Source organism: Rhodoglobus sp. GW821-FHT12B09 (genome assembly GCF_058809925.1).
The window spans coordinates 401,481-457,742 of record NZ_JBXATB010000002.1; the positions used below are offsets into that span (position 1 = coordinate 401,481).

The 56,262-nt window shown below is 69.5% G+C and carries 54 protein-coding genes and 1 other RNA gene (1 of these 55 cut by a window edge); 31 read left to right on the forward strand and 24 right to left on the reverse strand.

Annotated elements, in window-relative coordinates; all coding sequences use genetic code 11:
* Positions 1 to 243: 243 nt before the first annotated feature.
* Together AC1RTC_RS06485 and AC1RTC_RS06490 are read right to left on the reverse strand one after the other, a co-directional pair.
* The gene (locus AC1RTC_RS06485) at positions 244 to 1,713 is read right to left on the reverse strand and encodes an MFS transporter (RefSeq protein ID WP_493154659.1); all 1,470 of its coding nucleotides are present in this window, start codon (positions 1,711 to 1,713) and stop codon (positions 244 to 246) included.
* Positions 1,710 to 2,282, reverse strand: coding sequence for a PadR family transcriptional regulator (locus AC1RTC_RS06490; protein WP_493154660.1), 573 nt, complete (start codon positions 2,280 to 2,282; stop codon positions 1,710 to 1,712). Before AC1RTC_RS06490 ends, AC1RTC_RS06485 begins: the two co-directional genes overlap by 4 nt.
* A gap of 127 nt (positions 2,283 to 2,409) precedes the next feature.
* Here AC1RTC_RS06490 and AC1RTC_RS06495 point away from each other — a divergent pair, with 127 nt between their 5' ends.
* From AC1RTC_RS06495 to AC1RTC_RS06530, 8 genes are all read left to right on the forward strand, one after another.
* Positions 2,410 to 4,533, forward strand: a complete 2,124-nt coding sequence (locus AC1RTC_RS06495) for a hypothetical protein (RefSeq protein ID WP_493154661.1) — start codon at positions 2,410 to 2,412, stop codon at positions 4,531 to 4,533.
* 56 nt (positions 4,534 to 4,589) lie between these two features.
* A complete protein-coding gene (locus AC1RTC_RS06500; protein WP_493154784.1) occupies positions 4,590 to 5,957 on the forward strand; it encodes a bifunctional o-acetylhomoserine/o-acetylserine sulfhydrylase in 1,368 nt (455 codons plus the stop codon).
* A gap of 73 nt (positions 5,958 to 6,030) precedes the next feature.
* Entirely contained in the window at positions 6,031 to 7,251 is a 1,221-nt protein-coding gene (gene metX / locus AC1RTC_RS06505; protein ID WP_493154662.1) for a homoserine O-acetyltransferase MetX, read from the forward strand.
* Between the two features lie 71 nt (positions 7,252 to 7,322).
* Positions 7,323 to 7,967: a response regulator gene (locus AC1RTC_RS06510; protein WP_493154663.1), complete on the forward strand. Its 645-nt coding sequence runs from the start codon at positions 7,323 to 7,325 to the stop codon at positions 7,965 to 7,967.
* 19 nt (positions 7,968 to 7,986) lie between these two features.
* Positions 7,987 to 8,877, forward strand: coding sequence for a hypothetical protein (locus AC1RTC_RS06515; protein ID WP_493154664.1), 891 nt, complete (start codon positions 7,987 to 7,989; stop codon positions 8,875 to 8,877).
* A gap of 5 nt (positions 8,878 to 8,882) precedes the next feature.
* Complete coding sequence (locus AC1RTC_RS06520; protein ID WP_493154665.1) at positions 8,883 to 10,046, forward strand: sensor histidine kinase; 1,164 nt, start codon at positions 8,883 to 8,885, stop codon at positions 10,044 to 10,046.
* The gene (locus tag AC1RTC_RS06525; protein WP_493154666.1) at positions 10,043 to 11,296 is read left to right on the forward strand and encodes an ABC transporter ATP-binding protein; all 1,254 of its coding nucleotides are present in this window, start codon (positions 10,043 to 10,045) and stop codon (positions 11,294 to 11,296) included. Before AC1RTC_RS06520 ends, AC1RTC_RS06525 begins: the two co-directional genes overlap by 4 nt.
* A gap of 41 nt (positions 11,297 to 11,337) precedes the next feature.
* Positions 11,338 to 12,009, forward strand: coding sequence for a response regulator (locus AC1RTC_RS06530; protein ID WP_493154667.1), 672 nt, complete (start codon positions 11,338 to 11,340; stop codon positions 12,007 to 12,009).
* On the opposite strand, the gene AC1RTC_RS06535 is transcribed toward AC1RTC_RS06530, so the two are convergent.
* Positions 11,947 to 13,233, reverse strand: a complete 1,287-nt coding sequence (locus AC1RTC_RS06535) for an MFS transporter (RefSeq protein ID WP_493154668.1) — start codon at positions 13,231 to 13,233, stop codon at positions 11,947 to 11,949. The two genes, AC1RTC_RS06530 and AC1RTC_RS06535, sit on opposite strands and share 63 nt — an antisense overlap.
* 52 nt (positions 13,234 to 13,285) lie before the next feature.
* Complete coding sequence (locus AC1RTC_RS06540) at positions 13,286 to 14,602, reverse strand: glycosyltransferase 87 family protein (protein ID WP_493154669.1); 1,317 nt, start codon at positions 14,600 to 14,602, stop codon at positions 13,286 to 13,288.
* Between the two features lie 97 nt (positions 14,603 to 14,699).
* Here AC1RTC_RS06540 and AC1RTC_RS06545 point away from each other — a divergent pair, with 97 nt between their 5' ends.
* From AC1RTC_RS06545 to AC1RTC_RS06555, 3 genes are read left to right on the forward strand one after another with little or no spacing between them, the layout of a single operon-like run.
* Complete coding sequence (locus AC1RTC_RS06545; protein WP_493154670.1) at positions 14,700 to 15,536, forward strand: ABC transporter substrate-binding protein; 837 nt, start codon at positions 14,700 to 14,702, stop codon at positions 15,534 to 15,536.
* Positions 15,537 to 15,545: 9 nt separating this feature from the next.
* Positions 15,546 to 16,412, forward strand: a complete 867-nt coding sequence (locus tag AC1RTC_RS06550; protein WP_493154671.1) for an amino acid ABC transporter permease — start codon at positions 15,546 to 15,548, stop codon at positions 16,410 to 16,412.
* Positions 16,409 to 17,143 carry an amino acid ABC transporter ATP-binding protein gene (locus tag AC1RTC_RS06555; RefSeq protein ID WP_493154672.1) on the forward strand — a complete coding sequence of 245 codons (735 nt, stop codon included), beginning with the start codon at positions 16,409 to 16,411 and terminating at the stop codon, positions 17,141 to 17,143. The genes AC1RTC_RS06550 and AC1RTC_RS06555 overlap by 4 nt, the downstream gene beginning before the upstream one ends.
* A gap of 250 nt (positions 17,144 to 17,393) precedes the next feature.
* Here the strand turns inward: AC1RTC_RS06555 and AC1RTC_RS06560 are convergent, their stop codons facing one another.
* Complete coding sequence (locus AC1RTC_RS06560) at positions 17,394 to 18,188, reverse strand: ADP-dependent NAD(P)H-hydrate dehydratase (protein WP_493154673.1); 795 nt, start codon at positions 18,186 to 18,188, stop codon at positions 17,394 to 17,396.
* A gap of 23 nt (positions 18,189 to 18,211) precedes the next feature.
* On the opposite strand from AC1RTC_RS06560, the gene AC1RTC_RS06565 reads away from it, so the two are divergent.
* Together AC1RTC_RS06565 and AC1RTC_RS06570 are read left to right on the forward strand one after the other, a co-directional pair.
* Positions 18,212 to 18,829, forward strand: coding sequence for an HAD family hydrolase (locus tag AC1RTC_RS06565; protein ID WP_493154674.1), 618 nt, complete (start codon positions 18,212 to 18,214; stop codon positions 18,827 to 18,829).
* Positions 18,826 to 19,941, forward strand: coding sequence for an NADH:flavin oxidoreductase/NADH oxidase (locus AC1RTC_RS06570; protein ID WP_493154675.1), 1,116 nt, complete (start codon positions 18,826 to 18,828; stop codon positions 19,939 to 19,941). Before AC1RTC_RS06565 ends, AC1RTC_RS06570 begins: the two co-directional genes overlap by 4 nt.
* On the opposite strand, the gene AC1RTC_RS06575 is transcribed toward AC1RTC_RS06570, so the two are convergent.
* A complete protein-coding gene (locus AC1RTC_RS06575; protein ID WP_493154676.1) occupies positions 19,938 to 20,978 on the reverse strand; it encodes a hemolysin family protein in 1,041 nt (346 codons plus the stop codon). The two genes, AC1RTC_RS06570 and AC1RTC_RS06575, sit on opposite strands and share 4 nt — an antisense overlap.
* Positions 20,978 to 22,285 (reverse strand): hemolysin family protein, encoded by a 1,308-nt coding sequence (locus AC1RTC_RS06580; RefSeq protein WP_493154677.1) that lies wholly within the window; start codon positions 22,283 to 22,285, stop codon positions 20,978 to 20,980. The genes AC1RTC_RS06575 and AC1RTC_RS06580 overlap by 1 nt, the downstream gene beginning before the upstream one ends.
* A gap of 242 nt (positions 22,286 to 22,527) precedes the next feature.
* Here AC1RTC_RS06580 and AC1RTC_RS06585 point away from each other — a divergent pair, with 242 nt between their 5' ends.
* A complete protein-coding gene (locus tag AC1RTC_RS06585; RefSeq protein ID WP_493154678.1) occupies positions 22,528 to 23,466 on the forward strand; it encodes a hypothetical protein in 939 nt (312 codons plus the stop codon).
* Between the two features lie 77 nt (positions 23,467 to 23,543).
* Here the strand turns inward: AC1RTC_RS06585 and guaB1 are convergent, their stop codons facing one another.
* The gene (guaB1, locus tag AC1RTC_RS06590) at positions 23,544 to 24,983 is read right to left on the reverse strand and encodes a GMP reductase (RefSeq protein WP_493154679.1); all 1,440 of its coding nucleotides are present in this window, start codon (positions 24,981 to 24,983) and stop codon (positions 23,544 to 23,546) included.
* A 132-nt stretch (positions 24,984 to 25,115) separates the two neighbouring features.
* Here guaB1 and AC1RTC_RS06595 point away from each other — a divergent pair, with 132 nt between their 5' ends.
* Positions 25,116 to 28,934 (forward strand): multifunctional oxoglutarate decarboxylase/oxoglutarate dehydrogenase thiamine pyrophosphate-binding subunit/dihydrolipoyllysine-residue succinyltransferase subunit, encoded by a 3,819-nt coding sequence (locus AC1RTC_RS06595; protein ID WP_493154680.1) that lies wholly within the window; start codon positions 25,116 to 25,118, stop codon positions 28,932 to 28,934.
* Positions 28,935 to 28,993: 59 nt separating this feature from the next.
* On the opposite strand, the gene AC1RTC_RS06600 is transcribed toward AC1RTC_RS06595, so the two are convergent.
* Entirely contained in the window at positions 28,994 to 29,224 is a 231-nt protein-coding gene (locus tag AC1RTC_RS06600) for an anti-sigma factor family protein (protein WP_493154681.1), read from the reverse strand.
* The gene (locus AC1RTC_RS06605) at positions 29,221 to 29,835 is read right to left on the reverse strand and encodes a sigma-70 family RNA polymerase sigma factor (RefSeq protein WP_493154682.1); all 615 of its coding nucleotides are present in this window, start codon (positions 29,833 to 29,835) and stop codon (positions 29,221 to 29,223) included. The genes AC1RTC_RS06600 and AC1RTC_RS06605 overlap by 4 nt, the downstream gene beginning before the upstream one ends.
* 124 nt (positions 29,836 to 29,959) lie before the next feature.
* Between AC1RTC_RS06605 and aroA the strand changes: the two genes are divergently transcribed.
* The 5 genes from aroA to AC1RTC_RS06630 all read left to right on the forward strand — a co-directional run bounded on the left by aroA (position 29,960) and on the right by AC1RTC_RS06630 (position 34,254).
* On the forward strand, positions 29,960 to 31,303 hold the full coding sequence (gene aroA / locus AC1RTC_RS06610; RefSeq protein ID WP_493154683.1) for a 3-phosphoshikimate 1-carboxyvinyltransferase: 1,344 nt from the start codon (positions 29,960 to 29,962) through the stop codon (positions 31,301 to 31,303).
* On the forward strand, positions 31,300 to 32,343 hold the full coding sequence (gene rsgA / locus AC1RTC_RS06615) for a ribosome small subunit-dependent GTPase A (protein WP_493154684.1): 1,044 nt from the start codon (positions 31,300 to 31,302) through the stop codon (positions 32,341 to 32,343). Before aroA ends, rsgA begins: the two co-directional genes overlap by 4 nt.
* Positions 32,340 to 33,155 (forward strand): histidinol-phosphatase, encoded by an 816-nt coding sequence (gene hisN / locus AC1RTC_RS06620; protein WP_493154685.1) that lies wholly within the window; start codon positions 32,340 to 32,342, stop codon positions 33,153 to 33,155. Before rsgA ends, hisN begins: the two co-directional genes overlap by 4 nt.
* Before the next feature lie 122 nt (positions 33,156 to 33,277).
* Positions 33,278 to 33,775 carry a septum formation family protein gene (locus AC1RTC_RS06625; RefSeq protein WP_493154686.1) on the forward strand — a complete coding sequence of 166 codons (498 nt, stop codon included), beginning with the start codon at positions 33,278 to 33,280 and terminating at the stop codon, positions 33,773 to 33,775.
* Complete coding sequence (locus tag AC1RTC_RS06630) at positions 33,775 to 34,254, forward strand: septum formation family protein (RefSeq protein WP_493154687.1); 480 nt, start codon at positions 33,775 to 33,777, stop codon at positions 34,252 to 34,254. The genes AC1RTC_RS06625 and AC1RTC_RS06630 overlap by 1 nt, the downstream gene beginning before the upstream one ends.
* A 10-nt stretch (positions 34,255 to 34,264) precedes the next feature.
* Here AC1RTC_RS06630 and AC1RTC_RS06635 read toward each other — a convergent pair whose 3' ends face one another.
* On the reverse strand, positions 34,265 to 34,720 hold the full coding sequence (locus tag AC1RTC_RS06635; protein ID WP_493154688.1) for a DUF8821 family protein: 456 nt from the start codon (positions 34,718 to 34,720) through the stop codon (positions 34,265 to 34,267).
* Positions 34,721 to 34,785: 65 nt separating this feature from the next.
* Between AC1RTC_RS06635 and AC1RTC_RS06640 the strand changes: the two genes are divergently transcribed.
* The gene (locus tag AC1RTC_RS06640) at positions 34,786 to 35,829 is read left to right on the forward strand and encodes a LacI family DNA-binding transcriptional regulator (RefSeq protein ID WP_493154689.1); all 1,044 of its coding nucleotides are present in this window, start codon (positions 34,786 to 34,788) and stop codon (positions 35,827 to 35,829) included.
* Here the strand turns inward: AC1RTC_RS06640 and AC1RTC_RS06645 are convergent.
* The 4 genes from AC1RTC_RS06645 to AC1RTC_RS06660 all read right to left on the reverse strand — a co-directional run bounded on the left by AC1RTC_RS06645 (position 35,826) and on the right by AC1RTC_RS06660 (position 40,065).
* The gene (locus AC1RTC_RS06645; protein ID WP_493154690.1) at positions 35,826 to 36,674 is read right to left on the reverse strand and encodes a carbohydrate ABC transporter permease; all 849 of its coding nucleotides are present in this window, start codon (positions 36,672 to 36,674) and stop codon (positions 35,826 to 35,828) included. The two genes, AC1RTC_RS06640 and AC1RTC_RS06645, sit on opposite strands and share 4 nt — an antisense overlap.
* The gene (locus tag AC1RTC_RS06650; RefSeq protein ID WP_493154691.1) at positions 36,671 to 37,573 is read right to left on the reverse strand and encodes a carbohydrate ABC transporter permease; all 903 of its coding nucleotides are present in this window, start codon (positions 37,571 to 37,573) and stop codon (positions 36,671 to 36,673) included. The genes AC1RTC_RS06645 and AC1RTC_RS06650 overlap by 4 nt, the downstream gene beginning before the upstream one ends.
* A gap of 36 nt (positions 37,574 to 37,609) precedes the next feature.
* Entirely contained in the window at positions 37,610 to 38,920 is a 1,311-nt protein-coding gene (locus AC1RTC_RS06655; protein ID WP_493154692.1) for an ABC transporter substrate-binding protein, read from the reverse strand.
* Between the two features lie 125 nt (positions 38,921 to 39,045).
* Positions 39,046 to 40,065 (reverse strand): hydroxyacid dehydrogenase, encoded by a 1,020-nt coding sequence (locus AC1RTC_RS06660; protein WP_493154693.1) that lies wholly within the window; start codon positions 40,063 to 40,065, stop codon positions 39,046 to 39,048.
* A gap of 95 nt (positions 40,066 to 40,160) precedes the next feature.
* On the opposite strand from AC1RTC_RS06660, the gene AC1RTC_RS06665 reads away from it, so the two are divergent.
* Positions 40,161 to 41,108 (forward strand): aldo/keto reductase, encoded by a 948-nt coding sequence (locus AC1RTC_RS06665; protein ID WP_493154694.1) that lies wholly within the window; start codon positions 40,161 to 40,163, stop codon positions 41,106 to 41,108.
* Here the strand turns inward: AC1RTC_RS06665 and AC1RTC_RS06670 are convergent.
* Positions 41,105 to 41,746 carry a ThuA domain-containing protein gene (locus AC1RTC_RS06670; protein ID WP_493154695.1) on the reverse strand — a complete coding sequence of 214 codons (642 nt, stop codon included), beginning with the start codon at positions 41,744 to 41,746 and terminating at the stop codon, positions 41,105 to 41,107. The genes AC1RTC_RS06665 and AC1RTC_RS06670 overlap by 4 nt on opposite strands.
* Before the next feature lie 135 nt (positions 41,747 to 41,881).
* Here AC1RTC_RS06670 and AC1RTC_RS06675 point away from each other — a divergent pair, with 135 nt between their 5' ends.
* Positions 41,882 to 43,324, forward strand: coding sequence for an NAD-dependent succinate-semialdehyde dehydrogenase (locus AC1RTC_RS06675; RefSeq protein WP_493154696.1), 1,443 nt, complete (start codon positions 41,882 to 41,884; stop codon positions 43,322 to 43,324).
* 55 nt (positions 43,325 to 43,379) lie between these two features.
* Here the strand turns inward: AC1RTC_RS06675 and ssrA are convergent.
* Positions 43,380 to 43,772, reverse strand: a transfer-messenger RNA (tmRNA) gene (gene ssrA / locus AC1RTC_RS06680).
* 107 nt (positions 43,773 to 43,879) lie between these two features.
* Between ssrA and AC1RTC_RS06685 the strand changes: the two genes are divergently transcribed.
* The gene (locus AC1RTC_RS06685; protein ID WP_493154697.1) at positions 43,880 to 44,818 is read left to right on the forward strand and encodes a Dyp-type peroxidase; all 939 of its coding nucleotides are present in this window, start codon (positions 43,880 to 43,882) and stop codon (positions 44,816 to 44,818) included.
* Here the strand turns inward: AC1RTC_RS06685 and AC1RTC_RS06690 are convergent.
* Positions 44,815 to 46,182, reverse strand: a complete 1,368-nt coding sequence (locus AC1RTC_RS06690) for an APC family permease (RefSeq protein WP_493154698.1) — start codon at positions 46,180 to 46,182, stop codon at positions 44,815 to 44,817. The two genes, AC1RTC_RS06685 and AC1RTC_RS06690, sit on opposite strands and share 4 nt — an antisense overlap.
* Before the next feature lie 119 nt (positions 46,183 to 46,301).
* On the opposite strand from AC1RTC_RS06690, the gene AC1RTC_RS06695 reads away from it, so the two are divergent.
* On the forward strand, positions 46,302 to 46,985 hold the full coding sequence (locus tag AC1RTC_RS06695; protein WP_493154699.1) for an SIMPL domain-containing protein: 684 nt from the start codon (positions 46,302 to 46,304) through the stop codon (positions 46,983 to 46,985).
* Between the two features lie 143 nt (positions 46,986 to 47,128).
* Here the strand turns inward: AC1RTC_RS06695 and smpB are convergent, their stop codons facing one another.
* The 4 genes from smpB to prfB all read right to left on the reverse strand — a co-directional run bounded on the left by smpB (position 47,129) and on the right by prfB (position 50,500).
* Positions 47,129 to 47,608 (reverse strand): SsrA-binding protein SmpB, encoded by a 480-nt coding sequence (gene smpB, locus AC1RTC_RS06700; RefSeq protein ID WP_493154700.1) that lies wholly within the window; start codon positions 47,606 to 47,608, stop codon positions 47,129 to 47,131.
* A 56-nt stretch (positions 47,609 to 47,664) separates the two neighbouring features.
* Positions 47,665 to 48,582, reverse strand: a complete 918-nt coding sequence (gene ftsX / locus AC1RTC_RS06705; protein ID WP_493154701.1) for a permease-like cell division protein FtsX — start codon at positions 48,580 to 48,582, stop codon at positions 47,665 to 47,667.
* Positions 48,579 to 49,316 (reverse strand): cell division ATP-binding protein FtsE, encoded by a 738-nt coding sequence (gene ftsE, locus AC1RTC_RS06710; RefSeq protein WP_493154702.1) that lies wholly within the window; start codon positions 49,314 to 49,316, stop codon positions 48,579 to 48,581. The genes ftsX and ftsE overlap by 4 nt, the downstream gene beginning before the upstream one ends.
* Positions 49,317 to 49,390: 74 nt before the next feature.
* A complete protein-coding gene (prfB, locus tag AC1RTC_RS06715) occupies positions 49,391 to 50,500 on the reverse strand; it encodes a peptide chain release factor 2 (RefSeq protein ID WP_493154703.1) in 1,110 nt (369 codons plus the stop codon).
* 97 nt (positions 50,501 to 50,597) lie between these two features.
* On the opposite strand from prfB, the gene AC1RTC_RS06720 reads away from it, so the two are divergent.
* From AC1RTC_RS06720 to AC1RTC_RS06745, 6 genes are read left to right on the forward strand one after another with little or no spacing between them, the layout of a single operon-like run.
* A complete protein-coding gene (locus AC1RTC_RS06720; protein ID WP_493154704.1) occupies positions 50,598 to 51,278 on the forward strand; it encodes a hypothetical protein in 681 nt (226 codons plus the stop codon).
* 15 nt (positions 51,279 to 51,293) lie between these two features.
* Positions 51,294 to 52,553, forward strand: a complete 1,260-nt coding sequence (locus AC1RTC_RS06725; RefSeq protein ID WP_493154705.1) for an MFS transporter — start codon at positions 51,294 to 51,296, stop codon at positions 52,551 to 52,553.
* 9 nt (positions 52,554 to 52,562) lie between these two features.
* On the forward strand, positions 52,563 to 53,204 hold the full coding sequence (locus tag AC1RTC_RS06730) for a LysE family translocator (protein ID WP_493154706.1): 642 nt from the start codon (positions 52,563 to 52,565) through the stop codon (positions 53,202 to 53,204).
* Positions 53,205 to 53,212: 8 nt separating this feature from the next.
* Positions 53,213 to 53,815 (forward strand): hypothetical protein, encoded by a 603-nt coding sequence (locus AC1RTC_RS06735; protein WP_493154707.1) that lies wholly within the window; start codon positions 53,213 to 53,215, stop codon positions 53,813 to 53,815.
* Positions 53,812 to 54,390, forward strand: coding sequence for a hypothetical protein (locus AC1RTC_RS06740; RefSeq protein ID WP_493154708.1), 579 nt, complete (start codon positions 53,812 to 53,814; stop codon positions 54,388 to 54,390). Before AC1RTC_RS06735 ends, AC1RTC_RS06740 begins: the two co-directional genes overlap by 4 nt.
* A complete protein-coding gene (locus AC1RTC_RS06745) occupies positions 54,387 to 54,929 on the forward strand; it encodes a hypothetical protein (RefSeq protein ID WP_493154709.1) in 543 nt (180 codons plus the stop codon). Before AC1RTC_RS06740 ends, AC1RTC_RS06745 begins: the two co-directional genes overlap by 4 nt.
* On the opposite strand, the gene AC1RTC_RS06750 is transcribed toward AC1RTC_RS06745, so the two are convergent.
* Complete coding sequence (locus AC1RTC_RS06750; RefSeq protein ID WP_493154710.1) at positions 54,895 to 56,163, reverse strand: hypothetical protein; 1,269 nt, start codon at positions 56,161 to 56,163, stop codon at positions 54,895 to 54,897. The genes AC1RTC_RS06745 and AC1RTC_RS06750 overlap by 35 nt on opposite strands.
* A 14-nt stretch (positions 56,164 to 56,177) precedes the next feature.
* Positions 56,178 to 56,262, reverse strand: partial view of a pilus assembly protein TadG-related protein gene (locus tag AC1RTC_RS06755; RefSeq protein WP_493154711.1) — the 3' end only. 341 nt of this gene lie beyond the right edge of the window; 85 of the gene's 426 nt are visible here — the last part of the coding sequence; the start codon falls outside the window, past its right edge; it ends in the stop codon at positions 56,178 to 56,180.

The following is a 56,262-nucleotide window of genomic DNA, read 5'->3' on the forward strand; positions in this document are numbered from 1 at the left end:
CGGCGGCACCCCGCGCCGCACGTCCCCCGCGCCCGAAACCCCCGCGCCAACGCGGCCAGATGCCCGCGCGGAGGTTTCGACACCATGCCGCCGCCGCCGCACCAGCGCCGCGCCGAAACCCCCGCGCCGCCCGGCGGCACCCCGCGCCGCGCGTCCCCCGCGGCACCCGTCCCCCGCGCCGCCCGCGCGGACGCAAAAGGGCCGCTCCCCCGGAGGAGAGCGGCCCTTCGTTCGCGCCATCAGCTAGTGCAGCTCGACCCGCTTCGGCAGCGTGAACACCAGCGCGAACGCCGCGACCGCGAACGCCGCGCTCACGGCGAGGGCCGGGGTCGCCGCCTGGCCGAACGCCGCCGGCAGGTCGGCGGGGCTGGCGATCGGGCCGATGTTGCCGAACAGCACGGAGCCGATGATCGCGATGCCGATGGCCGCGCCGATGCGCTGCATGACGCCGATCACGCCGCTCGCGGCACCGGCCTCGGAGCGGTCGACGGTCGCGACGATGAACCGCGCGTTCGGGGCGATGAAGAGCCCCGCGCCGAAGCCGGCGACCACGAGCGGACCCAGGAGGTCCCAGTTCGTGAGGTCGGCCGTAGGCACGAGCAGCAGGATGAGGAACAGCGCTATGAGCCCGATCGAGAGCAGCGCGTTGCCGATCACGAGCACGGTGCGCCCGAGGCGCTGGGCCAGCCGGTCGCTCTGGGACGCGCCGATGATGTTGCCGATCGCGAACGGGATCGACACGAGGCCCGACTCGAGCGCGGTGTGCCCGAGACCCGCCTGCCAGAGGATCGAGATCGTGAAGAAGATGCTCGTGAAGCCGGCGAAGAACACCAGGGCGAGAATCGTGCCACCGGTGAACGCGGGGTGCGAGAACAGGTGGGGCGGGACGAGCGGCTCCACGCCGCCCGCGGCGACCCGGCGCTCCCAGAGGGCGAACAGCACCAGCAGCACCACTCCCCCGGCGATCGACAGGTAGGTCCACAGCGGCCATCCCGCATCCTGGCCCTGGATGAGCGGGACGAGGATCGCGACGAGCGAGGCGCTCAGCAGCAGCAGACCGACGAGGTCGGTCGAGGTCTTCTTGCCCGCGGCGCCCTTCGGCAGCAGCACCGCGGCGGCGATGAGCGCGACGACGCCGATCGGCAGGTTCACCGCGAAGATCCAGCGCCAGCCGTTCTCGGTGCCGAGCGCCTCGATGAGGAGCCCGCCCACGATGGGGCCGAGCGCGGACGAGACGCCGATCACGGCGCCCATGATGCCGAAGGCCTTGCCGCGGGTGCGAGGCGGGAACAGCAGCTGGATGAACGCGGTGACCGCCGGCAGGAAGATGCCGCCGCCGAGCCCCTGCACGACCCGCGCGACGATGAGGCCGGTCGAGTCGAGGGCGAGTCCGCACGCGAGCGAGGCGCCCGTGAAGATCGCGAGTCCGGTGAAGAACACCCACTTGTGCCCGAAGCGGTCGCCGATGCGGCCCGCCGGGATGAGCACGAGCCCGAAGGCGAGCGCGTAGCCGGAGATGATCCACGAGAGCGTGGCCTCCGAGGCATCCAACGAGGTTCGAATGGTGGGTAGCGCGACATTCACGATGGTGGTGTCGAGCAGCGCCATGAACATGCCCGCGAGGAGCACGATCAGAGCGAGCCAGGCTTTCCTGGGAACCTCGGTCGAGGCGTTGAAGGCGGCCGTGTCAGGGCCGACGGTGGGGCTGGTCATGAGGGGTGGTGTCCTTTCCGGGACGTTTCGTCGTGGAGGATTTCGGGCAGTGCAGAGAGAAGTTCTTCGTGGTAGTCGATCTCGGCCTGGAGCCGGTGCCAGTCGTGCTTGACGACGTGCTTCTCAGTGAGCGTCAGGTACTTGCCGATGCGGTCCTGGTGCGACTTCTCCGCCTCGAGTCGGGCTCGGAACTCGGCGAGCCGCGCCTCGAGCACGTCGCGCACTCCAGGAAGGTTCTCGGGGCCCAGGCGCGCCATGCCGAGATCGAAGGGATCGGGGCGGTACACGATCGTCTCGAGCGCCTCGAGTCGGATGGCCGCCAGGGATTCGTGGCCGGCATCCGTGATCTCGTACACCTGTCGCTCGGGGTAGTTGCCCTCCCGCTCAACGCGCAGCGCGTCTATCAACCCCTCGGCCGCCAGGCGCTTGATGGCGCCGTAGATGGCTCCGGGAGTCACGTCCGCCCATTCCGCGATGTGCTCCTCGTCGGCGAGGAGACGCAGCGCGTGCCCGTGCATGGGACCGCGCTCGGCAAGCGAGCCGAGGATGAAGAGTCGGATGGATGACACGCGAGTACTCTTGCATGACTAGTCGCCTAAGAGCAACTGTTGCTCGATAGTCAGCACTCCACTACGGTGTGAGCACGGCTCACGTGTAGTGCGCTGCATCCACGACGAAGTACCCGAGGTTCGATCCATGCAGCGTCGCAAACTACTTGCCATCCTCGCGAGCCTGAGCCTCGCGCTCACCCTGCTCACGACTCCCACCGTGGCGATCGGTGACGAGCCCGAGGCGTCCCTTCTCACATTCGACGGTGTGGGCATCCCCACCGCGAGCGGGCTCGGCACCGTGGGCTCGACCCTCACAGCACTCACGGGGACGTGGGAGCCCGCCCCGGACGCCTTCGACTACCAGTGGACCCGCGACGGCGCCGACATCGATGGCGCCACCTCCGACACGTACCAGGTCGTTGACGCCGACGCGTCGCTCCCGGTCGCCGTTCGGATCACGGCCCACAAGGAGGGCTACGACTCAACCTCAGCCACGAGCGCAGGCGTCAGCATCGCGCCGCTCCAGCTCACGGCGACCCCCGTGCCCGTGGTGACCGGCACGGGAGTCGTCGGATCAGTGCTCACCGCAGATACCGGTGCATGGGAGCCAACTCCGCTGGTGCTGAGCTACCAGTGGCTTCGCGACGGAACGACGATCGCCGACGCCAACCAGTCCACGTACATCCCGTCCGTCGGCGATGCCACCCACGCGATCTCTGTCACCGTCACAGGGTCGCGCACGGGCTACGCCGCGGTCTCCCGCACGAGCGAGCCGAGAGTCGTACTCCGCGCCCTCACGGCGACGCCCGTGCCGATCATCGCCGGGTCGATGACCGTCGGCAGCGTGCTGACCGCGGCGGCAGGGGTCTGGGCTCCCGCTACGGTCACCCTCACCTACCAGTGGAAGCGTGACGGCACCCCCATCTCCGGCGCGAGCAGGGCGGCCTACAAACTCACCGCCGCCGACGTCGCGAAGTCCATCACCGTGGAGGTGAGCGGGGTGAAGGCCGGGTATGGCCCGGTAACCCGCACGAGTGCGGCCAGAATTCTCTTCGGCGCACTGACCGCCGCACCCGTTCCGTTGGTCTCCGGCACCACTGTGATCGGCTCGGTCCTTACCGTGAACCCCGGGATCTGGGCGCCAGCCCCCGTGGCGCTGACGTACCAGTGGAAGCGCGGCGGCGTGGCCATCCCTGGCGCCACGGCGACCACGTACGAGCTCCTGCCCGGCGATGCGGGAGCCTCCATCACGGTGGCGGTCACCGGGTCTCGCACCAACTACACGACGCTCGTGCGCACGAGCACCGCCCGAGTCGTCGAGCGCGCGCTCGTGCTATCCCCGGTGCCGGTGATCTCCGGCGCACCCGACGTCGGCAAGACCCTCTCCGTCATCCCCGGCGCGTGGACCCCCGCCCCGGTGGTGCTCACGTACCAGTGGCTGCGTGACGGCACGAAGATCACCGGGGCCACCAAGCCCACCTACGTCCTGACCGCGGCGGACGCAGGCCGGGCGCTCTCCGTTGTCGTGGTCGGGAGCAAGGCCGGATACACCCGCCTCACCCGAACGAGCCCGGAGACCATCGTGAGCAAGGTGCTCACGGCAGCTGTGCCCGCCATCACGGGAACCGTGCGGGTCGGCTCCACCGTGACGGCGTCCACGGGCGCGTGGGGGCCCGATCCTGTCACCCTCTCCTACCAGTGGAAGCGCGGGGGTGTCGCGATACCCGGCGCCACCGACCAGACCTACACGCCCACGGCGCTCGACGCGGCCAAGAGCCTCACGGTGACCGTGACCGGCTCGAAGGAGGAGTACACCACGACGGCGCGCACGAGTCTCGCCAAGGTGGTGCAGGGCGTACTCACAGCCACGCCCACGCCGAGCATCAGCGGCACTACCACCGTCGGGTACCGGCTCTACGCGGTCCCGGGCGCGTGGGCGCCCGCACCCGTCGCCCTCTACTACCAGTGGATGCGAAATGGTTCGCCCATCGCCGGTGCGACGGGCTCGTCGTACGTGACGACGAAGTACGACTACAACCACGAGGTCAGCGTGCGAGTCACGGGCACCAAGGCGAGCTACCTCTCGGTGGCGCTCACGAGCGACCCGGTATGGATCAGCGCCCCGGCCATGCCCGCCGACAAGGACTGCAAGGACTTCTCATCGCACGCCGCCGCGCTGGCCTTCTTCCTGTTCTGGTACCCGTACTACGGCGACTTCGCGCGACTCGACGGCGACAACGACATGAACCCCTGCGAGTCGCTGCGCTGACCGCCCGCGCGGCGGGTTACGCCGTATGTCGGGGTTGATTGCTCCGGTGAAGCAGGCTGCCTAGGCTCGGCCCAACGCACAACGATCCAAAAAGGAGAGCCACCATGAGCGACTGGAAGTTCGAAACCAAGCAGGTCCACTCGGGTGCGCAGCCCGACCCCACCACCAACGCCCGCGCGACGCCCATCTACAAGACCACGTCCTACGTGTTCAACAGCACGCAGCACGCGCAGAACCTGTTCGCGCTCGCCGAGTTCGGCAACATCTACACGCGCCTCATGAACCCCACCACCGATGTGGTCGAGCAGCGCGTCGCTGCCCTCGAGGGCGGCACCGCGGCGCTCGCCGTGGCCTCCGGCTCCTCCGCGATCACCTACGCGGTGCTGAACATCGCGCGCGCCGGTGACCACATCGTCTCCAGCTCGTCGATCTACGGCGGCACGTACAACCTCTTCAAGTACACGCTCGCGAACCTCGGCATCGAGGTCACCTTCGTCGAGGACCAGGACGACGCCGCCGAGTGGGCCGCCGCCGTGCGTCCCAACACGAAGCTCTTCTTCGCGGAGACCATCGGCAACCCGAAGATCAACATCCTCGACATCGAGAAGGTCGCGGGGATCGCCCACGAGAACAACCTTCCGCTCATCGTCGACAACACGATCGCGACGCCGTACCTGATCCGCCCGTTCGAGTTCGGCGCCGACATCGTCGTGCACTCGGCGACGAAGTTCCTCGGCGGCCATGGCACGGTCATCGCCGGCGTGATCGTGGACGGCGGCAAGTTCCCGTGGGCGGCCAACGCCGACAAGTTCCCCGGTCTGACCGAGCCCGACCCGAGCTACCACGGCGCGAGCTACACCGGCGTGCTGGGCGACGCGATCGCGTACGTGATCAAGATCCGCGTCACCCTCCTCCGCGACACCGGTGCCGCCCTCTCCCCCGACAGTGCGTTCTCCCTCATCCAGGGCATCGAGACGCTGAGCCTGCGCATCGAGCGCCACGTGCAGAACACGCAGGAGATCGCCGAGTGGCTCGAGAACCACCCGGATGTCGCGAGCGTGAACTACTCCGGCCTCCCGAGCAGCCCGTGGTACGCGGCCGCCAACAAGTACGCCCCCAAGGGCGTCGGCGCCGTCGTCTCCTTCGAGCTCAAGGGCGGCGTGGACGCCGGCCGCGCTCTCGTCGAGAACGTCGAGCTGTTCAGCCACCTCGCCAACATCGGCGACGTGCGCAGCCTGATCATCCACCCGGCGTCGACCACCCACTCGCAGCTCACGCCCGAGCAGCAGCTCACCACCGGTGTCACGCCCGGCCTGGTGCGCCTCTCGGTCGGCATCGAGAACGTCGACGACCTGAAGGCAGACCTGCAGGCCGGCTTCGACGCCGCCCGCGCGGTCGCCGCCGCCTCCAGCGCCTCGGCCTAGCGAGCGCGCGACACGGCCCCCTCGGTGTAACAAACGAGGGGGCCGTTCGCTTTTCCCCGATACTGGGACTGACATGGATTGGCAGACACCAGAGGACACGGTCCCATCGGCCTTCATCACCGAGGCCAACGCGCGCTCGGTCCTCGGCAAGCCGCCCGCCACCGGTGCGTGGCGCGAGGGCGACCCGGTCGGCAACCGACAGTTCGCCTCCCTCGGCGCCATGACCCTGGAGCGCGGCGGCGAGCTGCCGTCGGTCCGCGTGGCCTACGAGACCGTCGGCACGCTCAACGCCGACCGGTCGAACGCGATCCTCGTCGTCCACGCGCTCACCGGCGACAGCCACGTGGTGGGCAGCCCGGGCCCGGGGCACCCCACCGGCGGCTGGTGGAGCGGACTGGTCGGCCCCGGCAAGGCGATCGACACCGACCGGTGGTTCGTGGTCGCCCCGAACATGCTGGGGGGATGCCAGGGCACCACCGGCCCCGCCTCGCACGCGCCCGACGGCGCCGAGTGGGGGCGGCGGTTCCCGTTCGTCACCATCCGGGACCAGGTCGCGGTGCAGCTCGCGCTCACCGACGCCCTCGGCATCGACCGCTGGGCTGCCGTCATCGGCGGCTCGATGGGCGGGATGCAGTCGCTCGAGTGGGCCGTCAGCTACCCCGACCGGCTCGAGCGCGTCGCCGTCCTCGCGGCCCCGGCCTTCTCCAACGCCGACGCGATCGCGCTCAACTTCCTGCAGTCCGAGGCCGTGCACCTCGACCCGGCGTTCGCCGACGGCGACTACTACGAGGCTGCGGAAGGCGAGGGGCCGCACCGCGGGCTCGCCCTGGCCCGGAGGATGGCGCTGCACAGCTACCGCTCCCCCGACGAGCTCAACGACCGCTTCGAGCGCAGCTGGCAGAGCGGCCTGAGCCCGCTCGGCGGGGGCGGCAAGTACGCGGTGGAGAGCTACCTCGACTACCACGGCAACAAGTTCACCCGCCGCTTCGACGCCAACAGCTACCTCACGCTCGTGAGCGCGATGAGCTCGCACGACGTGGGCCGCGGCCGCGGCGGCACCGCCAAGGCGCTCGCCGGCGCCACCCCCGCCGCGCTCGTGCTCGGCATCGACAGCGACCGCCTGTACCCGGTGGTGGAGCAGGAGTACCTCGCGGCCCACCTTCCGGGCAACATCGACGGCACCGCGCCGCACATCATCTCCTCGCCGTTCGGCCATGACGGCTTCCTCATCGAGGACAAGCAGGTCGGCACGCAGATCCAGAGACTCCTCGACACGGAGCCAGCCAACATCTGAGTAAAGCTCCTGTAGGGCTACACTGACCCTCAGCATCCCGGGGTCCGTGCCCCGGCGCCGAGGGGGATCTCATGAAGGCAGTCGAAACGGTGCGCGTCGCCGTGGTGGACTCCCACGCCCTCGTCGCCGAGGGGCTCGCCGCGCTGCTCGAGCAGGCGAAGCTCGAGGTGGTGTGCACGGTGTCGAGCTGGGCGCAGCTGATCGGGCATCCCGCCATGCCCGCCGACGTCGTGGTGCTCGACCTGCACCTGCACGACGGCCTCCTCATCGGCTCGCGGGTGCGCGAGCTCACCGCGCTCGGCGCCAGCACGGTGGTGGTGAGCAGGCGCACGGATGCCTCCTCCGTCGCGACCGCGATGCGCGCCGGTGCACGGGCCTTCGTGGCGACGACCGATTCCGCGCGCGACCTCGTCACCGCGGTGCGCACTGCGGCCACGGGCGGCCACCACCTCGCTGAGCACCGGGCGGACGCGCTGCGGACCGCGCGGTCGGGCCCCGACGCCGGACTCGGCCGCCAGGAGGAGCGCGCGCTCGTGCTCTACTCGACCGGCCGCTCCCTGCGCGAGGTCGCCGATGTCATGGACACCACGGAGGAGACCGTGAAGTCGTACATCAAGCGCGCCCGACGCAAGTACCGCGACCTCGGGATCGACATCGGCACCCGCCACCAGCTGCGCCACTACTCGAGCGCCCAGGGCTGGACCGTCCCCGACTAGCCAGCACTACCATCGAGGCATGCGGCGCCCCCTCTCGCTCACCCTCGCCCTCGTCGCGCTCGGCGCCCTCTCCGGCTGCGCCGCTCCCACGCCCGAGCTCCCGGCCGCGATCACCGCGAGCGTCTTCCAGAACCGCTTCGACTACAGCCTGCGCGTGCTCGAGATCAAGGTCCGCAACGGCACGGATGCCCCGATCACCGTCACCCGCGCCGCCTTCGAGTCGACCCGCTTCGCCGAGCCCGCCGTGTGGGACCGCCCGCAGGAGGTCCCGGCGGGCGCGGCCCGCGACCTGAAGGTGCAGCTGCCCGACCCGGTGTGCAACGGAGCGGACCCGGTCGACTCCGTCACCCTCGAGGTGGCGCTGGCCGACGGGACGACCGGTACCCTCACGGTCACCCCGTCCGACGAGCAGGGACGGGTGGACACCATCAACGAGGAGGACTGCCTCGGGGTGTCGGTTGCCGCCGTGGCCACGATCACCCCGCCCGCCGCGCTCGACTGGACCCCGGGCGCGCACGCCCCCGTGCCCCTCGACCTCGAGATCACGCCGACCGGGGGCGACGGCACGGTCACCGTCCACGCCGCGAAGGGCACCGTGCTGCTCGGCCTCACCGACGAGACGGGCGCGGCGATCACGGTGATGCCGGTGGAGCGGGTCGTCGACGCCTCGGCGCCGGCGAGCAGCATCCGGCTCTTGCTCGTGCCGAACCGGTGCGACGCGCACGCGGTCGAGGAGGACAAGCGCGGCACCTTCTTCCCGCTCGACGTGGAGACCGGCGACGGACGGTCGGGCACCGTCTACATCGCGGTGAGTGACGAGGTGCGCCGAAGCCTCTACGAGTTCTACGCGGACTACTGCGGTCTTCCCGGTGCGTCACCCCCACTTGAGGGGCTCCCTGTGGCACCATGACGCCAATGGATCTCATAGCCAAGGAGCGCGACCGGCTGCTCCAACGCACCGCCCGCGTCTACGGCCTGAGCTTCACCATTGTCTCGCTCGTGTGCCTCGCGATTCCCGGGGCGGTCGACATGGCGAGCTTCTTCGTCTGCCTGCCCCTCTACCTGATCATCGCGTTCTGCCAGTACCGCATCGGCTCGAGCCGCTCGATGCTGTGGGCGATCCCCATCCTGGTCGCCGGCCTCGCCGTGATCGGCGTCGTGGCACTGCTCGCCCCGGAGGCCACCGGCCAGGCCGGCGTCTCCGCCGTCGCGCAGTTGAGCGCTGCATCCATGGCCTCGACGGCCATCGTGCTGACCACCGAACTGCTGCGCCGCATCTTCCTGGGAGGAGCGTTCGCCCTCACGCTCGGCGTGACCACATTCCTCATGATGCCGTTCCAGCCGGTCGGCCGCACCATCGCGCTCGTGGTGCTCGGCTGGGTGCTCGCCACCATCATCGGCTTCTGGATCAGCGCCGGCGTACCGCAGGCCGCGCGCCGCATCGCGAGCATCGGCCGCGCCCACCGCGCCGAGCGCCAGGCCAGTGAGACCGAGGCCCAGCGCCGCCAGGGTGCACGGCTGCTGCACGACACCGTGCTCGCCACGCTCACGCTCCTCGCCCACTCCGGCGTGGGGGTGGCTCCGGATGCCATGCGCCAGCAGGCCGCGGACGACGCCCGCCTCTTGCGCCAACTGCGGCTGGGTGCGACCCCCACACCGCAGTCGTCCGGCGTCTACAACCTGGAGAACAACGAGGAGACCGTGCTCGGCACGACCCTCGAGTCCGTGAAGCAGCGCTTCGGCCGCATGGGCCTCGAAGTCAGCTGGCACGGCACCGGCCAGGTGCTGCTGCCGAGCGACGTGCTCGACGCCTTCCTTCTCGCCCTCGCCGAGTGCCTCGAGAACGTGCGCCGCCACTCGGGAGTGACGGAGGCCCACGTGACCATCACGGAGGACGAGACCATGGTGCGCGCGATGGTCACCGACTCGGGCGTGGGGTTCACCCTCGACGACGTCGACTCGGCGCGGCTGGGCTTCAAGGAGTCAGTCGTCGCCCGGCTCAAGGACGTGGGCGGCAAGGCCCGCCTGTTCTCGGCCCCCGGCTCGGGAACGACAGTCGTGCTGGAGGTGCCCCGGTGAGCTACGCGCCGCCCGAGGAGAACACCCTCGGCGTCATCCTCGGCCGCGGAAAACGGCGCGAGGCGGATGCCACGCGCCGGGTAATCCGGGCCGCGACCCCCCACCGCTCCAGCCTCGGCACCGGGTTCATCGGCATCGGAGCCGCCATCGTGTGCGGCCTGCGCGCCGTCTACGGGCTCGCCTGGTTCGTGGGCCAGGCCGCCGCGGGCGACGTCTACCGCGAGCTCTGGCCCGCCGCCGCCGCGTGGGGCGTCCTGCTCGCCGTGCTCATCGCCACCTTCGTCGTCTCCCGCGTGCTCGGCCACCTGCCCGACTGGATGTTCGCGATCTTCCTCGCCGGCCTCGCCGCGGCGGTCGCGCTCGACCTGTACGCGATCTGGCCCCTGCACGACATCGGCCGGCACGCGACCGCGGCCGTGACCGCGGGCATGGGCCTCATCGTGGTGATCACGCTGCGCCGCACCCGCGACATCCTCATCGCCGTGATCGTGCTGGGCGTCGCCCTCCTGGCCGCGATGATCGTCAACACCCCCTTCGACCCCGAGTACTTCGCGCCGCAGATCACCACCCTGGCGTTCGCGGTGCTGCCCGCCGTGATCGGCATCGTCGTGATCGGCGGCTTCCGCCGGCTCGTGCAGGTGGAGCTCGACCGCGTTCTCGTGCAGAGCACGGTCTCCGCACCCCGCTTCGCCGTCGGGATGATGGCGTCCGAGGAGCTCGCACGGCTCGACCTCGCCGCCGAGGAGCTACTCGACACCGTTGCCACCGGCAAGGTGAAACTGCCCCTCGACCCGAAGACCGCCTCGGTCGCGGCATCCCTCGCCACCGAGCTCAGGCTGCACCTCATCGAGGGCCGCCGGGAGACGTGGCTGTACCACGCGATCACCGAGTCCGACCATCTCGGCAAGGCCGTGACGCTCAACGACAAGTCGAGCCTCGCGGGGCTGCTCGACCCGCAGCAGCGCGACGGGCTGCTCTCCACGGCGTGGCTGCTCGTGAGCGACGGCACCAAGAACGTGAGCCGAAGCGTGCAGATCACCGTCGGACCGGCCACCGACTCGCTCGAGACGCGCGAGGGCCGGAAGATCACGGTTCCGATCGTGATCGAGACCACGGGTGTGGCGCGCAATCGCGTGGACCCCGCGACGTGGGAGGCTATCCGCAAAGTCGGGCAGTACAGCGACTCGACCCAGAACTCCAGCCTTCGCGTCGACATCGAGTGCCTCGTGGACAACCCGGCGGACCAGTAGCAGCCCCAACCCCAGCAGTACCCCTACAGAAGGACAGAATCGTGACTGACTCGACTGACCGCATCCGCGTCGCCCTCGTCGACGACCACAGGATGCTGCTCGGCGCCCTCACGGAGTGGATCGGCAACGCCGCTGACGACATCGCGATGGTCGCCGCCGTGCCGACCTGGCCCGAGCTCATCACGCACCCCGAGTTCCCCGTCGATGTCGTACTCCTCGATCTCGACCTCAAGGACAACATCCCGGTGTCCCTCAAGATCAACACGCTCAAGACCACGGGCGTGAAGGTCGTGCTCATGAGCACCTACTCCGAGCCCAACGTCGTGCGCGAGGCGCTCGCCTCCGGTGCGCTCGGCTACCTCGTCAAGAGCGAGGACGCCGGGATGATCGTGGAGGCCATTCGCGCCGCAGCGAAGGGCGAGTCGTTCATCTCCGCCGAGCTCGACCTCGCGCTCAACGCCGGCGAGATCGGCGGCTCCCCCAAGCTCAGCGCCCAGGAGCGCCGCGTCATGGCACTGTACGGCGGCGGCGAGCCCGTCAAGGCCGTGGCCTTCCAGCTCAGCATCTCCGAGGAGACCGCGAAGAGCTACCTCAAGCGCATCCGCGAGAAGTACCGCGTCGCGGGCTTCGACGTGGGCACCAAGGTGGCGCTACGCAAGCGTGCGATCGAGGACGGGATCCTCGTCGAGAGCGACCTGCCCCGCAACTTCTGAGCGACGGCCTCGGCGCTCGAGAGCCAGGCTCACGAGCGCCAGGCCGACGCCGGGCACGCACAGCAGGAGGCCGACCCACGTCGGCGAGAGGTACCCGAGGCCCGCAGCGATCGTGATGCCGCCGAGGTAGGCGCCCAGGCTGTTGCCGATGTTGAGCGCCGAGTGGTTGATCGCCGCCGCGATCGACTGGCTGTCACCGGCCACGTCCATGAGCCGGGTCTGGATCGCGGGCGAGAGCGCCGAAGCGGCGCCGCTCACCAGGAACACGAAGACGAACAGCCCCACGGGGTACTGCGCCGTGAGGGCGAACCCGGTGAGCGCCACCGCGAAGAGCCCGAAGCAGATGAACAGTGTGCGCATGACGTGGTGGTCGGCGCCGCGGCCGCCCGCCAGGTTGCCGATGGTCATGCCGAGCCCCGCCGCGACGAGCACGAACGGCACGAGGCCGACGTCGAGGTGCGCGACGTTCGTGGCCACCGGGGAGACGAACGTGTACACGGCGAAGAACCCGCCGAACCCGAGCGAGCCGAGCAGGAGCGTCAGCCACACCTGGGGCCGGGTGAATACCCCGAGCTCGCGGCGCATCGTCGCGGCCGGGTCGCCGGCCTGCAGCGGGACCAGGAAGGCCACCGCCGCGAAGGTGAGGGCGAACACGATCGCGACCGCGAGGTAGGCGATGCGCCAGCTCGTGTTCTGGCCGAGGAAGGTGATCGCGGGCACGCCCACGACGTTCGCGATGGTGAGGCCGGCCAGCACGAGGGCGACGCCCTGCCCGCGCTTGCCCGGGCCCATCAGCGACGCGGCGACCAGCGCGGCGATGCCGAAGTACGCGCCGTGCGGCAGGGCGGCGACGAACCGTGCGACGAGCACCAGCTCGAACGTGGGAAGGAGGGCGGAGGCGACGGTGCCGAGCACGAACACTCCCACGCACGCGAGCAGGAGCTGCTTGCGCGGGAAGCGCGCGGCGAGGGCGGCGATCGTCGGGGCGCCCACGACGACTCCCAGCGCGTAGGCGGAGACGAGCCATCCCGCCTGCGCGTTCGCCTTCTCGTGCGACACCGCCCAGACGTGCGGCAGGAGGTCGGCGGCCAGGTTCGGCAGCAGGCCCATCGCCACGAACTCGGTGAGCCCGATGCCGAAGCCGCCCAGGGCGAGGGCGAGGATCGCGAGCCGGACGCGGGCCGGTGAGAGTGCGGGTGCGGGGGTCGCTGCGGGGAGGGTCATTCTGGCCGATCGTGAGGGAGGCGGAACGCTCACCGTCGAGCCGCGTACCAGTCTACGACCGGGGCGCGTCGGCCCGATCGGCGAACGGCCACACCGAGGGCAGCCAGCTCTCGTTGGGGTCGTCGTCCGCGCCCGGCTGCAGCGGAGCCCTGACAACGGCGAGCACCGCCCAGCCGAGCAGCACGAACTCGAGGATGTTGCGCACCGTGAGCACCGAGAGGAGCAGCGGGTTGAGGTACAGCAGCTCCAGGTACAGGTACGGGTACAGGGCCTGCGTGAGGGCTGCGATCACGAGCGCGAGGGACGCCGGGAAGCGGAACGAGCGCCCGTGCCCCGAGGCGCTCGTCGCGAGGCCCAGCACCACGGGCACGGCGAGCCAGCCGATGAACTGCGGCGAGCCGACCTTGTTCACGGCGATCAGTGTCGTGACGAGGGCTAGGGCGAGCGGCGGGAACAGGTCTCCGGCCGAAGCCCCCGCCCGCGTCGCCCGCACGCCGAGCAGCGCTACGACGAGCACCGCGAGGCCGAGCAGCGGCGTCATCAGGGCGGCGGCGACCTCGATGCCGGGGCCCTGCACCTGGTAGGTGAGGATGTCGTTGTCGTAGTACACCTGCGCACCGGGCACGCCGGCGAGCGCCTGCCAGAGCCACAGGGTGGCGACGGGCGACTCGACCTGCACCCCCCTGCCGGTCTGCTGGGTGATGAAGCTGAACACGTTGAGCCCGCTGCCGAGGGCTACCGCGACGATGACGATCACGGCCGAGACCACGAGAACAGCGGCGAGGATGCGCCAGCGGTCCTTGAGCGCGATGAGCGCGGCCCCCACCAGGGCCGCCGGCCAGACCTTCACCCAGGTCGCGATCGCCAGGATCACCGCTGCCGCCCGCGGACGGGTCGCGATCAGGGTGACGCCCACGAGGGCGAGGGGCACGGTCACCGAGTCGATCCGTCCGAGGGCGATGGGCCCCAGGAGGAGCAGGAACGCCACCCACCACCAGGCCACTGCCGTGCGCTCGCGGGAGCGGCCCCATCCCGTCACGAACCCGAAGGCCACGGCATCCAGCAGCATGACCATGGTCAGCCACGTGCTGCCGTACTGGTCGGGGCCGAAGAGGGTGGCCGCGAACATCGGCGCCAGGGCCACGACGGGGTATACCCAGACGCTGTCGATGCCGACCCAGAAGTCGGCGGCCGTGGCCTGGTCCATCCAGAACTTGTAGACGATCGTCACGTCGCCGAGCGGCAGCCCGGGCGCGTACAGATTGAGCAGGCCGAGCCAGAGGTGCACGAGCAGGAACGCGGCCCACACCGTGGCGGGGCTTCGCACGACGGCGAGGAGGACGCCGAGGGCGGTCCGGGTCTTGGGCACAGGACAGCGTAACCCGGTAACAATTCGTCGCCGGTTCGCCCCGCGCCGCGCCCCTGCGGGATGATTGCCGTACACAGCATCCCCAGAGGAGACAGCCATGACCCGCACCCTTCGCGCCGTCGCCGCACTCGGCGCCGCAACCCTCGCCCTCTCGCTCGCCGCGTGCGCGCCGACCACCGACGCCGCAGGCGAGGCGAGCGGCTACGTCACCGACGGCAAGCTCACTATCGGCACCGGCGAGCCCGCCTACTACCCGTGGGTCATCGACGACGCCCCCGAGTCCGGTGAGGGCTTCGAGTCGGCCATCGCCTATGCCGTCGCGGACCAGCTCGGCTTCGCCAAGGAGGACGTGGTGTGGGTCCGCACGACGTTCGACGAGGCCATCGCCCCCGGCCCCAAGGACTTCGACTTCAACCTGCAGCAGTTCTCCATCACCGACGAGCGCAAGCAGAACGTCGACTTCAGCTCGCCGTACTACGAGACCACGCAGGTCGTCATCACCACGGAGAGCTCGAAGGCGGCCGGCGCCAAGAGCATCGCCGACCTCAAGGACTTCCTGATCGGCGCCCAGACCGGCACGACGAGCTTCGACGCGGTCGAGCAGCAGATCAAGCCGACCGCGGGCGCGCAGGTGTTCAACACCAACGACGACGCCGTGCTGGCCCTGCAGAACGGAACTGTCGACGCGATCGTGCTCGACCTCCCCTCCGCGTTCTACGCGACCGGCGTGCAGCTCGACGGCGGCCTCATCATCGGCCAGCTGCCGCAGCCCGACGGCAAGAGCGGTGACGAGTTCGGCCTCGTGCTCCCCAAGGACAGCCCCCTCACCGCCACGGTCACGGCCGCCGTCGACGCGCTGCGCGACAACGGCACGCTCGCCGATATCGCCAGCACCTGGCTGGCCGACGCGGGGTCTGCTCCGGTCCTCAAGTAGCATTCGGTAGTGATTTCTGAGGAGGCCCGGCGGCCGAGCGCGATAGAGCTCGACCGCCGGGCCTTCCGCCGTCGGCAGGGGCGGCGGTCAGTGCTCATCAGCCTGGCGAGCACCCTCGTGCTCGCGGTCGTCGCGTGGATCACCCTCATCAACACCCCCGGCTGGGCCCGCGTGCAGCAGGGGTTCTTCAACCCCGAGGTCGCGCTCGCGGCACTCCCCCGCATCGGCGAGGGCTTCCTGCTGAACCTCCGGGTGCTGCTCTTCGCGGTGGTCGGCGTTCTCGCGCTGAGCCTCGTCATCGCCGCGATCCGCACACTGCGCGGCCCCGTGTTCTTCCCGCTGCGCGCGCTCGCCTCCGGCTACACGGACCTGTTCCGCGGCATGCCCCTCATCATCACCCTGTACCTGGTGGGGTTCGGCGTTCCGGGGCTCATCGGCTCGGGCGGCCCGCGGATCCCGTCAGAGGTGCTCGGCACCATCGCCCTCGTGCTCACGTACTCGGCGTACGTGAGCGAGGTGTTCCGCGCGGGCATCGAGGCCGTGCATCCCTCGCAGGTGGTCGCCGCCCGCTCGCTGGGCCTCACCCACGGCCAGTCCATGCGGCTCGTGGTGCTGCCGCAGGCCGTGCGCAAGGTGACGCCGGCCCTCATGAACGACTTCATCGCCATGCAGAAGGATGTCGGGCTCATCTCGGTACTGGGCGCCGTCGACGCGGTGCGCGGGGCCCAGATCGAGACGAGCCACTTCTTCAACTACACGCCCTACGTGGTCGCCGGGCTGTTCTTCGTGCTCCTCGCCATCCCGATGATCCGGTTCACGGACTGGTACACGGCCCGCCTCCGGTCGCGCGAGCAGATCGGCGGGATCGTCTCATGACCGAAGTCCTGCGCCTCGAGAACATCTGGAAGTCGTACGGCGAGACCGACGTGCTGCGCGGCATCGACCTCACCGTCGACTCGCACGAGGTCGTCGCCCTGATCGGCGCGAGCGGCTCCGGCAAGTCGACGCTGCTGCGCACGATCAACCTCCTGGAGCGCCTCGACGACGGGCAGGTCTGGCTCGCCGGCACCGACATCTCGACCCCCGCGACCAAGCCCGACCGGGTGCGCGCCCGCATCGGCGTCGTCTTCCAGCACTACAACCTCTTCCCGCACCTGACCGTGCTCGACAACGTCACGCTGGCCTCCCGGCGGGTGCTCGGGATGCCGCGGGCGCAGGCCGAGGCGCGCGGGCTCGAGCTGCTCGACCGCATCGGGCTCGCCGAGCACGCCCGCGCCTTCCCGGACCGCCTCTCGGGCGGGCAGCAGCAGCGCGCCGCGATCGTGCGCGCCGTCGCCGCCAACCCCGAGCTGCTGCTGCTCGACGAGATCACGAGCGCCCTCGATCCCGAGCTCGTCACCGAGGTTCTCGACCTGGTCCGCGAGCTCAAGAACGAGGGCACGACTATCGTCATGGCGACGCACGAGATGGCGTTCGCCCGGGATGTCGCCGACCGCGTCGTGTTCCTCGACCAGGGCCTGATCGCCGAGCAGGGCACGCCCGCCGAGGTGTTCGGCGCGCCGCGCGAGGCGCGGACCCGCGAGTTCCTGTCGCGGTTCATCGGCTAGACGCGGGTTGAGTAGGCCGCCCGCGGCCGTATCGAAACCCCAACCCCGAACTCCCGGTTTCGATACGCGCGCCAGAGCGCGCTACTCAACCCGCGGGTGGGTTGAGTAGGCCGCCCGCGGCCGTATCGAAACCGTGCACCCGCACACCGGGTTTCGATACAGGCGCCAGAGCGCCTTACTCAACCCGCCGGTTTCGATACAGGCGCCAGAGCGCCTTACTCAACCCGCTGCAGGCGCCAGAGCGCCCTACTCAACCCACCAGCAGCCCCGCGATCGTGGCCGGCAGCGCCGCCGCGAGCCCGAGGATCGTGAGCGGACCGCCGTCCGAGGCGCGGGCCGCCGCGAGACCGTGCAGCACCGCGGCGGTGGCGGCGAGGCGCGCGAGCTCGTCGGGATCGTCCGCGATCGCGGCGGAGTGCGTCGCGACGAGGGCGCCGAGGATCCCTGCCAGCGCGTCCCCCGCACCCGCGGTGGCCAGCCAGGTCGGGGCGCTCGCGGCGGAGAGCGAGACGCCCGGGCCCGCGGCGTAGGTCGTGCGGCCCTTGAGCAGCACGGTGATGCCGAGCCGGTCAGCGGTGCGCCGCGCGAACCCGGCGGGGTCGGCGGAGACCTCGGCGCGCGAGACCCCCAGCAGCGCCGCGAGCTCGCCGTGGTGCGGCGTGATCACGACCGGACCGGCGGCCGCCGCGTGCAGCTCGAGCGCTCCCCCGTCGAGCACGACCGGCACCTGCTGGGCCACGGCCGCGCGCGAGCGCTCGTCCGGCGCCTCCATCCCCGAGCCGAGGAGCCAGGCCTGAACGCGCCCGTCCGCCGTCACCGCCTCGGGCCGGCGCTGCAGCACGAGCTCGCGGGCCCCGCCGAGATACCTGATCATCCCGACGCCCGTGTGCGCGGCCGCCTCCACCCCGAGCACCGCGGCACCCGGGTACACCGCCGACCCCGTCACCACGCCCAGTACCCCGCGCGAGTACTTGTCGTCCCGCTCGCCGGGCACGGCGATACGGGAGGCGGCGTCCTGCGGGGTCCACGCGGTGAAGTCGGTCACCCGTCTCACGATAGTTTGGGCACGTGGCTATCAGCATCCCCGACCGTGTTGTCGTCTTCGACTACGGCGAGGTGATCTCCCGCACGCCGAGCGATCCCGACCGCGCGGCGCTGGTCGCGATCTCGGGATGCCACGACGCCGAGTTCTGGGAGGCCTACTGGGCGCACCGCGATGGCCTCGACCAGGGCACCACGAGCATCCCGGAGTACTGGCGGCTCGTCGCCGCCGATCTCGGCGTGACGTGGAAGGCCTCCCGGGTGCACGAGCTGTGGATCGCCGACTTCCGCAGCTGGTGGAGCGTGGAGCCAGGCACTCTCGACCTCATCGAGGAGCTGCACGAGGGCGGCACGCGCCTCGCGATCCTCTCCAACGCCGGGTTCGACTTCTCGAGCCCGTTCCGCCGCTCCCCGATGGCCCAGTTCTTCGAGCGCGTGTTCGTCAGCGCCGAGATGGACGCCATCAAGCCCGACCCCGCGATCTACTCCGAGGTGGCCGCCGAGCTGGGCATCCCGCTCGACCGCATGGTGTTCGTCGACAACAAGCAGGCCAACACCGACGCGGCGGCCGCTCTCGGCGTGACCGCCCACCACTTCACGGGCGTGGAAGGGCTGGACGGGTTCCTGCGTTCCCTTCAGTCATGAGCACGCTCTTCACGCCGCTGACCCTGCGCGGCACCACGTTCCGCAACCGCCTCTGGGTGGCGCCCCTCTGCCAGTACTCGGTGGAGGAGCGCGACGGCGTGCCCACCGACTGGCACCTCGTGCACCTCGGCTCGTTCGCCCTCGGCGGCGCGGGCCTCGTCATGACCGAGGCGACCGCGGTGAGCCCCGAGGGTCGCATCAGCCCCGAGGACACGGGCATCTGGAACAGCGAGCAGCGGGATGCCTGGGCTCGCATCACCGCCTTCATCAGGTCTCAGGGCGCCGTGCCCGGCATGCAGCTCGCCCACGCCGGGCGGAAGGCCTCGACCTGGCGGCACTTCGACCCGCGCTTCGGCGCAACCGTGCCGGAGGCGGAGGGCGGCTGGGAGCCCGTCGCCCCCTCCGCTGTCGCCTTCACCGGCTACGCGACGCCGCGCGCACTCTCCGTCGAGGAGATCGAGGCCGTGGTCGACGACTTCGTGGCGGCGGCCCACCGGGCGGTCGACGCGGGCTTCGAGCTGCTCGAGATCCACGCGGCGCACGGCTACCTGCTGCACCAGTTCCTGTCGCCCCTGTCGAACCGGCGCACCGACGAGTACGGCGGATCGCTCGAGAACCGCGCGCGGCTGGCGCTCGCGGTGGTCAGTGCGGTGCGCGATGCGGTGGGCCCGGGCATCCCGCTGCTCGTGCGCTTCTCGGCGACCGACTGGGCACCGGAGGAGCTGGGCGGCTGGGACCAGGAGCAGACCGCCGTCGTCGCAGGCTGGGCGCTCGAGGCGGGCGCCGACCTGTTCGACATCTCCACCGGCGGCCTCGTGAGCGGCGTGCGGATCCCGCTGGGGCCGGGGTACCAGGTGCCGTTCGCCGAGTTCGTCCGGGATGCCGCCGAAGCGCCCGTGAGCGCGGTCGGGCTGATCACGGAGGCACAGCAAGCGGAGGAGGTCGTGGCGTCCGGCCGGGCCGACGCGGTCATGATGGGCCGCGAGATGATGCGCAACCCGCACTTCGCGTGGCGGGCGGCCGCGGAGCTCGGAGTGGACCTCGACTACTACCCTCCGCAGTACCTGCGCGCCAAATATGCCCTCAAGAAGCCCGTGACGGGCGCGGCCTAGGGCCGGCGCCTCGTCGCGTCCTGCACTTCTCCGACCAGCTCCTCGATGATGTCCTCGAGGAACAGCACACCCCGGGTAGCCCCGTTCTCGTCGAACGCGCGCGCGACGTGCACGCCGGAGCGGCGCATCGTGGCGAGGGCGTCCTCGAGGTCGGTGCCGCGGAATATCGAGATCAGCTGGCGGATGCGCTTCGGCGGCACCGGCTCGTCGAACTCGTCGGACTCGTCCAGGTCGATGACGTCCTTGAGGTGCAGGTAGCCGGTCGGCTCGCCCTCGTCGTCGACCAGGATGTACCGCGAGAAGCCGCGCTGGGCGACCGCCCGCTCGACGTCCGCGGGTGTCGCGTCCTCGGGCAGCGTGACGAGCGAGGCCATGCCCACGGCAACGTCGCGCACCTTCTTGGAGGTGAACTCGAACGCCGCACTGAGGGTGCCACCGGCATCCGTCAGCACTCCCTCGCGAGTCGACTGGGCGACGATCGTCGCGACCTCGTCGAGCGTGAAGACGCTGTTCGCCTCGTTCTTCGGCGTCACGCGGAACAGCCGCAGCACGCCGTTGGCGATCGCGTTCAGGCCGAAGATGATCGGGTTGAACACGCGCGCCACGAACACCAGCGGCGGCGCGAGGATCAGCACGGCCCGGTCGGGCACCGAGAACGAGATGTTCTTCGGCACCATCTCGCCCAGCACCACGTGCAGGAACGACACGAGCAGCAGCGTGATCACGAACGCGATCGTGCCGATCACCTCCTCGGGCAGGCCGGTGAGGTGCAGCGGTATCTCGAGCAGGTGGTGGATCGCCGGCTCCGAGACATTCAGGATGAGCAGGGATGCCACGGTGATGCCCAACTGGCAGGCGGCGAGCATGAGCGTGGCGTGCTCCATCGCCCACAGAGCGGTCTTGGCAGACCGCGAGCCTGCCTCCGCCCTGGGCTCGATCTGGGAGCGCCGTGCCGAGATCACGGCGAACTCGCTCGCGACGAAGAAGGCGTTGACGAGCAGCAGCACGAACAGCCAGACGATTCCCCAGACGTCCATCAGCGGGCCTCGCCTTCGACGATGGTCGGGGTGAACCGCACGCGGTCGATCCGGCGGCCCTCGAGCCGCTCGATGCGGAACACACCGCCATCGATCTCGACGATGTCCCCCACCGCGGGAAGTCTGCCGAGCTCGCTCATGAGCCAGCCGGCCACGGTCTCGTACGGGCCCTCCTCGGGCACCGACACGCCGGTGCGCTCGAGCAGCTCGTCGGGGCGCAGGATGCCCGGGAACGTGAACCACAGGCGCGAGCGCACCACGTCGGGCTTGGACCTGTCGTGCTCGTCGGACACCTCGCCGACCAGCTCCTCCACCAGGTCCTCGAGGGTCGCGACGCCCGCGGTGCCGCCGTACTCGTCCAGCACGACGGCCATCTGGTAGCCGCGGCCGCGGAGCTCGGCGAGGAGCCCGTCGAGCTTCATGGTCTCGGGCACGCGCAGGGCGTCCGACTGGAGGGCGGAGACCGGGACATCCCCCCGCTTCTCGCGCGGGACCGCGACCGCCTGCTTGACGTGCACGATGCCGACCACGTCGTCGATGCTGTCGTCGATCACCGGGAAGCGGGAGAACCCGGTGCGGCGCGCGAGGTCGATGACTTCCTGCGCCGAGTCGGTGCGGTCGATGCTCGCGACGCGGGGCCGCGGGGTCATGACGTCCTGCGCAGTGTGGTCCGCGAAGGCGAGGGTGCGGGCCAGGAGGGTCGCGGTGTCGCGGTCGAGGCTGCCCTCGCTCGCGGAGCGGCGCACGAGCGAGGTGAGCTCCTCCGCCGTGCGGGCGCCCGAGAGCTCCTCCTTCGGCTCGATGCCGACGAGGCGGAGGATGCCGTTGGCGCTGCTGTTGAGCACCGTGACGGCGGGGCGGAACACGGCGGTGAACACCACCTGGAACGGGATGACGACCTTGCCGATCGCGCGCGGGAGCGACAGCGCCAGGTTCTTCGGCACGAGCTCGCCGATGATCATCGACAGGAGGGTCGCGACCACGATCGCGATGATGGTCGCCACGATCGACACCATCGCCTTCGGTAGGAAGCCCGAGAGGAGCGGCGAGAGGAGCGCGCTGAACGCCGGCTCCAGTGTGTAGCCGGTGAGCAGCGTCGTGATCGTGATGCCGAGCTGCGCGCTCGACAGGTGGGTCGAGGTGTGGCGCAGGGCGGAGATGACCATTCCGAGGCCGCGCTCGCCGCGCTCCTGCCGCACCTCGAGGTCAGACCGGTCGAGGTTGACGAGGGCGAACTCGGAGGCCACGAAGAACCCCGTGCCCACGGTGAGGATCAAGCCGATCCCGAGCATGATCAGCTCATACATGGCGGCTACTACTGGGAGGGTCGTCCATTATCCGAGTAACTCTACCGAAACTGAGCCTGTGAATTCCCCATCCTCCGCCGCGCTACACCTTTCCCGCCGCGCCACAGGAATTTCAGGGGCGCAACCAAGAACCTGCAGCGCCGGATGTTCCCGCCAGTCCTCCACGTCCGGGCAACGGTCATCCTGACCACGGATGCCAGTCTCCGGCCCCGTCGCACACCCACCTTGCACAGCCTGAGAACGTGACGATCAACCTTCTCTACCGCGATGAACAGCTCGTCCTCGGGCGCACCGACCTCGAGCTTCAGCGCGCTCTGAGAACGAGGGAGATCGTTCGCGTGGGCCCCGGAGCCTATGCCGATGGCGAGAAGTGGGCTGCCCTCAAGCCCCTCGACCGGCATCGCGCCCGCGTGACTGCTGCAGCACGCAGAATGGGAGCGGAGGTGGTGTTCTCGCACCATGCGGCGGCAGCCCTCTGGGGAATCCGGATCCTGGGCGACTGGCCCACCGCCGTGGACGTCATCATCGAGCGGGCCTCAGGGGGACGGTCGACCGGGCAGGTGCGCCGCCACGCGACCGGTCTGAGCGGGGTGGCGATAACCCGGCTCGAGGGGATGCTCGTGACCACCCCCGCGCAGACTGTCGTCGACCTCGCGCGCGTGCTCCCCTTCGCCCAGGGCGTCGCCGCGATGGACTCCGCTCTTCACCGCAAGAGGGCGCCACAGCCCCTCGTCCTCAAGGACGACCTCCTCGAGCTGGCGGCCGTGGCACGAGGACCGCGTCTTTCGCGACTGCGGGCCGCGGCTCTGTTCTCCACCGACCTCTCCGATTCCGTAGAGGAGTCTCACAGCCGAGTGCTGATCCGTGAACTCGGTTTCCCGGAGCCCGAGCTCCAGGTTTCGTTCGCGCTTCCGCTGGGCGGACACGCGGACGCGGACTTCTACTGGCGCCAGTTCGACCACGTCGGGGAGTGCGATGGGCGCAGCAAGTACCGCGACGAGGAGTTCCTCCGCGGGAGGCGGCCGGAGGACATCGTGATCGCGGAGAAGAATCGGGAGAACGAGCTGAGACGGGTGGTCGGCAGACTCTCGCGATGGGAGCCCGCCGAGCTGTACACGCCTGGCAGGTTCTACGACCGGCTCGTGCGGGATGGAATACCGTCCAGCCGCCCACGGCCTTAGTCGGGCCACAGATTCTGCGTCGCGCGGCAGGAACTGCTGTAGCGCGACGCAAAACCTGTAGCGCCGCGAATCCGGAGCTACCAGGAGACCGGCAGCGCCTTGCCCTCCTCGTACCCGGCTGCCGACTGGATGCCCACGAGGGCCCGGTCGTGGAACTCGGCGAGCGTCGTCGCACCGGCGTACGAGAGCGAGCTGCGCACGCCCGAGGTGATCATGTCGAGCAGGTCCTCCAGTGACGGGCGCAGCGGGTCGAGGTAGATCTTCGAGCTCGAGATGCCCTCCGCGAAGAGCGTCTTTCGGGCGAGCTCGTAGGCGTCGAGCTTGTCGAAGCGCTCACGCACCGCCTTGGTGGAGGCCATCCCCCAGCTCTCCTTGTAGGCGCGGCCGCTCTCGTCGACGGCCAGCGTGCCGGGGGCCTCGATCGTCCCGGCGAACCACGAGCCGATCATGACGGATGCCGCACCCGCCGCCAGCGCGAGAGCAACGTCTCTCGGGTAGCGCACCCCGCCGTCCGCCCAGACATGGGCCCCGAGGGACCGCGCCGCCTCGGCGGTCTCGAGCACCGCCGAGAACTGCGGCCGCCCCACGGCGGTCATCATGCGCGTCGTGCACATCGCGCCGGGTCCGACGCCGACCTTGACGATGGTCGCGCCGGCGCCTACGAGGTCGTTGACCGCATCGGCCGTCACGACATTGCCCGCCACGATGGGCACTCCGAGGCCGAGGTCGGCGACCGCGGCGATCGCCCGCACCATGCCGTCCTGGTGGCCGTGGGCGGTGTCGATGACGATGACATCGGCGCCGGCATCCACGAGCGCCTTCGCCTTTGCCGCGGGGTCGCCGTTGATGCCGACCGCCGCGGCGACTGAGAGCCGCCCCTGTCCGTCGAGCGCGGGCTGGTAGAGGGTCGAGCGCAGGGCGCCCTTGCGGCTGAGGGTGCCGACGACCTTGCCGTCGTGCAGGACCGGCGCGAACTGGATGCCGGCCTCGACCATCAGGTCGAACGCCGCGCGGGGGCCGTCGAGCTCGTCGACGTCGATCGAGGTAAGCGCACCGCCCAGCAGGTCGCCGAGCCGCGCGCCCGGCAGCGCGGTCGCCAGCCTCTCCGCGGGGATGACCCCGAGGAACGCCCCGTGCTCGTCGTGCAGCACGATGCCGTGCCCCTCGACGGCCGGCAGCTGGGTGAGGGCGGAGGCGACGGTCTCCTCGGGGCGCAGGTCGAGCGCAGCGTCAAAGGCGACGGGCTGCTGCTTCACCCAGCGGATCGCCGCGTCGAGGTCCTGGGCGTGCAGGTCCTGCGGGAGGACGCCGAGTCCGCCCCGCCGGGCAAGGGTCGCGGCCAGGCGCGGGCCCGTCACCGAGTTCATGTTGGCGGAGACGATCGGGATGGTGGCGGCGGTGCCGTCGTGGGGCGCGAGCGAGACATCCAGCCGGCTGCCCACCGCGGAGCGGGACGGCACGAGGAACACATCGGAGTAGGTGAGGTCGTGCACGGGCGACGTTTCATAAAAGCGCATGAAATTAACGCTAGCGTCCCCCGGTCGCGCCAGCGGTTGTCCAGCAAGAACCCTTAAGATTGATGAGGCGTGTCCAGTGGCGGGCGCACCACGAATTTCAACACCAAGTGAACTGAAAGTGGGCGGTCGGCTGTGTCAAGCCAAGTGACCGGAATCGCACCCGACGGGGATTCCTCGGGCGAATTCGGAGCCAACGAGTGGCTCGTTGACGAGATGTACGAGCTGTACCTCAAGGACAAGAACCTGGTCGACCAGTCCTGGTGGCCCACGCTCGAGAGCTACCACCGCACAGACCCCACTCCCACGGGCGTGATCGAGACGATCCCGACGGCAGCCCCCGAGGCGGCGCAGCCCACGCCCGAAGCGCAGGTCGGCGGTGAGGCGCAGATCCCCGAGGAGGTCGCCGCAGCCCCCGAGACCGCAGCACCCGCGACCGCAGCCCCCGAGACCGCCGCACCCACGACCGGCAGCCAGCCCGTCGCGCGCACTACCTCCGTGCAGGCCAAGCCCCAGCCCATCCCCGCGGACGCCCCCGCCACCCTCCCCGTCGCCGCCGAGACGGCCGACGCGCAGGACGAGGTGGCCGCCCTCAAGGGTGCCGCCAAGAGCCTCGCGGCGAACATGGATGCCTCGCTCACGGTTCCGACCGCGACGAGTGTGCGCACCATCCCGGCGAAGCTCATGATCGACAACCGCATCGTAATCAACAACCACCTCAAGCGCGCCCGCGGCGGAAAGGTCTCGTTCACCCACCTCATCGCGTGGGCTATCGTCGGCACACTCAAGGAGTTCCCGAGCCAGAACGTGTACTACGACGAGGTCGACGGCAAGCCGTCCGTCGTCACCCCGGCCCACATCAACCTCGGCATCGCGATCGACATCCCGAAGCCCGACGGCTCCCGCGCCCTCGTGGTGCCCGGCATCAAGCGCGCCGACACCATGGGCTTCGCGGAGTTCCTCGTCGCCTACGAGGACGTCGTGGCGCGCGGTCGCGCGAACAAGCTCACGGCCGCCGACTACGCCGGCAACACCATCTCGCTCACGAACCCGGGCGGGATCGGCACCGAGCACTCGGTCCCCCGTCTCATGCGCGGCGCGGGCACGATCGTCGGCGCCGGGGCGCTCGAGTACCCGGCCGAGTACCAGGGCGCGAGCCCGAAGACCCTCGCCGAGCTCGCCATCGGCAAGACCATCACGCTCACGAGCACCTACGACCACCGCGTCATCCAGGGCGCCGGTTCCGGTGAGTTCCTCAAGAAGATCCACGAGCGCCTGATCGGCGAGCACCACTTCTACGAGGACATCTTCGCCGCACTGCGCATCCCGTACGACCCGATCCACTGGGCGTCCGACATCTCGGTCGACCTCGCGGACAACGTCGACAAGACCGCCCGCGTGCAGGAGCTCATCAACTCGTTCCGCGTGCGCGGCCACCTCATGGCCGACACCGACCCGCTCGAGTACCGCCAGCGCTCCCACCCCGACCTCGACATCTCCAGCCACGGCCTCACCTTCTGGGACCTCGACCGCGAGTTCGTCACGGGCGGCTTCGCCGGCAAGCGCACGGCCCTGCTCCGCGACATCCTCGGCGTCCTCCGCGACTCCTACTGCCGCACGATCGGCATCGAGTACATGCATATCGCCGACCCTGCACAGCGCCGCTGGATCCAGGAGCACGTCGAGCAGAAGTACGCCAAGCCCAGCCACGACGAGCAGATGCGCATCCTCGGCAAGCTCAACGAGGCCGAGGCCTTCGAGACCTTCCTGCAGACCAAGTACGTCGGCCAGAAGCGCTTCAGCCTGGAGGGCGGCGAGTCCACGATCGCCCTGCTCGACGCCGTCATCCAGAAGGCCGCGGAGGCGAACCTCGAGGAGGTCGCGATCGGCATGGCCCACCGCGGCCGCCTGAGCGTGCTCACCAACATCGCGGGCAAGACCTACGGCCAGATCTTCCGCGAGTTCGAGGGCACGCAAGACCCGAAGACCGTGCAGGGATCCGGCGACGTGAAGTACCACCTCGGCACCGAGGGCACCTTCACCGGGGCCAACGGCCGCACCATCCCGGTGTACCTCGCCGCGAACCCCTCGCACCTGGAGACCGTCGACGGCGTGCTCGAGGGCATCGTCCGCGCCAAGCAGGACCGCCGGCCCATCGGCTCCTTCACGGTGCTGCCGATCATGGTGCACGGCGACGCCGCGATGAGCGGCCAGGGAATCGTGGTCGAGATCATCCAGATGTCGCAGCTGCGCGCGTACCGCACCGGCGGCACCGTGCACGTGAACATCAACAACCAGGTCGGGTTCACCACCCCGCCCGCCGAGGCGCACACCTCGACGTACTCGACCGACGTCATGAAGACCATCCAGGCGCCGATCTTCCACGTCAACGGGGACGACCCCGAGGCCGTGGTGCGCGTCGCCGAGCTCGCGTTCGCGTACCGCCAGGAGTTCCACCGCGACGTCATGATCGACCTGGTCTGCTACCGCCGGCGCGGCCACAACGAGGGCGACGACCCCTCGATGACCCAGCCCCTGATGTACAACCTCATCGAGGCGAAGCGCTCCGTCCGCACCCTGTACACCGAGGCCCTCGTCGGCCGCGGCGACATCACGCAGGAGGAGTACGAGGCGAGCCACCGCGACTTCCAGGACAGCCTGGAGCGCGCCTTCGCCGAGACCCACGCGGCGCAGACCGGCTCCATGCCGATCGTCACGGGCGACAGCATCGCCGATCTCGAGAAGCCGGAGTCGCAGCAGGACGCGACCGTCGGCGAGCCCGTCACCACGGGAGTCGACGAGGCGGTCATCCACCTGATCGGCGACGCGCACGACAACCCGCCCGCCGGCTTCACCGTGCACCCGAAGCTCCAGCAGCTGCTCAAGAAGCGCGTCGAGATGAGCCGCAGCGGCTCTGTCGACTGGGCGATGGGCGAGCTGTTCGCCCTCGGGTCGGTGCTCCTCGAGGGCACTCCCGTCCGCATGGTCGGACAGGACACGCGCCGAGGCACCTTCGTGCAGCGCCACGCGGTGCTGCACGACCGGGAGAACGGCCAGGAGTGGCTGCCCCTCGCGAACCTCGCCGAGGGCCAGGCCAGGCTCTGGATCTACGACTCCCTGCTCAGCGAGTACGCGGCCATGGGCTTCGAGTACGGCTACTCGGTGGAGCGCGCGGACGCCCTTGTGCTCTGGGAGGCCCAGTTCGGCGACTTCGCCGACGGCGCCCAGACCGTCATCGACACGTTCATCTCGAGCGGCGAGCAGAAGTGGGGGCAGCGCTCCAGCGTCGTCCTGCTCCTGCCCCACGGCTACGAGGGCCAGGGTCCTGACCACTCGTCGGCCCGCATCGAGCGGTTCCTGCAGATGTGCGCCGAGAACAACATGACCGTCGCGCGCCCGTCGACTCCCGCCTCGTACTTCCACCTGCTGCGCCGCCAGGCGTACGCCCGCCCGCGCCGGCCGCTCATCGTCTTCACACCGAAGTCGATGCTTCGCCTCCGTGGAGCCACGAGCGAGGTCTCAGACTTCACGCACGGCCGCTTCGAGCCGGTGCTCGACGACGTCCGCCTCGCGACGGTGGACGGTGCCGACAAGGCCTCGGTCAAGCGCGTCATCCTCACCGCCGGCAAGATCTACTACGACATCGTCGCCGAGCTCGACAAGCGCGAGTCGAAGGACATCGCCGTTGTGCGCATGGAGCAGTTCTACCCGCTGCCCATCCAGGAGATGAACGCCGCGCTCGAGCAGTACCCGAACGCCGACCTCGTGTGGACGCAGGACGAGCCCGAGAACCAGGGCGCCTGGCCGTTCATCTGCCTCGAGCTCGCGAAGCACCTCAAGGGACGCACGATCCGGGTCGCCTCGCGGCCCGCCTCGGCGTCGCCGGCGACGGGCTCCTCCAAGCGCAGCGCGCAGGAGCAGGCCGACCTCATCGAGAGGGCGCTCGCGCTCTAGCGATAGCCCCGTGCACCGTTCTAGCGCAGCAGCGCTAGAACGGTGTCAGGAGGCAGTAGCTACGCGTTCGCGAGCCGCGCCCGGATCGCCTCGACCAGCTCCTCAGGAGCGGTCTCGCGGCACGCCTGGCGCACCTTCAGGGTCAGCGTGAGGCCCACGAGGTGCTCGGTGGTGCAGTCCTCGCAGTTGGCCATGTGCTCGGCGACGTCAGCGGCGTCCTGCTTGGCCAACTCGTTGTGGATGTACTCCTCGAGCTCGGCCTTGGCCTTGTCGCATCCGCAGTCGGTCATTTCGGGGCTCCTGTGGGGGAAGGCGCGACGATCCCACGGTCGCGCGCGTAGTCGGCAAGTGATTCCCGCAGCATCCGGCGGCCGCGGTGGAGGCGGCTCATGACGGTGCCGACGGGGGTCTTCATGATGTCGGCGATCTCCTGGTAGGAGAAACCCTCGACGTCGGCGAAGTAGACCGCCAGGCGGAAGTCCTCCGGGATCGCCTGCAGGGCATCCTTGACCGCGCTGTCCGGCAGGTGGTCGATGGCCTCGGCCTCGGCCGACCGGGTCGAGGTCGACTGGGTCACCGACTCGGCGCCGCCGAGCTGCCAGTCCTCGAGGTCGTCGATGGTGCCCTGGTAGGGGTTGCGCTGGTTCTTGCGGTAGTTGTTGATGAATGTGTTGGTCTGGATGCGGTACAGCCAGGCCTTCAGGTTCGTGCCCTGCTGGAACTGCGCGAACGCCTGGAAGGCTTTGACGAACGTCTCCTGCACGAGGTCCGCCGCGTCCGCCGGGTTGCGCGTCATGCGCATGGCCGCGGCGTACAGCTGGTCTGCGAAGGGAAGTGCCTGCTCCTCGAAGAGCGCCCGCTTGGCGGCCGCTGCATCCTCGGGAACCGTGTCGATAGTCATCAGGGCCAATTCTAGGTCGCCGGATGCCACCCCCACGGGCCGTGCTTCGAGAACCATAGTCATGCTGGGGTGAACCACCGCAGCGGCCCCGCTATTCCGGGAGCCGCCGGTACTCTGGTGTGCGATGGCGATTTCGAAGGCGGCCCAGCCCCAGTTCAACCCGTACGGCGACGACGACCCCGTGCCCGAGCCCGACAGCGGGCCCTGGCCCGCGCCCGTCGCCACCGGGCCGCTCCGCACCGTGATGCGCCTGCCCGGGTCGAAGAGCCTCACGAACCGAGAGCTCGTGCTCGCCGCCCTCGCCAACGGCCCCTCGCTGCTGCGCGCCCCGCTGCACTCCCGCGACACCGCCCTGATGGTCGAGGCGCTGCGCACCCTCGGCACGACCGTGGAGGAGGTACCGGGAAGCGGCGGGTTCGGCCCCGACCTGCTGGTGACGCCCGGCGAGCTGTTCGGCGGCTCCATCGACACCGGCCTTGCCGGCACGGTCATGCGGTTCCTGCCGCCCGTCGCGGCGCTCGCCCTGGGGCCCGTCGCGTTCGACGGGGATGCCGCGGCCCGCAAGCGGCCCATGCGCACGACCATCGACTCGCTGCGGGCGCTCGGGGTCGACGTGAGCGACGACGGGCGAGGCGCCCTGCCCTTCAGCCTGTACGGTACGGGCTCGGTGGCCGGCGGCGAGCTCGAGATCGACGCCTCCGCCTCGAGCCAGTTCGTCTCCGGGCTGCTTCTCGCCGCGCCCCGCTTCGAGCACGGGCTGCGGCTGCGCCACACCGGAGACACCCTTCCGAGCCTCCCGCACATCGAGATGACCATCGCCTGCCTGGCGGCCCGGGGCGTCGTCGTGGAGAACCCCGAACCCGGGCTGTGGGTCGTCCCGCCGTCCGAGATCCAGGCGCTCGACGTGGACATCGAGCCCGACCTCTCCAACGCCGGGCCGTTCCTCGCCGCCGCGCTCGTCGCGGGCGGGTCCGTAACCGTGGAGGGCTGGCCGGAGCACACCACGCAGGTCGGCGCGCGCATGGCCGAAATCCTGCGCGACATGGGCGGCCGGGTGACGCAGACGCCCACCAGCCTCACCGTGGAGGGCGGCCAGGGCATCCACGGCATCACCCTCGACGAGTCGAGCGAGCTGGCTCCCACCGTCGCCGCGGTCGCCGCGCTCGCCGACTCCGAGACGGTGCTCACCGGGATCGCCCACCTCCGCGGCCACGAGACCGACCGCCTCGCGGCCCTCGTCGCCGAGATCACGGCGCTGGGCGGGGATGCCACGGAGACCGACGACGGGCTCATCATCCGTCCCGCGGCACTCACGGGCGGCCTCTGGCACGCTTACGAGGACCACCGGATGGCGACCGCCGGCGCGATCATCGGCCTCGCCACTCCCGGAGTCGAGGTCGACGACATCGACTCCACCTCGAAGACGCTCCCCCAGTTCGCCGAGCTCTGGGCGGCGTTGCTGGGATGAGCTGGCTGACGGACGACGAGGACGACGGCGAGTACTCCGAGTACGACGAGTCGGCCGCGAAGGTCAGGCCGAACCCCAAGGGCAACAAGCCGCGCAGCAAGAACCGCCCGGAGCACGCCGACGCGAAGACGGGACGCGTGTTCAGCGTCGACCGCGGCCGGTACGGCGTGTGGGTTGACGAGAACACGCCGGAGGAGCGGCAGCTGATCGCCACGAAGGCGCGCGAGCTGCGCACCCAGGAGGGCCGCATCTCGGTCGTCGCGGGCGACTACGTCGATCTCGTGGGAGACACCTCCGGCGACGAGGGCAGCCTCGCGCGCATCGTGCGGGTGCAGCCCCGCACGACCCTGCTGCGCCGCAGCGCCGACGACACCGACGCTGTGGAGCGCATCATCGTCGCCAACGCCGACCAGATGCTCATCGTCGTGGCCGCGGCCAACCCCGAGCCGAGGCCGCGCCTCGTCGACCGCTACCTGGTGGCCGCCTACGACGCCGGCATCACTCCGATCCTCGTCGTCACGAAGACCGACCTGGCCGACCCGGCGGAGTTCCTCGCGAACTTCGCGGGACTCGGCTTCCGCGTCATCCAGAGCCGCTCGGACGAGCCGCCCGTCGACGAGCTGCGCGAGCTGCTCGAGGGGCACACGACCGTGGCAGTGGGGCACTCCGGGGTGGGCAAGTCGACGCTCGTGAACGCCCTCGTGCCCGACGCGAACCGCGCCGTCGGCCGGGTGAACGATGTCACCGGGCGCGGCCGGCACACGTCGTCATCCACCATCTCGTACCGCATCGGCACGGGCTGGATCGTCGATACGCCCGGCGTGCGGTCGTTCGGCCTCGGGCATGTGGACCCGTCGAACATCCTCAAGTCGTTCACCGACCTCGCCGAGCTCGCCGAGGACTGCCCGCGCGGCTGCACGCACCTGCCCGACGCACCGGACTGCGCGATCATCGAGGGCGTGGCCGAGGGCAGGCTCGGGGAGCTGGGCGCCCAGCGGCTCGAATCCTTCCAGCGCCTCATCGCTACTCTGGGATCGTGACTGACACAGCGCCACTCAACTACTCCCCCGCAGACGACCTCGCCCTGGCCCTCGCCCTCGCTGCGAATGCCGACCACATCTCCCTGGACAGGTTCCAGGCCCTCGACCTCGTCGTGACGACGAAGCCTGACAGGTCTCCGGTGACGGATGCCGACCAGGCTGTCGAGCGCAGCATCCGGTCGGGCATCGAGGCGGCGCGGCCGAACGACTCCATCCTCGGCGAGGAGTACGGCACCCAGGGCTCGGGCAGCCGCCAGTGGATCATCGACCCGATCGACGGCACCGCCAACTTCCTGCGCGGCGTGCCGATCTGGGGCACCCTCATCTCGCTCGCCGTGGACGGCGTGCCGGTCGTCGGCGTGGTGAGCGCTCCGGCCCTCGGCAAGCGCTGGTGGGCGGCGAAGGGCCACGGCGCCTGGGGCCAGGCCACCGGCCACGAGGAGCGAGCGCTGCGGGTGAGCAGCGTGGGCGAGCTCGCCGACGCATCCCTCAGCTACAACAGCATCAGCGGGTGGGACGAGGTCGGCCGGCTGGACGAGGTGATCGCGCTGACCCGGCAGGTGTGGCGCTCCCGTGCGATCGGCGACATGTGGGCCTACATGCTCCTCGCGGAGGGCTCGCTCGACATCGTCGGGGAGTTCGACCTCAAGCCGTACGACATGGCGGCGCTCATCCCGATCGTCGAGGAGGCGGGCGGCCGGTTCACCTCGGTGGACGGCGAGGCCGGCCCGTGGAGCGGGAGCGCGCTCGCGACGAACGGACTGCTGCACGACGCCGCCCTGACGGCCCTCTCCCCCAAGAAAAGCGCTTGACCGAACGTATGACCATATATCGGTTCAGGGCGAGTTGTACCCCCAATGGGGGTACGCGGATTCGCTAGGCTCAGGCTTGGACCTGAACCGAATCGGGGACCTTGAGAGAGGAAAATCTGGCAATGGCAACCACAAGCACCACAGCAGCTCGTTTCGTCGCACTACTCGCGGTTGGGGCCGCGAGCCTCGTTCTGGCAGGCTGCAGCCTCCTGCCCGGCGGCAACAGCAGCAACGGCGGTGACACGGGCACGGACGAGGGGGACGACGTCTTCAGCATCGAGGTCGGCGACTGCCTCAACGACGCGGACGTGAGCGAAGAGGTCAGCACGGTCCCGATCGTCGACTGCGCCGAGGCGCACGACAGCGAGGCCTACTACGCGGAGGACCTCACCGACAGCGACTTCCCGGGCCAGGACTCGATCGTGTCCTCCGCCGAGGGCATCTGCGAGCCGCAGTTCACCAGCTTCGTCGGCCTGGCTGACGCCGACTCGGCGTACACCTACAGCTACTACTACCCGACCGAGTCGAGCTGGGAGGCCGGCGACCGCGAGATCCTGTGCGTCGCGTACTCCGACGACCTGAGCCAGATCACGGGCAGCATCAAGGGCATCAACAAGTAGTGACCGCCCACCGCCCCGCCGCCGCAGTGGCACTGCTGGCCTCGAGCATCCTGCTCGCCGGCTGCACGGCCCTCGGCGGCGCGGGCGGTGCGCCCAGCCCGACGCCCACCGGGCCGCCGGAGGTCGACGTTCTCGACCTGGCCGTGGGCGACTGCCTCGACACGCACGGCAAGCCGGGCATCACCAAGTCCGTCCCGGTCGTCGACTGCTCGCTCGAGCACGACAGCGAGGCCTACGCGACGATCGCACTGGATGACGGCAGCTTCCCCGGTGACGACAGCGTGAAGTCCAGCGCCCAGGAGGGCTGCACCGAGGCTTTCGCGGCGTTCGCCGGGATCGACTACGCGAGCTCCGCGCTCGACTACGCCTACTACTTCCCGACCGCCGGCAGCTGGGCCGGCGGCGACCGGCGCATCCTCTGCCTGATCGTAGATCCGGGTGAGCGGGTCACGGGCACCCTGGAGGGTGCCGCCCGCTAGCGGGACCCTGCTAGTAGGTGCCCTTGATGACGAAGTAGGAGCCGCGGATCGTCCCGGCGAGCTTTGACTTCTGCCGCGCGAACTTGAAGGCGGAGAGCTCGCCGGGGACCTCCATGCCGTCGGACAGCTTGAAGCCCACGGCGCGCTTGCCGCCGTCCTCCAGCGCGTACATGACGTTGATCGAGAGCCCCGACTCGTAGAACACGTACGACATCTTCAGGCCGTCGACCACGAACTGGGTCACCTCGAGGGGCGTCGACGCAATGTGCAGGTCGCGCTCCGTCGCTAGCACGCGCTCGATGTACTCGAGCGTCTCCGGGTCCTCCGCAGCGGCAGAGACGTCGAAATCGTGGTCGTACTTGTTCTTGAAGTACCGGGCCTCGTTCGCGCGCAGGCCGGCAAGGGCGCCGACGACGGGGCTGGACTCGAGGCCCGCGGTCGAAACGGTGACGAAATCAACGATCATGGTGCAAGCGTAGGTCGCTCGTGCGGTGCGGGACTTCTCCGTTCCTGCTGGAATAGGCTTGCCCAATGGCCCGCGCCGACACCGATACAGACCGCCGCAGGCCCGTAACGCTCTCGGATGTCGCCCGGGAAGCCGGAGTCTCGCAGTCCACTGCCTCCCGATGCCTCAACGGCAGCGCGCGCAAGGTCGACGACGCCCTGCGCGAGCGGGTGCTCGCCGCGGCGGCCCGCCTCAACTACACGGCGAACCTGTCTGCGCAGACCGTCGCCCGGGGCACCTCGACCACCGTCGCGCTGCTCGTGAGCGATATCGCGGACGCCTACTTCTCCTCGATGGCAGCGGCGGTCATGACGGCCGCCGAGTCCGAGGGGCTCCGGGTCACCATCGCCGTGACCGACCGCAGCGTGGAGCGCGAGATCGAGCTCGTCCGGCAGCTTCGCGGGCAGCATGCCCTCGCCGTGATCCTCGCCGGCAGCGGCTATGTCGACTCCGCGCTCTCCGAGGCGCTCGTCCGCGAGCTCACGATGTTCGAGGAGACGGGGGGCCGCGTCGTGCTCGTCAGCCGCAGCGACCTGCCCTTCGACACGGTCGACCTCGACAACCTGGGCGGTGCCCGCCGGCTCGCCTCGGCCCTCGTGCGCCTCGGCTACACCTCATTCCGGGTGCTCGGCGGCGAGGAGGAGCTCGTGGCCACGCGCGACCGCGTCGAGGGGTTCCGCCTCGGCCTCGGTGACCGCTCGCTCGACCTTGCCGCCGATCGCGTGCACTACTCCGCGTTCAGCTGGGAGGGCGGGTATGACGCCGTGCAGGCCATGGACGACAACCAGCTCGCCGAGACCGAGCTGCTCTTCGCCGTCAACGACGAGATGGCACTGGGGGCGATCGCGGGGCTCAGGGGCCGCGGCATCCGGGTGCCCGAAGAGGTCGCCGTTGCAGGATTCGACGACATTCGTTCGCTGCGCGACGTCGTGCCCGGACTCACCACCGTGCGGGTGCCGCTCGTGGAGGTCGGCCGCGAGGCCATCGCCCGCATCACGGCGGAGCCGGGGGCGGGCAAGACGATCGTCGCGACGGTCGTGCTGCGCGACTCGACGCCGCGCCTGAACTAGGCCTTCACGCCGCCGCTGATGAGGTCGAGGCGCCAGTAGCGCTGGAGCGACAGGAACAGGATCACGACGGGCACGATAGCGATGAGCGCGCCCATGATCACGAAGGAGTAGAGCGCGGCCTGCCCGCCGCTCACGCGCAGCATGCCGTACAGGCCCAGGGTCAGTGGGTAGAGCTCGTTGTCACTCAGCATCACCGAGGGAAGCAGGAAGTTGTTCCAGATCCCGATGAACTGCAGAAGGAACACCGTGACGAGCGCGGGGGCCATGAGCCGCAGGCCAACCGCGGTGAAGATGCGGAACTCGCTGCCGCCGTCGATGCGGGCCGCCTCCATGAGCTCGGTGGGGATGGACGACTCCGCGTAGATCTTGCACAGGAAGATCGCGTACGGGCTCACGAGCAGCGGCAGCAGCACGGAGGCGTAGTTGTTGGTCATCCCGAAGCGGGCCAGGAGCAGGTACTGCGGGATCGCGAGCACGATCGCGGGCAGCAGCACCCCGGCAACGATGAAGCGGAATATCAGGGTGGATCCCTTGAATCGGTACTTGCCCAGCGCGTAGCCGGCGGCCGCCGCGACGAGGGTGGAGAGCACGCCGCCGCCGACCGCGTAGATGATCGAGTTGACAGCCCAGCGCGCGAAAATGCCGTCCTGGTAGGCAAAGAGACCGGCGATGTTCGCCCAGAAACTGCCGGTGAACGAGGGCAGGTACGTCGAGGTGGAGAATAGCTCCGCGTTGGACTTGGTGGACGCCACGACGATCCACGCCACTGGGACCAGGCAGTACACCGCCCCTACGAGCAGGACGAGGGTCGGGATGAGGCCGCCCCGACGGGCTTCGCGGATCACTCGCCGCTCCTGCTGAAGCGGTTGCCGATGGCACTGATCACGAGGGTTGCTCCGATGGTGAGGGCGACGATGATGAGGGCGGTCGCGGACCCCTCGTAGATGTCGTTGGTGACGAACGCGTCGCTGTAGACCTTCATGAGCGGCACCCAGCTCGACGTGATGGCGTTGGCGAGGGGCCGCAGCGTGGTCGGCTCGTTGTAGAGCTGCAGGGCGCCGAGCACCGAGAACAGGCCGACGAGGACCATCGCTGGCCGGATGAGGGGCAGCTTGATCCGCAGCGCGATCTGCAGCTCACTTGCGCCGTCGATCTGCGCGGCGTCATAGATCTCGGCGGGCAGGCCGCGGATCGCGGTGTACAGCACCACCATGTTGAAGCCGACCACGCCCCAGACCGCGATGTTGGCGACCGAGAAGAAGATCGTGGTCGAGCCGAAGTAGTCGACGACAGCACCGCCGATCGGGCTCGTCGCCGGGAGGTACAGGAAGCCCCAGAGGAGCGAGGCAATGACACCGGGCACCGCGTACGGGATGAAGATCACAATGCGGGAGAGGCCGACGAGCCGGGCGTTCTTCGCATCGAGGCACAGGGCGAAGACAGTGGCGAGGATGACGGTGGCCGGCACACCGATGACGGCGACGGTGAGCATCCGCCCGATGCTGGCCCAGAGCTCGGGATCGGATACCGCCGAGATGTAGTTCTGGAGGCCGACGAAGACCTCGGTGGTCGAGCCGCCGAACAGGCCGCCGCTCACCTTCTGCTGCAGCAGACTCAGGATGAACGCGTAGACGCCGGGCGCGAAGGTGAAGAGCGCGAGGAGGATCACCGCGGGGGCCACGAGCAGCACCGGGAGGGTGTTGCTCTGCAGCCGGCGTCGGCGCCGGGGGGCGAGGGTGGTCACGGGGGTCCTTCGTTGGTCATGGATGCGCGGGCGAGGCTAGCCCTTGACGGTGAAGCCGAGCTTCGTCATATCGTCGACGGTCGCGGACTGCATCGCGTCGAGGGCGTCGGAGAGCTTGGTCTTGTTCTGCAGGGCAGTCGAGAAGCCGTCCTTGTACGCTCCGAACGTCACGGTCGCGTCCGGGCCCCAGATGTCGAAGCTCTTCGCCTCCGGAGCAACAGTGCCGATGAACGAGTAGTAGTCGGCCTGGTTCGACATGAACGGGGGCGGGTTGTCGAGCACCGACAGCGACCGGCCAGCGGTGGCCGCCGGGTAGATGTTGATGTCGGTGATCTGCGCCGTGAGGGCCTCCTCGCTGGAGTTGAGCCACTCGATGAACTTCGCGGCCTCAGCGGGGTGCTTCGAGTCGCTCGTCACGGCCATAGCGGATCCGCCCCAGATGCCCGTCGCCTTGTCGCCCGCGGTCCACGCCGGGAGGGCGGCAGCCGTCCACTTGCCCGCGGTGTCGGCGGCGATGTTCGGGAACTGCGCGGGCGCCCATGCGGCGCTCACCCAGCCGACGAGCGTGCCGTCGTTCATGTCCGAGCTCCACTGGGTGGACCAGAAGGGCTGGTCCTGGATGACGCCCTCGTTGATGAGGCCGCCCCAGAAGTCTGCGACCTTCTTGCTCGCCGCATCGTTGATGCCGACGGTCCAGGTGTCGTCCGATGCGCTCCACCAGTTGGCACCGGCCTGCTGCGCGAGGCCGGCGAACCAGCCCGGGTCGCCGGCGCTGAAGGTGCCGAGGTACTGGGCGGGGTTGGCGTCGTGGATCGTCTTCGCGTCGGCCGCGTACTCGTCCCACGTGGTGGGAGCGGTGAGGCCGAGCGAATCGAAGATGTCCTGGCGGTAGAAGAAGACGAGCGGGGCGAAGTCCTGCGGAACTCCATAGGTCTTGTCCTCGAACTGCACCTGCGCGAGCGAGGCGGCGTCGAACTTGTCGGCGACCTCGGGCACGTACTGGTCGATGTCGACGACAACGCCGCTCGAGATGAGTGCGGGCAGCGACTGGTACTCCACCTTGACGATGTCGGGGTTCGTTCCGGCCTTGTGCTGCGTGATGAACTTGGTGACGAGCTCGTCGGCGCTCTCGCTCGGGGCGTTGAGCTTGACCTGGATGTCGGGGTTGGCCTTGTTCCAGGTGTCGACGATCTTGTCCATGTTCGGGTCCCACGACACGAAGGTCAGGTCGACGGGGCCGCCGTCGCTGTCCGTACCGGTCGAGGGCGAGCATCCGGCCATGGCGCCGGCGGCGATCGACATGATGCCGACTGCAGCTGCGACGCGGCCGAGGATTCTCTTGTTCACGGGAGCATCTCCTTTGATGTGGGTGGTGGGTGGTGCAGGGGGTCAGGCGTGCGGTCCCGCCAAGGTGGGAATGCGCATTCCGCACAGGCTATGCGGATTGGGCTTTCGTGTCAACCGGCGGCGCGTCATGCCCGCGCCGCGAGGTCGGACTTGCGGATCGGGAAGGCGGCCGGGCGACCCGCAGCGAGCAGTTCGACCTCGAGCACGGCGCTCTCGCCCAGGCGCAGGAGCTCGTTGCCTAGCGCGCCGGCGACATGCGGGGTAAGCAGCACGTCCGGCAGGGAGCGCAGCCGGTCGCCAGCGGGAAGCGGCTCGGGATCGGTCACGTCGAGCACGGCCTTGAGCCTTCCCGCCGCAACGGCGTCAGCCAGCGCCCCCTGATCGACGAGGGGCGCTCGCGCGGTGTTGATGAGCGTGGCGCCGGGCTCGAGGAGCGCCAGCTGCCGGGCGCCCACCATCCCCCGCGTCTCGGGCAGCAGGGGCGCGTGCACGCTCACGATCGACGAGAGCGCGAACAGCTCGTCGAGCTGCACCAGGCGCACGCCCGCGAGCAGCGGATCCCGCTCGTCGATCATCGGGTCGTACAGCAGCACGTCGAAGTCGAAGGGCCGCAGCAGGTCGATCACGAGGCGCCCCACGCTCGACGCCCCAATGATTCCCACGGTTCTGCGGTAGTTGCCGATCGCGGGATGCCGCGCCACGACGTTCAGCGCCGGATCGGCAAGATACTCCCGGGCGATGGGCAGCACGCCCTTTCCCGCGAGCAGGATCATCGCGAGCGTGTACTCCGCGACCGGGTGGGCGTTGGCCGCGGCCGCCGTGGTCACCAGGATGCCGCGGTCCCAGACCGCGGGCTCGAGGTGGTCCTTCACCGTGCCCGCCGCGTGGACTATCGCCCGCAGGCGCGGCATGAGCTCGAGCTCGCCCGCGCCGATCGCCGGGGCGCCCCAGCCGGTGACGAGCACCTCGAGCGAGGCGAGCAGTGCGGGGTCGGCGGCGCGGAAGTCGGTGATCGTCATACCGCTCTCGAGCGCGGCCACGGCCGAGAGCCGGCCGAGGGAGCGGGCGTCGAAGAGGCTGTGCTGCAATCCGGCGTCCATGGCGAACGCGACGCTGAGGCGGCGTGCTGGGTTGGCCTTGCGCATCTGCCGGGCCTCCTTGCCGTCGGATCGTGATGGTCGGTACGCTGGCGGGCAACCGCATTCCCGCGCAAGACACATTTAGACAGGTGGATCGCTCCGTGTCAAAATCCGACACGCTCGGCCCGACCGGGCTGCGCGCGACGCGCGTCGCCGCCGGCACCGGAACCTGGCTCGCCTTCGGCGCCGGTACCGACACTCCCCTTGCCGACTCCGTCGAGCTCGCGCACGCGCTCTTCGAGAGCCCGGCAGTGCGCGTGCTCGACACCTCGAACAACTACGGCCTCGGGGAGAGCGAGACCCGGATCGGCATCGCGATCCGGGAGTACGGCGGGCTTCCCGAGGACTTCCTCCTCCAGACCAAGGTCGATCGCGACATGCAGACGGGCGACTTCTCGGGAGCGCGAATGCGCCGCTCGCTCGAGGAGTCGCTCGGGCGACTCGGGCTCGACCGGCTGCCGCTCGTGTACCTGCACGACCCGGAGAACACGACGTGGGAGGCCTCGATGGCCGACGACGGCCCGGTCGCGGCCCTGGTGGCGTTGCGCGACGAGGGTCTTGTCGACCACATCGGCATCTCCGGCGGGCCGGCGGACATGCTCGAGCGCTATGTCGGCACAGGGCTGTTCGAGGCCCTCATCACCCACAACCGCTACACCCTCGTCGACCGCGGTGCCGACGCGCTGCTGACGCGGGCCCACGACGCCGGCCTGGGGGTCCTCAACGCTTCCCCGTACGGAGGCGGCCTCCTCACCCGGTGGCCTGTCCACCCCGGGCGGTACGCCTACGGGGATGCCCCGGCCGAGCTGGTCCGCGCGGCCAACGAGATCGGGGAGCTGTGCGCGGCCGCCGGAGTGCCTCTCGCGGCCGCGGCACTGGCCTGGTCCCTCCGCGACCCCCGCGTGGACTCGACCATTATCGGGATGCGCACGATCGCCGACCTGCGCGCGACCGAGGAACTGCTCGCCGTCAACATCCCCGACGCCCTCTGGACGGCTGTCGCCGAGGTGCCGCTCGATCCGTCGACATGGCAGGACGCCGGGCGCTAGCCCAGCAGCCAGTCCCCCGCCTGCGCGAGGATCGCGCGGTGCTCAGCACTCTCGTAGGAGGCGGCGTCGTGACCGAGCGCGTCGTAGACGACACGGCCGCCCTGGTACTCCCGCGCCCAGAGCAGCGGATGCTCGACCCCCTCGTGCTCGTGCCACGCGAGGCCGCGAACCTCCGGGGCGACGCGCAGGTGGGTGTACCGCTCGTCCCACACGGTGAAGTCGTGCACTCCGGCGACGACGGGGTGGGAATCGGTATCGACCCGGATCTCGGCTAGGCCCTGGTCGGGGTGCATCGTGGTACCGCGCACCCAGCGGGCGCCGATGACCGACTCCCACACCGCGGACTCGGGGAAGGCGGTCGAGGAGACGTGCATGGCGAGCAGGGCGCCACCGCCGCGCACGTGCGCGCCGAGAGCGGCGGCGGCCGCTGCATCCCCGGGCGTGGGCTCTTCGGCGTTGCCTGCGTTCACCACGACAAGATCGGCGTCAAGACTCTGGAGGCGGTCGAGCGACGTCGTGATCTCGATCGACCGCGCCGGCGCAGCCAGAACATCGGCAAGGAGAGCCGACGTGACGGCGAAGGGGTGCCAGGGGTCGACGAGGTCGCCCCCGCCGGAGAAGATGAGAACGCGGGACATGCAGCCGATGCTAGTCGACGGAATGCGCCTGCCGCCGACTGCGAAAGCCCGCGCATCCGTACTAGGCTCGCTCGTGGGCAAGCGCATTCCAGAGACGGGTGCGCGCCGCCGGCTCGACCAGACAAGGATTGACCCATGATCGCTCCCGCCTTCCCCGCGACCTTCCTCTTCATCGACGGGGAGTGGATCGCCGCCGCCGACCGCGGGACCGTGGACGTTGAGAACCCCGCGACGAAGGAGGTCATCGGCACGGTTCCGGTGGCCACCGAGGCCGATGTGGACCGCGCCGTCACGGCCGCTGCCCGCTCCTTCCCGGCCTGGCGGGACCTCTCCCCGCACCGCCGCACCGCTATCCTCCTTCGCGCCGCCCAGCTGCTGCGCGACCGCACCGAGGAGATCGCCCTGGCGATGACCCTTGAGAACGGCAAGCTTCTCCGCGACTCGCGCGACGAGGTCTCCTACACTGCCGACATCATCGAGTCACTCGCCACGGAGGGACCGCGCCGCTTCGGCACCGTCCTGCCCGGTGACGCCGGCGACGGACGCACGATGCTCGTCTCCGAGCCCGTGGGCCCGGTCGCCGCCTTCACCACCTGGAACTACCCGCTCACTGTTCCCGGCCGCAAGGTCGCCGCGGCCCTCGCCGCAGGCTGCACGGTCGTGATCAAGCCCGCTGAGGAGACGCCCGCGAGCGCTATCGCTCTCGCCCGCGCGCTCGACGACGCCGGCCTTCCCGCGGGCGTGCTGAACATGGTGTTCGGCGACCCCGGCGCCATCTCCGACCGGATGATCGCCTCCCCCCTCATCCGCAAGATCTCGTTCACCGGCTCAACCGCCGTGGGCAAGCTGCTCGCGCGCACCGCCGCCGACCACGTCAAGCCGATCATGCTGGAGCTCGGCGGCCACGCGCCCGTGCTGGTGTTCGACGACGCAGACCTCGACTCGCTCATCGCCGGCTCTGTCGGGAGCAAGCTGCACAACTCCGGGCAGTCCTGCGGCTCCCCCATCCGGTTCTACGTGCACGAGTCGATCCACGACGAGTTCGTGAGGCGGTATGCGGCGGCACTCGAGGCGGTCGCGGTCGGCGACGGTCTGGATGAGGCATCCGAGATGGGTCCGCTGGCCAATGCGCGTCGCTTCCAGGCCATGCAGCCGCTGGTCGACGATGCCGTCTCGCGCGGGGCGACGCTCGCCGCGGGCGGAACGGGGGACGACGCGGAGGGCTACTACTGGCGGCCCACCCTGCTGACGAACGTGCCGGATGACGCAGACCTCATGTCGATCGAGCCGTTCGGGCCGATCGCCGTCACGAGCACGTTCACCGACGAGGACGAGGTGATCCGCCGTGCGAACGCCGTGGACTTCGGGCTCGCCGCGTACCTCTTCACCGAGTCCGCTGACCGCGCACTGCGGGTTCCGGCCCAGCTCGACGCGGGGATGGTGAGCGTCAACCGCTTCGGCGTCGGCGCGCGCGACACGTTCTTCGGCGGCCGCAAGCAGTCGGGATACGGCTCCGAGGGCGGGCCCGAGGCGGTCGAGGAGTACATGGTGAAGAAGCTCATCGCCCAAGGGCTCTAGAAGCCAAGGCCTCTAGATGCAGGGCCTCGGGCCCAACAACGCGATAGTGACCCCGTGGTGGAGATGCGGGGAATTGAACCCCGGTCCACTGCTGTAATTCCACGCCTTCTACGGGTGTAGCTCGTGCAAGCGTTCTACTCGGCTCTGACCTTTGCCACGAGCATCCAGGTCAACAAGCCCAGTATCAGTTAGTGTCCCGCGCGCCCCTGAAACACAGACGTGCGGCTAGTTCCCTTGATAACGCCAGGAACCGGATCGGGATCTAGTCCGGGCTGACGGTCTCTCTTAGTTGCGAAGGAGACTACGCCGCGAGGGCGAAGTCAGCCTTGGCAGAGACAGTGCTGTTTGAATTGGCACTTATTTTTTGCACGGATCGTTTACGAGATAACCGTGCGTCCTCGACCCGCTTCTCGCGGTTTTGCAGGCAATGTCGAAACCGATCATCCCCATGGCGTTCCGTGAGAGGAACGGGTCACTATCGCGCTGTTGAGTTTCCAATGTGCCTCCGAAGAGGCAGCCTTCGAGTATACGCCGGATTTTCGATACCGTACAGGCATGATCTCTCAGCAGGGCGACCGCGTCCCCATCGACCCGCAGAGCGTCGACGCTCCGCTCTCCGCCTTCGCCGTGTTCCTCGTGGTCTCGATCGTGCCCGGCCAGGAGGATGCGGTGCGTGCCGTCATCGCCGACGTCGAGTCGATCACCAGGGCAGTCGGCTTCCGCGACCTCGATGGCCAGCTCTCCTGCATCGTCGGCATCGGCAGCGATGCGTGGGACCGGTTCGGCCTGGACGGGAAGCCCCGCCAGCTGCACCCGTTCGCCGCCGTGTCGGGCCGCGCCCACACCGCGGTCTCCACCCCGGGCGACCTGCTCTTCCACATCCGCGCCCAGCGCGCGGACCTGTGCTTCGAGTTCGAGCGCATCCTGCTCGACAGGCTCGGGGCGTCGATCACCGTCGAGGACGAGGTGCAGGGGTTCCGCTACTTCGACTCGCGCGACCTGCTCGGCTTCGTCGACGGCACCGAGAACCCGACCGGCCGAGGGATGGCCCAGGCGACCCTCATCGCCGACGACCCGCAGTTCGAGGGCGGCAGCTATGTCGTGGTGCAGAAGTACCTGCACGACCTCGACGGCTGGAACGGGCAGCCGACGAGCATCCAGGAGCACATCATCGGCCGCACGAAGGCCGACAACGTCGAACTGGATGACGCACCGGGCTCGCACAAGAACCTCGCCACGATCACCGATCCGGACGGCACCGAGCACGACATCCTGCGCGACAACATGCCGTTCGGCAGACCGGGGTCGGGCGAGTTCGGCACCTACTTCATCGGCTATTCGGGAGACCTGACAGTGATCGAGCGGATGCTGCAGCGCATGTTCGTCGGCGAGCCCGCAGGAGCCCATGACCGCATCCTCGATTTCTCGACGGCGGTCACGGGCTCCGCGTACTTCGTGCCTTCGCTGACCCTTCTCGAGTCGCTGGCGGACTAGGCCTCGTCGACCACCAGCTGGTCGCTCTCGGCCAGGTCCATCACCGGGGGCTTGCGGGTGAAGAACCGCGTGATGACGAGCAGGATGACGACGCCCACCCCGAGCCAGATCAGGCCGTAGGTGAACGTGGGCTGCACGAGCGAGGTCCACAGCCACACCGACAGCGCGAAGCCGATGGCCGGCGCCACGATGTACTTGAGGATCGCGACCCCCGTGCGCTGCTGCCCGTCGATCACGTAGTGCTTGATCACCGCGAGGTTCACGAAGCTGAACGCGACCAGCGCGCCGAAGCTGATGACCGAGGCGGCGATGTCGAGCGGGATGAAGATCGCCCCGAGGAGCCCCACGACGCCCACGATGAGCACCGCGATCCACGGGGTGCGGAAGCGCGGGTGCAGCTGCGCGAAGACGCGCTTGGGGAGCTGGCCGTCGCGGCCCATCGCGAACAGGATGCGCGAGACGCTCGCCTGCGACGTGATCGCCGAGGCGAAGCTGCCGGCGATGTACGCCGCCGTGAAGAACGCGGTGAGCGCTCCCCCGCCGATGCGCGTCATGAGCTCGAGCGACGCGGTGTTCGGGTCGGCGAAGTTCTGGAAGTCGGGGAACGCGAGCCCCGCGACCCAGGCCATGACGATGAACAGCACGCCGCCGATGAGTGTCGCGAGCAGGATGGCCCGCGGGATGGTGCGCCGGGCATCCTTCGCCTCCTCGGAGAGGGTCGAGACCGCGTCGAAGCCGAGGAACGCGAGAGCGAGAACCGCGGCGCCGGACGCGATGCTCGAGACGGTCGTGCCGCCCGAGAAGAACGGGTCGAGGATGCCCGGCATCTGCCCGCTCGTCGCCACATAGCCGAGCGCCACCGCCACGAAGACGACGATGAACACGATCTGCACGCCCACGAGCGCGAGGTTCGCGCCCGACACCAGGCGGACGCCGATCACGTTGAGCAGAGTTACGACGATCACCGACACCACGATGAACACCCACGCCGGGATGCCCGGGAACGCCTCGTTCAGGTAGAGCCCGATGATGAGGTAGTTCAGCAGCGGCAGGGCGAGGTAGTCGAGCAGCAGCGTCCAGCCGGTCAGGAACCCGAGGTGCGCACCGAACGTCTTCTGCGTGTAGGTGTACGCCGAGCCCGCGACCGGGTAGGCCTTCACCATGTTCGAGTAGCTGTAGGCGGTGAAGAGCATTGCGATAGTCGTGACGAAGTACGCTCCGGCGAGGTGGCCGCCGGTGAGCTGCGTGACGAGGCCGTAGGTCGTGAAGATCGCGAGCGGGAGCATGTACGCGAGGCCGAAGAGGGTGAGGGCGGGGGTGCCCAGTGCTCGCTTCAGCCGCACCGGGGTTGTCGACTCTGACAAGGGTGTTCCTTTCGTGGGAAGCGCTTTCCAAGGGGCGCTTCCGCCTAACGTACTCCTTTGGTCGCAGAGTGGATAGCTATTGGTCTCATTGAAACTTCTCGTTCTGGAAGACTGTGAGCATGAGCGACACGATCATCACCGTCCAGGGCGAGTACTCCGCGTGGTACCCCGCCGAGCGCGCCACCGCGAGTGCCTCGGTGCACGCCGACGGACCCAAGCGCGACGCCGTCTTCGCGCGCGCCGTCGAGGCGTCCGACGCCCTCCGCAACCTCATCGAGAGCCTCTACGACAAGGAGGCCGGGCCCGTCACCTGGTGGTCGTCCGAGAGCGTGCGCGTCTGGTCGGAGCGCCCGTGGAACAACGAGGGCAAGCAGCTCGCTCCCGTCTTCCACGCGGCCGTGGACTTCAGCGCGAAGTTCAAGGACTTCGAGGCGCTCGCCCGCTGGGTCGAGTCGGCCGCGGGCATCGACGCCGTCACGGTCGGCTCCATCACGTGGGACCTCACGGACGCCACGCGCACCAGCGCCACGGTCGAGGTCCGCTCACGCGCGGTGAAGGACGCGGTCGCCAAGGCCAGCGTCTACGCCCAGAGCATCGGCCTGGGCTCCGTGACCGCGATCGCCCTGGCGGACCCGGGGATGCTCGGGGACCCGTCCGGCGGTGCCGTGCCCGCTCCGCCGATGTTCGCGCGCGGCGCCATGAAGGCGCAGTTCGACAGCTCCGGCGGCGGAGCGCAACTCGCGCTCAAGCCGGAGGAGATCGCCGTGGCATCCGTCGTCGATGCGAGGTTCACCGCGAAATAGGCGGGTTGAGTAGGCCGCCCGCGGCCGTATCGAAACGGTCACCGCGAAATAGGCGGGTTGAGTAGGCCGCCCGCGGCCGTATCGAAACCCTCTGCTGATCAGCCGGTTTCGATACCGGCGCTAGAGCGCCTTACTCAACCAGCTCAGTCGCCCAGGTTCTTGCGCGCCGCCATGGCGCGGTCTGCCTCGCGCTTGTCGGTGCGCTCGCGCAGGGTCTGCCGCTTGTCGTACTCGCGCTTGCCCTTGGCGACGGCGAGCTCGACCTTGGCGTTGCCGTCGTTGAAGTAGATGCTCAGGGGGACGAGCGTGTAGCCGCCCTCTTTGATCTTGTTGTGGATCTTGAGGATCTGCGCCTTGTGCAGCAGCATCTTGCGCTTGCGCCGCACGGGGTGGTTGTTCCACGAGCCCTGGTTGAACTCGGGGATGTGCACGGCGTCGAGCCAGGCCTCCCCGCCCTCGATGAAGCCGTAGCCGTCGACGAGGCTCGCTCGACCGGCGCGCAGCGACTTCACCTCGGTACCGGTGAGGACCAGTCCGGCCTCATAGGTGTCTTCGATCGTGTAGTCGTGGCGCGCTTTGCGGTTGCTGGCGACAACCTTCTTCTCGCCGCGTTCCCTGGGCATTGCAGTCTTTCTGGTCGTAGGTCCCGGTTTCGGGAGCCTGCCAGTCTACAGCGCGGTCAGACCTTCAGGTACCTACTGATGGCGACGCTCGCCGAGGCGGCCGCGAGCAGCGCGCCCACGACGATGAGGATCGGCACGACGGTCAGCGCGTCGCCGAGCCCGACGAGGGTCGTCGTGGCACCGAGGGTGTTCACGAGTACGCCCTGCACGAAGAACTGCACGATGCCGACGACGGCAGCACTAGCCAGAACCGACCCGATCACCGAGGCGAAGACGCCCTCCAAGATGAACGGCGTCTGGATGAACCGGTTGGACGCCCCCACCAGGCGCATGATGCCCAGCTCGCGCCGTCGGGAGAAGGCGCTCAGCCGGATGGTGGTCGCGATGAGCAGCACCGCGGCGATCAGCATGAGCACCGCGATACCGATGGCCGTCGCACTCGCGGCGTTGAGCACGGAGAAGATCTGGTCGAGGTAGCCGCGCTGGTCCTGCACGTCCTGCACCCCCGCCTGGCCCGACAGGCTCTCGATGAGCACGTCCGCGTCGTCGGGGTTCTTCAGGTTCACGCGGAAGCTCTCGTTGAGCACGTCGGGAGTCACGAGGCTCGCGATCGGGCTGCCGGAGAGCTGGTCCTGGAAGTTCTGGTACGCCTGCTCGTGCGTCTCGTACTCGTACTTGTCGATGTACGGCTTGAGCGTCGGCGAGTTGAGGAGGTCTTCCACCGCGGCGATCTGCGTCTTCGTGGCCTCGGTCTGCGAGCAGTTGCCCGTCGTGTCCACGTCGGTGCACATGTAGACGGCGACCTGGGCCCGGTCGTACCAGTAGCCCTTCATCTGGCCGATCTGCATCTGCAGCAGGATCGCGGCACCCACGAAGGTGAGCGAGATGAACGTGACGAGGATGACCGAGATCACCATCGAGACGTTGCGGCGCAGGCCGTTGCTGGCCTCGCCGAGGATCAGCCCGAGCCTCACGGTGCGACCTCCGAGGTGAAGGTGCCGAACCCCTGTTGCACCGGCACGGCCTGCGTCTGGTACCCGCCCTGGCGCTCGTCGCGGACGATCTGGCCGGTGACGAGCTCGATGACGCGGCGCTTCATCTGGTCGACGATGCCGGCGTCGTGCGTGGCCATGAGCACTGTCGTGCCGCTCAGGTTGATGCGCTCGAGCAGGGTCATGATGCCGGCGGACGTCGCGGGGTCGAGGTTTCCGGTCGGCTCGTCCGCGAGGAGGATCGCCGGCTTGTTGACCACGGCCCGGGCGATCGCCACACGCTGCTGCTCGCCACCGGAGAGCTCATGGGGGAAGCGGTTGGACTTTCCGGCGAGACCGACCATTTTGAGGGCATCCGGAACCGCCTCTTGGATGAAGCCGCGGCTCTTGCCGATGACCTGCAGCGTGAAGGCGACGTTGTCGAACACGGTCTTGTTGGGCAGCAGGCGGAAGTCCTGGAAGACGACGCCGAGGTTGCGCCGGAAGTACGGCACCTTGCGGTTGGGCAGAGTGTTGAGGTGCTGGCCGAGCACGTGGATGGCGCCCTTGGTGGGCGTCTCCTCCCGCAGGATCAGTCGCAGGAAGCTCGATTTGCCGGAGCCGGAGGCTCCCACGAGGAAGACGAACTCACCCTTGAGAATCTCGAGGCTCACCGAGTTGAGAGCGGGTCGAGTCGTCCCTGGGTACGCCTTGGAGACGGAATCGAAGCGAATCACGGGGGAAAGCCTAGGTAGCCCCTCCCCGGGGGCGCGGAGCGACGCGCACCCTTTCGAGACTCACAGGTTGGCGGCTACTCCGCCACGTCGCGCTTGCGCCACTTGATGCCGGCGTTGATGAAGCCGTCGAGGTCGCCGTCGAAGACCTTGGAGGGGTTGCCCTCCTCGTACTCGGTGCGGAGGTCTTTGACCATCTGGTACGGCGCGAGCACGTAGGAGCGCATCTGGTCGCCCCAGCTCGCGGTGATGACGCCGGCGAGCTCCTTCTTCGCCGCGGCCTCCTGCTCGCGCTGCAGGATGAGCAGTCGCGACTGCAGCACGCGCATCGCGGCCGCGCGGTTCTGGATCTGGCTCTTCTCGTTCTGCATCGAGACGACGAGCCCGGTCGGGAGATGGGTGAGGCGCACGGCGGAGTCGGTCGTGTTGACGGACTGGCCGCCCGGCCCGCTCGAGCGGAACACATCGACGCGGATGTCGGACTCGGGCACCTCGATGGCCCCGGCCTCCTCGATGAGCGGGATGACCTCCACCGCCGCGAAGCTGGTCTGCCGCTTGCCCGCGGCACCGAACGGGCTCATGCGCACGAGGCGGTGGGTGCCGGCCTCGACGCTGAGCGTGCCGAACGCGTAGGGCGCGTCGATCTCGAACGTTGACGACTTGATGCCCGCCTCCTCGGCGTAGCTCGTGTCCATGATCGTCACCGGGTACTTGTGCTTCTCCGCCCAGCGCAGGTACATGCGCTGCAGCATCTCGGCGAAGTCGGCGGCATCGACGCCGCCGGCGCCCGCACGAATGGTGATGACAGCGGGATGCGCGTCCCACTCGCCGTTCAGCAGGGTCTGCACCTCCAGCTCGCCGAGGAGCTTCTGGATGCTCGTGAGCTCGGCACGGGCATCCGCCGCCGCGCTCGCATCGGACTCCTCGTTGGCGAGCTGCACCATGATCTCGAGGTCGTCGAGCCGCGACTCGATGGAGGCGATCTTCGCGAGCTCCGCCTGCTTGTGGCTCAGCGCGCTGGTGACCTTCTGCGCCTTGTCGGTGTCGTCCCAGAGGTCGGGGACTCCCGCCTGCTCGCTGAGGTCCGCGATCTCCGCCTGGAGCTTCTCCACCCCCACGACGGCGCGGATGTCCGCGAAGGTCGAGCGAAGCGCGGAGATGTCGTCGGTGAAATCGAGCTCGTCCATATCGGCAGCAAGCCTACCCGAGCCCCGGAACAGAAACATTTTCAAATAGGCCGAAACCCCCATGGTCAGGCTCGCCCGGCGCGCGCATCCTTGGTCCATGTCGCTTGAGGAGCCGCCGCAGGAGCCCGTCGCCGTGCTTCCCCGGCGCCGTCGGATCGTTATCGCCGCCGTCGCCGCCGGCGCGCTCGTGCTCCTCGTCGCGGGAGGCGCGATCGCCGCGCCGCTCATCCTGCGCGGTCCCGCTCCGGTCGCGGGGCCCGCTCCCCACCCGGCCGCGACCGCCGTTGTGGCGGCGCCGCTTCCGGCGAAGAGCCCCACGCCGACGGCCTCGCCGACGCCCGTGCCGGTCGCAGAGCCCGATGCCGACGCGGCTCCGCCCGCGAACGCGCCCGACCCGGCCCCGCCGCTGCCCGCTCCGCCCGTGCCGGTGCCCCCGCTGCCCGCTCCTCCGGCGCCCGTCATCCTCCCGTCGTTCGACTCCATCACGGCGATCCCGACGAACGACGTCTGCAACTCGAGCGGAGGCGTGACACTGACGTGGTCGGTCTCGAACGCTCCGCCGGACTCCGTGACGGTCCACGTGAAGTCTGGAGGCGGCACGCCGGTCTTCGACCAGACGTGGCCCGGGCGCGATCCGCAGGAGACGTACACGTTCTCCAACGTTGACTGCCTGCGCCACCTGTGGTTCTTCTTCATCACCGCCACCAACCCCTCGGGGTCGAAGACGGCGCTGCTCACCTTCGCGGACGGCACCAACAAGGGGTGGTCTGCCAACTGAGCTAGCGTGAAGGAGATGTCGACCTCCGAGCAACCCTTCCGCTGGGGCTCGATCGCGCTCCCGGCCCTGCTGCCCACGCTGCTCTTCTCGATCGGCGAGGGCGCGATCATCCCGATCATCCCCATCGCGGCCGACAACCTGGGCGCGACGCTCGCGATCGCTGGCCTCGTCGCCGCTGTGCTGACGCTGGGCGAGCTGTTCGGGAACATCCCGAGCGGATGGCTCATCGCGAGGGTCGGCGAGCGCCCCGCGATGATCGGGGCCTCCGCGCTGTCGGTGGTCGGTCTCGTGATCTGCGTCATCGCACCGAACCCGCTCGCGCTGTCGTTCGGGATCCTGCTCATCGGGCTCGCGACCGCCGTCTTCGCCCTCGCCCGGCACGCCTTCATGACGAGCTTCGTCCCGCTCGCCTACCGCGCCCGCGCGCTGTCGACGCTCGGCGGCACCTTCCGGCTGGGCTACTTCATCGGGCCGTTCATCACCGCCGCCGTCATCCACCTCACCGGCACGGCCTCGAGCGCGTTCTGGATCCACATCGTCGCCTGCCTCGGCTGCGCGATCGTGCTCATCACACTGCCGGACCCGACCACCACCTTCGGCAGGGTGACGACCGTGCGACTGGCCGGCCGCGACATGCGAGAGGGCGAGGCGCTGGTCGAGCAGGAGTCGGCGGGGCTGTTCCGCACGATCTACAACAACCGCGCGGTGCTCTCGCAGCTCGGGCTCGGCGCGGCGCTCATCGGCGCCCTGCGGGCGAGCCGGCAGGTGATCCTTCCGCTGTGGGCGGTGAGCATCGGACTAGCCGACACCAGCACCGCCATCATCATCGGCATCGCGGGGGCCGTCGACTTCGCCCTGTTCTACACGGGCGGCCAGATCATGGACCGCTTCGGCCGGCTCGCGAGCGCCCTGCCCTCGATGATCGGCCTGGGCATCGGGCACCTCGTGCTCGCCTTCACCCACGACCTGCCCTCCAACACGGCGTGGTTCATCGGGGCGGCGATGCTGCTCTCCGTCGCGAACGGGCTCGGCAGCGGCATCCTCATGACCATCGGCGCCGACCTCGCCGACAAGTCCAACCCGGCCCCCTTCCTCGGCGCGTGGCGCTTCACCGGCAACTCCGGCGGCGCTGCCTCGCCACTGCTGCTCGCGGGCATCACGGCGGTCTCGTCGATCGCGATCGCCGCGGGCGCGATGGGAGTTCTCGGCCTGATCGGCGCGGGCGTCCTCCTGCGGTTCCTGCCGCGCTACATCCCGCGACCGCGCCGCAACTAACATGGGCGAATGATCCCGCTCGCCAACCTCATCGCGTTCGCCCTGGTGGCGATCCCGATCATCCTGCTGCCCGGCCCGAGCGTGCTGTTCGTCATCGGCCGGTCGCTGTCGCTCGGCCGCATCGGCGGGCTCCTGAGCGTCGTGGGCAACGCGGCCGGCGCGCTCGTCGTCGTGGTCGCCGTGGCCTTCGGCGTCGGCATTGTCATCGCGGAGTCGGCGATCCTGTTCACGGCCATCAAGATCGTCGGCGCCGCCTACCTCATCTACCTCGGCGTGCAGGCCATCCGCCACCGCCGCGACCGCGCCGATGCCGCCACCGCCGCCGTCCGCCCCTCGAGCAGGGCGCGCCTCCTCGTACAGGGCTTCCTGGTCGGCGTCTCCAACCCCAAGACGATCGTGTTCTTCATCGCCGTGCTCCCGCAGTTCGTGGACTACGGCGCGGGCAGCATCCCCTCGCAACTCCTGCTGCTCGGCCTGCTGTTCATCGCGATCTCCCTCCTCACCGACAGCGTCTGGGCGCTCGCGGCCGGCTTCGCGCGCGACTGGTTCGCCAAGTCCCCGCGCCGCATCTCGACCCTCGGCGCGACCGGCGGCGTGATGATGATCGGGCTCGGCACGGCGTCCCTCTTCCTCGGGCACGGCAAGGACTAGTTGTCTGATTGACTGAGAGCGTGTCGGATGCCCCAGCAACCCCCGCTCGCACGCTCGGGCGCTGGCGCGCCTGGGCGATCGCCGCAGCCGCTGTGGTCGTGGTCGTCGGCGGCATCGCCGCGCTCGGCGGATTCAACGACGTCCCGGTGACCTCCCTGCCGAAGGTGCAGCTCGGCGAGACCCACCACGGCAGCGAGGTCGACACGGTGGTCACGTCGGTGTACCTCACGACCCGTGCTCCCGGTCAGAGCTTCGACGCCGACGAGGGCGAGCAGTACCTGGTCGTCGCGGCGACGCTGCTCAACACGACGAAGGGCACCGGCGGTCTCACCTACGACCTGATCCGGGTGCTCGTGGACGGGAAGGTCAGTGCGAACGACCAGGCGAGCCTCGTCGACCCCCGCACCGGCAACCAGGTCGGGTTCCTCCAGCCGGGCATCCCGCTCAACGCGGTGTTCACGTGGAAGGTCGACGACACGGTCAAGGACGGCGACGAGATCATCGTCGGGCTGTTCGACCGCTTCGCCGTGGACGATCCGCGGTTCGGCGACACGGCCTACTCCACGAGCCCGACCGCGCGCATCCTCACCACGATCGGGACGCGCGCATGAGCCTGCCGCGCTGGGCCGCCGGCCTCCTCGTCGTCGCCGCGCTCGTGGCCTCCGCCGCGGTGGTCGCCGGGGCGCCCGACAACGACGACATCACGGCACCGATCCTGGTGCGCGCCGGGGTCGGCGAGACCGTCTCGGGCCGCACCCTCACCGCGACTGTCGAGTCCGTCGAGCTCGCGGAGTACCTCGACGTCAAGTACAACGACGCGGGCGACACGAGCACCGACGGGGTGTGGGTGGTGGTCGACACCGTGCTCACTGCGCGCCTCGACACCCTCGTGCTCGGCGACTCGCAGCTCTGGATCGGCGACGTGCACTACCGCGTCTCGGACATCCTGCCCGCACCCACCCCGCTTCAGCTCTCCTACGGCGCGGACGTCCCACAGCGCGGCTCGCTCGTGTTCGAGATCCCGCGCTCCGCCCTCGAGGAGCCGGGCGCCTCGCAGGCCTCGATCGTGCTCCTCTCCTCGGGCGATCCCCGACTCGACTCCGTACCGGCGATCGTGGTCGACCTCACCGGGCTCGACGTGCTCCCGCGGGTGCGGATCGACGAGCGAGCGGTGGTGGACCAGTGACCTGGCTGCGCCGCAACCTGGTGGCGCTCATCGTCATCGTCCTCGCGCTGCCCGCGCTCGCGTTCGTCCTCGTCGGCGTGCCGGTGCTCGACCGTGCCGCGCACACCCCGCAGGTCGTGCCCGTGAGTGCCGGTACGACGATCGAGGCGGGCGGCTACAGCTTCACGGTGACCGCGAGCCAGGAGTTCCCGGGCACCGGGACCGGGCCCGGCACCAACAGCATCCCGACGGGCAGCTCCCTCATCGGCGTCCTCGTCGACGCCGAGCCCGTGGTCGGGCCCGTGCCCGACAACAACTTCTGCGACGCCGAGCTCACAAGCCGCGCCGGGGGTGTCGACCGGGTCTGGCGGGCCGTGACCTCCCCGAGCGACTTCGCGTACGAGGTCGGCGACGACCGCACCACGATCTGCCTCCTCGACGACCAGGAGACGTTCGAGCTCGAGCAGGTGTTCCTGGTCCCGGCCGGCGTCTACGCCAGTGCGACGCTCGACCTGGTCGTGGGGTCTACGACGTACCGCTTCGAGCTGCCTCGGGAGTAGCGGGCGCCGCGGCGCCGGCGGGTTCGTCGAGCCGGGGCATCCGGTCAGCTGCCCAGCGCTGCAGGCAATAGCCGAAGGCCGCCGCGAGCAGGGCGACCCGCAGCGGCTCGGTGACCGACGTGATCACGAGGTTGAACACCTCGTTCGCGACGAACCAGTAGGAGAGGTCGTGCCCGCCGACCGCGACGAAGATCAGCCGGTAGGCCCACTGGGTGAGCGCGAAGAGCAGTGCGTAGGCGACGAGGAAGATCCCCAGATTCCCGAGACCGGATCGCAGGATGAGCCGGCCCGAGAACACGGCGGGGCGCCCGACCTCGTCCCAGGTGCCGGTGAACAGGTAGCCGTACTGGCGCAGGAGCCGTGGAATCCGGCTCGCCCCCGCCTTGAGCCGCTCGCCGACGCGGCGCGATACCGGCAGAGCGTCCTCCACGACAGTGCCGAGCGCCCGGAGGTAGATGATGCTCGCGATGAACAGCCACGCCAGCGGCAGCAGGATGAGCTGCAGCGCCACCGGGGTGATCCAGTCCACGCCCTCGATCACGAACCGGACGGGCGCCGCGAGGTTCACCAGGAACTCGCGGGCGCCGTTCCACCAGTGCACGACCTGCCGGTTGCCGATCCACTCGACGATCGGGCCGAACACGGAGCTGATCCCGGTGAGGGCCACGAACACCCACGTGGCCTCGAGGTAGATGCCGGGCACCGCCGTCCAGCCCGGCAGCCGCGGCCCGAAGAACTTCAGCAGCATGCGCGCGGCGAACGCGATCACCACGACGGCGACCACGATCGGCCCGTCGCCCACGTCGAGCACGTGCGAGTTCTCCCCGAACGGGCCGGCGTACCGGAAGGCGAGGCCCGCGTAGGCGGCGAGATCGTCGGAGAGGAGGCCGATGAGGGCGTACAGGGTGAAGAACGGGCCGATGCTGACGAGCAGCACGCGGAGGAACTCCGCGATCGTGTCGCGCGCGGTAGTGAACTGCACGTCGGCGCCGGCGAGGGCGCGGTAGCCGGGCAGGCTGCGGCGCAGCACCAGGAACATCCCGATGTAGGAGACCAGGCGCGCCAAGGCGGCGATCGGCAGGAGAAGCAGCGCGGCGAGCGGGCTCTCCGCCCCGAGCGGAGCGGCAATGACGATGACGGATGCCCGGACCACCTGCCCCGCGAGGTACCACGCCAGCAGCGGCGCCCAGTTGGCGGCGAGGATCCGCCCGATCCCCCGGAGGCTGCGCAGCATGCTCTCGATGCTAGTCAGGTGAACACCGACCTCGCGACCGCGGTCACATCGATGCGGAGGCCCTCCGGCACGAGCAGGGAGAGCACGGGAGGGTGCCAG

Coding starts and splice junctions, on each gene's coding strand:
- AC1RTC_RS06485 (WP_493154659.1), bottom strand. CDS start 1,713: ATGACCAGCCCCACCGTCGGCCCTGACACGGCCGCCTTCAACGCCTCG.
- AC1RTC_RS06495 (WP_493154661.1), top strand. CDS start 2,410: ATGCAGCGTCGCAAACTACTTGCCATCCTCGCGAGCCTGAGCCTCGCG.
- metX (WP_493154662.1), top strand. CDS start 6,031: ATGGATTGGCAGACACCAGAGGACACGGTCCCATCGGCCTTCATCACC.
- AC1RTC_RS06510 (WP_493154663.1), top strand. CDS start 7,323: ATGAAGGCAGTCGAAACGGTGCGCGTCGCCGTGGTGGACTCCCACGCC.
- AC1RTC_RS06515 (WP_493154664.1), top strand. CDS start 7,987: ATGCGGCGCCCCCTCTCGCTCACCCTCGCCCTCGTCGCGCTCGGCGCC.
- AC1RTC_RS06520 (WP_493154665.1), top strand. CDS start 8,883: ATGGATCTCATAGCCAAGGAGCGCGACCGGCTGCTCCAACGCACCGCC.
- AC1RTC_RS06535 (WP_493154668.1), bottom strand. CDS start 13,233: ATGACCCTCCCCGCAGCGACCCCCGCACCCGCACTCTCACCGGCCCGC.
- AC1RTC_RS06545 (WP_493154670.1), top strand. CDS start 14,700: ATGACCCGCACCCTTCGCGCCGTCGCCGCACTCGGCGCCGCAACCCTC.
- AC1RTC_RS06555 (WP_493154672.1), top strand. CDS start 16,409: ATGACCGAAGTCCTGCGCCTCGAGAACATCTGGAAGTCGTACGGCGAG.
- AC1RTC_RS06570 (WP_493154675.1), top strand. CDS start 18,826: ATGAGCACGCTCTTCACGCCGCTGACCCTGCGCGGCACCACGTTCCGC.
- AC1RTC_RS06575 (WP_493154676.1), bottom strand. CDS start 20,978: ATGGACGTCTGGGGAATCGTCTGGCTGTTCGTGCTGCTGCTCGTCAAC.
- AC1RTC_RS06580 (WP_493154677.1), bottom strand. CDS start 22,285: ATGTATGAGCTGATCATGCTCGGGATCGGCTTGATCCTCACCGTGGGC.
- guaB1 (WP_493154679.1), bottom strand. CDS start 24,983: ATGCGCTTTTATGAAACGTCGCCCGTGCACGACCTCACCTACTCCGAT.
- AC1RTC_RS06600 (WP_493154681.1), bottom strand. CDS start 29,224: ATGACCGACTGCGGATGCGACAAGGCCAAGGCCGAGCTCGAGGAGTAC.
- AC1RTC_RS06605 (WP_493154682.1), bottom strand. CDS start 29,835: ATGACTATCGACACGGTTCCCGAGGATGCAGCGGCCGCCAAGCGGGCG.
- aroA (WP_493154683.1), top strand. CDS start 29,960: ATGGCGATTTCGAAGGCGGCCCAGCCCCAGTTCAACCCGTACGGCGAC.
- rsgA (WP_493154684.1), top strand. CDS start 31,300: ATGAGCTGGCTGACGGACGACGAGGACGACGGCGAGTACTCCGAGTAC.
- AC1RTC_RS06625 (WP_493154686.1), top strand. CDS start 33,278: ATGGCAACCACAAGCACCACAGCAGCTCGTTTCGTCGCACTACTCGCG.
- AC1RTC_RS06635 (WP_493154688.1), bottom strand. CDS start 34,720: ATGATCGTTGATTTCGTCACCGTTTCGACCGCGGGCCTCGAGTCCAGC.
- AC1RTC_RS06640 (WP_493154689.1), top strand. CDS start 34,786: ATGGCCCGCGCCGACACCGATACAGACCGCCGCAGGCCCGTAACGCTC.
- AC1RTC_RS06660 (WP_493154693.1), bottom strand. CDS start 40,065: ATGCGCAAGGCCAACCCAGCACGCCGCCTCAGCGTCGCGTTCGCCATG.
- AC1RTC_RS06670 (WP_493154695.1), bottom strand. CDS start 41,746: ATGTCCCGCGTTCTCATCTTCTCCGGCGGGGGCGACCTCGTCGACCCC.
- AC1RTC_RS06675 (WP_493154696.1), top strand. CDS start 41,882: ATGATCGCTCCCGCCTTCCCCGCGACCTTCCTCTTCATCGACGGGGAG.
- AC1RTC_RS06685 (WP_493154697.1), top strand. CDS start 43,880: ATGATCTCTCAGCAGGGCGACCGCGTCCCCATCGACCCGCAGAGCGTC.
- AC1RTC_RS06695 (WP_493154699.1), top strand. CDS start 46,302: ATGAGCGACACGATCATCACCGTCCAGGGCGAGTACTCCGCGTGGTAC.
- smpB (WP_493154700.1), bottom strand. CDS start 47,608: ATGCCCAGGGAACGCGGCGAGAAGAAGGTTGTCGCCAGCAACCGCAAA.
- prfB (WP_493154703.1), bottom strand. CDS start 50,500: ATGGACGAGCTCGATTTCACCGACGACATCTCCGCGCTTCGCTCGACC.
- AC1RTC_RS06720 (WP_493154704.1), top strand. CDS start 50,598: ATGTCGCTTGAGGAGCCGCCGCAGGAGCCCGTCGCCGTGCTTCCCCGG.
- AC1RTC_RS06725 (WP_493154705.1), top strand. CDS start 51,294: ATGTCGACCTCCGAGCAACCCTTCCGCTGGGGCTCGATCGCGCTCCCG.
- AC1RTC_RS06730 (WP_493154706.1), top strand. CDS start 52,563: ATGATCCCGCTCGCCAACCTCATCGCGTTCGCCCTGGTGGCGATCCCG.
- AC1RTC_RS06740 (WP_493154708.1), top strand. CDS start 53,812: ATGAGCCTGCCGCGCTGGGCCGCCGGCCTCCTCGTCGTCGCCGCGCTC.
- AC1RTC_RS06750 (WP_493154710.1), bottom strand. CDS start 56,163: ATGCTGCGCAGCCTCCGGGGGATCGGGCGGATCCTCGCCGCCAACTGG.